Here is a 55,352-nt window from a genome sequence, read left to right on the forward strand (position 1 = left end):
ATCGCGGCCCACCTGCGTGCCCACGGCCACAACGTCGCGGCGTACTCCGGACAGACCGAGACGACCGAGCGGGAGGCTCTCGAGCACGACCTGGCCAGCGGCCGGGTCAAGGCGCTGGTGGCCACGAGTGCGCTCGGGATGGGCTTCGACGCGACCCTCGGCTTCGTGGTCAACGTCGGCGCTCCGCAGTCGCCGGTCGCCTACTACCAGCAGGTCGGCCGCGCCGGCCGCGGCACCGACGAGGCCACGGTCGTGCTGTTGCCGGCGACCGAGGACCGCGACATCTGGAAGTACTTCGCCTCCCTTGCCTTCCCTCGCGAGCAGCTCGTCCGGCAGACGCTGGCGGCGCTCACCGACGCCGCCCGCCCGGTCAGCACCGCCGCGCTGGAGACCTACGTCGAGCTCAACCGGACCCGCCTGGAGACGATGCTCAAGGTGCTCGACGTCGACGGCGCGGTCCGCCGGGTCCAGGGAGGGTGGGAGGCCACCGGCGAGGAGTGGGAGTACGACGCGGAGCGCTACGCGCGGGTCGCGGAGGCGCGCGAGCGGGAGCAGCAGGCGATGCTCGACTACCTCGCCACCGACGCCTGCCGGATGTGGTTCCTGCGCGACCAGCTCGACGACCCGGACGCCGACAAGTGCGGTCGCTGCGACAACTGCGGTGGTCTCGACGTGTCTGCCACGGTGTCGGAGGCGGCGCTGGCCGACGCGGAGGAGGCGCTCACCCGGCCCGGCGTGGCCATCGCCCCACGCAAGCTGTGGCCGATCGGCCTGGCCAACCTCAACATCGACCTGAAGGGCAAGATCAACCCGCTGCCCGCGGAGGGCCGGGCGATCGCCCGGATCACCGACCTCGGCTACGGCCAGGCGCTGCGCGAGCTGTTCCGACCCGGGGCCGGCGACGGCCCGGTGCCGGTGCCGCTGGTGAAGGCGGTGATCCAGGTTCTCGACGACTGGCGCCCGGCCGCCGACGGGATCGTGTACGTCGAGTCGCTGACCCGGCCCACCCTGACCAGCGACTTCGCCGAGGGTCTGTCCCGCTACCTGCGGATCCCGGTCGTCGGCCGGGTCGCGATCGTCAACCACGATGTCGCGGCCGGCCAGGGCGCGGTCAACTCCGCGCAGCGGGTGGCGGCGGTCCGCCGGCGGTTCGCGCTGGATCCCGGCGCGCAGACCGGCCGGATCCTGCTGCTCGACGACCTGGTCGTCACCGGCTGGACGCTCACGGTCGCCACCGCGCTCCTCCACGACGCCGGCGCGACCGGCGTACTCCCGCTCACCCTGGCCGTCGAGTCCTAGACGGCCGGTCGCAGACCCCGCCAGCAGCAGGCCCCGCACGACAGAAGAAGGGGCCGACCGCTTGTGGCGGCCGGCCCCTGTCCGGGGACACGCACTGACGCCCGAACGGCAAGCGCCAGCCTGGCAGGGGAATGTGGTGTCCCCGCCCGTTCGATCGGAAGGTCAGCTCCCTGCCGGCGACGGCAGCTCGCAACCCTCCTTCGCCAGGTCCAAGCTGTTGTCGTCGGCGAGGCAGGTGTAGAACCAGGCGGTCTGCTGGCCGTACGCCGCACCCTGGTCGACGGTCACCTCACCGTTCTCGTCGACCTCGCACGGGTTGTTCATCGTGCACTCCTGGCCGTCTTCGTTGCCGGTGTTGTTGACGCCGATGACTTCGCCCGACTCGGTGGCCACGATCGGCGAGCCCGAGGTGCCGCCGATGGTCTCGCACGGCTTGACGTACTTGATCGAGCTCTCCATGGTCCACTCGGCCTCCTTGAGCTGGTGGACCGTCTTCTCGACCGAGCAGTCGTAGATCTTCTGCCAGTAGCCCGATACGACCTTGCTCGACGTACCGTCGGCCGGCGACTCGCTGGCCAGCGTCAGCGGCTCGAAGCCCTCGACCTCGGCGGCGATCTCCTCGTAGGTCTTGTCGAGCTCGTAGAGGGACACGTCGGTCTTGGTCATGGTCGCGTAGAGCAGCTTGGTCGCGGTGGCCTCGCCGGCCTCCGAGCCGTCGGCGCCGAGCAGCGTGAACGCCCGGTTCGACGGCTGGTCGACCAGCACCTCACCGGCGCCGGGCATGCCGCCCTCGTAGCAGTGACCGTTAGTCAGACCCAGCGCCTTGTCGGTCGGCTGCGAGTCGTCGTACCGCACGATCGAGGCCGAGCAGTTGTTCAGCGCCGCGACACCGGTGAAGTCGACCTCGCCGGCCGGCGGGTCCGTCGGCGGGTCGGTCGGCGGGTCGGTGGGCGGGTCGGTCGGGTCGCCGCCACCTTCGCAGGTCGGCTCGTCGGACTGAGCGGGCACGCTCACGGCGTCCCAGGCAGCCTTCACGGTGTTGAACTCGGCGCAGCTCTCCGGGAACAGCGTCTTGGCCGCCTCGAGCGTCCAGGTCCGGTACTTCAGGTACGACGAGTCCGAGGTCTTCAGCAGCATCGCGTTGTAGAGGATCTTGCCGGCCTTCTGGATGCCGATGCCCTGGACCGACTCCGGGCCGCCCTCACAGATCGGGCTCTCGGGTCCGCCCTCGGGCGCGTTGCCCTGGGACAGCAGGTAGAACCAGTGGTTGCCCGGTCCGGCGGCCGCGTGCACCCCGGTGTTGGGGATCTCGTCGGAGTAGCAGTTCGGGTCGCCGTCCACCTGGGACGGGTCGTACATGTTGCGGATCGGGCCGGAGCCGACCAGGTCGACCTCCTCGCCGACCAGGAAGTCGGGCTCGTCGAACTCCTCGCCCTGCGCCGAGTAGGCCTCGGTCAGCGCGCCGAACACGTCGGCCACGAACTCCTGGGTGCCCTCGCCCGAGATGCCGCCCGGCGTCTTGTCGTCGATGCCGTGGCCGTACTCGTGGGCCACCACGTCCATCGAGCTGATCCACTTGCCGGCCTGGCTGTGGCCGATCTGGACCTGCGAGCCGTCGTAGTAGGCGTTGATGTCGTCCAGGCCGACCCGCAGCGGCACATAGCCGCCCTCGCCGTCCTGACCCGAGCGGCCAAGCCACTCGGTCAGCATCTTGTCGAGGACCTGGGTGCCGTAGAAGCCGTCGACGCAGCCGGTCTCCTTGTTGGTGGCGTCACCGTCGCCCCAGGTGTCATCGGGACCGGTGTGGGTCTCGCTCGTGTCGGCGTCCTGACACACGATCGCGTTGTTGTTCGGGTTCTGCAGCGAGAACTGCCCGCCCGACTCCGAGGTCTCCAGCTGCAGCGGGTCCGGGCCGCTGTAGGCGCCGTCACCCTCGCCATAGATGACGTGCTCGACGGACTCGAAGATCGAGCCGGTCTGCGCGTCGACGTACACGGTCTGGCGGGACGGCTTGCCGGCCTTCTCGCCCGCGACAGTGGTCTCCCAGGCGAGGCGGGCCTGCTGACCGGTCTGGCCGAGCGTGTGTACGACGAGCCGCGGCTTGGTCGTGGTGACCACCCGCGACAGGCGGCGCTCGGCGGCCTTCTTGGCGCGCTTCGCGGTGATGCCGGCCTTGGTCGAGAGGCCGGAGATCGTCCGGTCCTGCGCCACCGAGGTGTTGATGACGTTGCCCTTCTTGTCGGTGACGACGACGAAGTCGCCACCGATCACGGGCAGACCACGGAAGGTCCGCTCGTACGGCACGTACTGGGTGCCGTTCGCGCTGATCACGTCACCGGCGACGAACTTCTCTGCCTTGGCGGCGTGCAGAGCCTTCGGGCGGCTGTCGACGAACTTGTCCGCACCCGAGGCAGCCAGGCGCTTGGCCTGCACCTTCGGCTGTGGGTCGGAGGAGGCGCTGGCGCCCGCGAGTCCGGGTGCGGCAATCGAGAAGGCCGCCAGTCCGGTTACGGCTGTCGCCACCGCCACCTTTCGGATGGACGATGAGGAAACCATCATGGTTTTACCCTTCGTGGGGGAACTGGTGCCCGACATCGTGCGTGCCTGGACTAGACCAGTGGAACCAGTTCCTAGTGGCCGAGCAGCGCCATGACCATGACCGGTCAGGCATCGCAGGCCCGCGGCTGGGCGCTAGATCAGATCGCGCCGCGCGGCTTCCACGCCGGCCTGGAATCGGGACTCGATCCCGAGCTCCTCGAAGAGCGCCCGCAGCTTGCGGGTGAAGGTGCGGGGGGCGACGCCGAGCTGGCGGGCGATGGCCTGGTCGGTGAGACCGTCGGCCAGCAGCCGCAGCATCAACAGCTGCTCGTCGTCGAGCTGCTCAGCGTGGGCGGCGTCCGGAACCCGGCCGACCGCCCGCGCCAGCGGGGTCGCCTCGGCCCAGCAGTAGTCGAACATCCGCCGCAGCAGCTGTACGAACGCGCCACCGCGTACGACGATCGCGCCCGACCGGCCCTCGGCCCAGCGCATCGAGCAGACGGCCGTGGCGCCGTCGGCGAGCACCATCCGGAACGGCAGTGTCTCCCGGATCCGTACCGAGGCGCCGGCCTCGGCGAGCCGTTCGAGGTAGCCGCGGGTCGGCACGCTGCGGACCGCGCTGGACAGGTAGATGGTGCGCACCTCGATGCCGCGTTCGAGTACGGCGAGATCCTGCGGCAGCGCGGCGTCGATCGCCTCCTGGGGCAGCGCGCCGCCGGAGTGGACGGTGAGCAGCTCGCGCTGGACGGTGCCGCCGAGCTCGGCCAGGAAGGCGCGTGCGGTCTCGTTGCCCTCGAGCACGGTGTTCATGGCGGCGTCGTCGACGGCGGCCCGCAGCGCCGGCACCATGCCGACGAGGGACTCGATGTCGGCGGCCAGCCGGCCGGCGGTGCTGGACCACTCGGCGATCGCGCGACCCTGGTCGGCCATCACCTGCTCGACGGCGAGCATCGGGTCGACGACCAGCCATCGCGCACCCTGCTCGTCGAGCCCGGCGACGCGGCGTACCAGCCCCATCCGGGCCAGCTCCTCCCGAGCCTTCGAGAGGGCGTCCGGGGAGACGGCCAGCGCCTCGGACAGCCGCTCGTCCGACCAGTCGTCGTGCTGGCGCAGTAGGCGGTAGAGCCTGCTCGCGAGTTCGTCATTGTGGTCGGGCACGACGACACCTTTGCCGTTTCGCTTACGGTTGTCGAGAGCGAACCGCGGTGGGCGACTGGATAGCTGATCGCGATGGCGGGGTTTGGACACGGCCATGATCGGCCACCCTGGACCAATGGAAGGTCCGACTGTGCTCGGGCGATCCTGACGGACAGTGTCCCGTCAGGGGGACAGAAGGAGGGAAAACGACAGCATGCGTACGCACCGGTGGATTCTCGGGCTCCTACCTGCTTCGCTCCTGGCGACGGTCGTGGTCGGCGGCGTTCAGCCCGCCAGCGCCAGCCTGGCCTGGGCCGATGACCCCTGCGAGGAGAACGGCGGCCAGGTCGCCGTCGTTCCCGACAAGGCGGCAGCGGCCGCCGCCAGTCACCCGATCGCCTACGTCGCCTGCGGCGACGGCTCGCTGCTCTACCACGGCGAGGACGGCAAGGGCACCAACTACAAGATCCCCGAGGTCGACACCGACGACTTCGTCGACGTCGCCTCGACCACCAACCACGGCATGTACGCGCTGACCCGCTACGGCCGGATCGAGACCGTCCACGGAGCCACCCATCTCGGTGAGCTGGCGTCGTCGGCCGACTCCGTCGCGCTGGAGACCACGCCGTCCGGCCAGGGCTACTGGATCGTGACCGCGGCCGGCCACGTCGCCGGCTTCGGCGACGCGAACGACCTTGGTCCGCAGGAGGACACCACCGTGCACTCCCCGGTCGTCGCCTTCGCGCCGCACGGCACGACCGGTGGCTGGGTGGTGACCGCGCTCGGCGAGGTGGTCGCCGTCGGGAACGCACCCGACCACGGCGGTGTCGCGGGCCGGGTCGGTCAGAACGACCGGGTGGTCGGCATCGTCGCGGACCGGAGCAGCAACGGGTTCTGGGTAGTCACCCGGGGTGGCCACATCCTGGAGGCCGGTGGCGCCGCCGCCGAGCCGGACGCCGCGAAGTGCCAGAGCGAGCCGGGCGGCCAGCCTCCGTTCACCGGCGCGGTCGCCGACCCCGACCCGAACTCCCGCGCACCCCTGTGGATCTACAGCGCCAACGGGGGCATCTGCGGCTTCAACCCCGGCGCCTGAGGACGGATAGTCCGTCACGCAAATCATGGGCCGTCAACCCCGACCCATGATTTGCGTGGCGGACTATCCGGATTTCGGGCCCGACTACGGCAGCACTACCGCAGCCAGGTGCGGCTGAGCACGATCGGGTGGTCGGTGGCCCGGCGGACGAGCGGGCCGTACCACTTGGCGTGGTCGCGGAAGCCGACGCGTGCGGAGCCTAAGATCCAGTCCACGCCCATGCCGCGCGGCGGCCGGCAGCCGCTGCGTGACACGCTGCCGCCGCTCGAGGCGTGCATCTGCGGTACGGCGGCGACGTACCGGCAGAAGAACCGGGCGCGGTCGTTCATGTCACCGATCACGTACACCGGCAGTCCGGTCCGGAGCAGCTGTCGGGTGACCGCGATCTCGCGGGTCACCGCGCGGTCCCGCCACTTCTGCTCACGCGGGAAGTGCCGGGTGTCAGCCGGGTTGTGATGGTTGGCGACCCAGATCCGCGCGCCGGTGGCGCGGTGCCGCAGCAGCACCACGGGCATCCGCCGGACCGCTGCCGGTAGGGCACGTCGTACGTCCGGGTCCGGACCAGCTCCCAGGTGGCCTTGCGCCACGCGATTGCGTTGTAGACCCACTTCGGTCGGCGGACACCCGGGTACAGCGTGTACGTCGACCCGGCGTACCGCACGAACGCGTGCGCCTGAACCGGCTGCTGCTCCTGGAAGCCGACGATGTCGATCTTGTACTGCCGAAGGATCTTGGCGACCAGCCGCGTCCGCTCCGGGCCCTCGGCCATCTGCTCCGCCTTCCCGCCCGGGGCGGTGTGGCTGTGGCCGAGGACGTTGAAGGTGGCGATCGTGAAGGCGGGTTGTCTCGACGACGGTTGCTGCGCTGCCGGAGCCGGTGCCACACCGGTGAGCAGGAGCGCGACCAGGGCTACGAGGATGAGCGGCTTCACGCCGGTAACGCTCGCAGCGGCGCATGAGCCGTCCGTTAACTGCGGGTGAAGGCCCTCTCATCCCCGGCCGGCGTACCGTCCGCTGAGGAGGGCGGGCTCAGCAGAGCTGGGACTCGACGGCGGCCACGATGGCCGGGTCGTCGGGCACCACGCCGGGGTTGAAGCGGGCCACCACCTCGCCCGCCGGGGAGAGCAGGAACTTCTCGAAGTTCCACTCGATGTCGCCGGCCTTGCCCTTCTCGTTGGGCGTCTCGACGAGCTTGCGGTAGATGTCGTGCCGGTCATCGCCGTTGACCTCGATCTTCTCCGACATCGGGAAGGTGACGCCGTACGTCGCCGAGCAGAACTCCGCGATCTCCTCCGAGGTGCCCGGCTCCTGTCCGCCGAACTGGTTGCACGGTACGCCGATGACGGTGAATCCCTGCTCGGCGTACTTCTCGTGGAGCTCCTCCAGGGCGGTGTACTGAGGCGTCAGTCCGCACTTCGATGCGACGTTGACCAGCAGCGCTGCCTTGCCGCCGGTCAGGTCGCCGAGGGTGCCGGGGGTGCCGTCGAGACGGGCGATCGGGGCGTCGAGAAGAGTCATGCGCCGAGCCTACGCAACCGGTGAATACCGGCCTGTGCTCCGGTCGGGACGCCCGATTGATGTCAATTGTTAATGACTGGCCGACCCTTGAACTCGACTCTTGGGCCACGAAAAGTAAAGTAGGTACTGCCGAGGCAGTGGCGCGAGCCGAGGAGGAGACGTCGGTTTCGCGCCGCACTCGGCTCTCTGTGGCGGAACAGCTGATGGCGCCCCGGCCGGTTTGGTGGCGGGTCGGGAGACGCCCCGCCCAGAGAGGGTCGCGAGCGGTGGGGCCAACTGTGGTGGGTGGCCCCACCGCCGCGATCCGCTAGTTCGGAACTTCCTGTCGGTGCCGGGCGTTAGCGTCTCGTCCACCCCCTCCCCGGCCCGGAGATGCCCTTGTCGTTTGTCCCCGTCACTGGTCCCGCCACCTTCCGCTTCGGTGAGCCCGCGCGCGAGAGCGTCGTCGAGTTCACCGACGAGCAGCGCTCGGTCAGCCTGCCGATCCGCGCCGCGCTGCCGGTTCTGACCAGGGCACACGCCAACGACGAGGCCCATCCCAGCGTCGGCCTGCTGGCGGGCGCGTCGATGCTGGCGATGCGGCTGGTCGCGGCTGGCAGGTTCGAGCCGGACGAGTCGGGCGGGCAGTGGCGGATCGGCGAGCTCGACGCCGCGGACTCCGACCGCTTGCAGATGCTGGCCAGGGCTCGGGTGTACGACGGACTCGACGCTGCGACGGCCGAAGGGATCATCCGCAAGGTGCTGGACGCCGTCGCCGACGCGATGCCGCGGCGGCCACCGAGCACCCGCTCGACGGTGACCAACCCGCCGGCCGGCAGCTTCCAGGACCGGCTCCGGCGGCGGCTCGCCGAACACGCGCCGCGCGCGGCCGACAGGGATCTGCCACAGCTGGTGACCGTCTCGTTCCGGGTCGAGGCCGACGAGGAGGAGCTGCACGGCGGCCGCGTGCGCGTCGTACTCCAGGTGCACGAGCAGGCCAACCACACCCACGTGTGCGACGCGGCGGTGCTGTGGACCGAGGGCCCGGAGGCGCACGGCTTCGGCGAGCGCGCCCGCACCCACGCCAGCATCGCGCTGCGGCACGCCGCCGATGCCTGGCCGGTGCTCGACCGGCTGTTGGAGCTGCGCGTCCCCGACCAGATCACGCTGGACACCGACGAGCTGGTCGGTCTGCTCGACCACGGCGTGGCCGCACTCCAGGAGCGTGGCTTCGACGTGCTCTGGCCGCGCTCCCTCGGCCGCGACCTGACCACCCGCGCCGAGCTCAAGCCGAAGGGCGCCGGCACCCGCGAGGAGCCGCTGGTCAAGGGGCTGTTCGGGCCGGACGCGATGTTCACCTTCAGCTGGCAGGTCGCGCTGCACGGCGACCCGCTCACCGAGGCCGAGATGGACCAGCTCGCGTCGGCGACCACCCCGATCATCAAGCTCCGCGACAACTGGACCGTGGTCGACGGCAAGGTCGCCAAGGCCGCGAAGAAGCGGCTGATCCGCACCGTCCGTCCGACCCAGGCACTGGCGGCCACGCTGACCGGCGTGGTCGCGGTCGAGGACACCGACGAACCGGTCATCGTCGGCGCCACCCTCGAGAAGATCCGCGAGCAGCTCCGCACCGCCGCCACCCGGGAACCGGTCCCGACGCCGTCCGGGCTGAAGGCCGAGCTGCGCGAGTACCAGCGGCACGGCCTGACCTGGCTCGCCGACATGACCTCGCTCGGACTGGGTGCCTGCCTCGCCGATGACATGGGCCTCGGCAAGACGATCACGCTGATCGCGCTCCACCTGCACCGGCTGGAGGCCTCGACAGGCTCGACCGACGACGGGCGGCGGCCGACGCTTGTGGTCTGCCCGGCGAGCCTGCTCGGCAACTGGGAGGCCGAGATCCGGCGGTTCGCGCCCGGGGTTCCGGTACGACGCTTCCACGGCTCGGCGCGGAGCCTGGACGGGGTCCACGGCGCCGACCTGCTCGGCGATGGCGGCGGGTTCGTGCTGACGACGTACGGGACGATGCGGCGCGACCACGCCGCGCTCGCGGAGGTGCCGTGGGATCTGGTGGTGGCCGACGAGGCGCAGCACATCAAGAACCCGCAGTCCTCGACCGCCAAGGCGCTGCGGGCGATCCCCAGCACGGGACGGGTGGCGCTGACCGGCACCCCGGTCGAGAACAACCTGACCGAGCTGTGGGCGATCCTCGACTGGGCGATCCCCGGCCTGCTCGGCAGCCGTAACGCCTTCCGCAAGGTCTGGGCGGCGCCGATCGAGGCCGGCGTCGACTCGAAGGTGACCGCTCGTTTCGCCGACCTGATCAGCCCGTTCCTGCTCCGCCGCCGCAAGTCCGACCCGGGCATCGCGCCGGAGCTGCCGCCGAAGACCGAGACCGACCACCTGGTGGGGCTGACTCGCGAGCAGGTGGTGCTCTACGAGGCGCTGGTGCGGGACTCGATGGCGCGGATCGAGCGTGCGGACGAAGATGTGCGCCGCGGGCTGGTGCTGAAGCTGCTGACCGGGCTGAAGCAGATCTGCAACCACCCGGCGCACTACCTCAAGCAGGCCAACCCGCGGCTGTCCGGTCGGTCGGAGAAGTTCGACCTGATCGACGAGCTGCTCGGCACCATCCTGGCCGAGGACGGCGCGGTGTTGCTGTTCACCCAGTACGTCGCGATGGCCAGGCTGCTGGAGGCGCACCTCGCGCGCGCCGGCGTACCCCACCAGTTCCTGCACGGCGGGACGCCCGTGCGCGAGCGCGAGGAGCTGGTCCGGCGCTTCCAGGACGGCGCCACGCCGGTCTTCCTGCTGTCGCTCAAGGCCGGCGGCACCGGCCTCAACCTGACCCGCGCCGACCACGTCATCCACGTCGACCGCTGGTGGAACCCGGCCGTGGAGGACCAGGCGACCGACCGGGCTTACCGGATCGGCCAGACCAAGCCGGTCCAGGTCCACCGGGTGGTGGCCGAGGGCACGATCGAGCAGCGGGTCGCCGAGCTGCTGACCCGCAAGCGGGCGCTGGCGGAGTCGGTGCTCGGCTCCGGCGAGGCGGCGCTCACCGAGCTCAGCAACGACGAGCTGCGCGACCTGGTGACCCTGCGCCGCGGTGAGGAGCGGCGATGAGTGCCGCGGTGACCTACCCGCGGTTCGCCCCGCGGCGGTCAGGCGCGCGGGCCGCGTCGTGGTGGGCCAAGGCGTGGGTGCGCTCGGTCGAGGAGTCGGCGTTCGCCGAGGCGGACCTACGCCAGGCCCGCGCGCTCGCGCGCGCCGGAGCGGTCGGTGGGCTGACCCTCGACGCCGGCTCGGCGGTGGCCGCGGTCGCCGAGGGCGACGACGCGTGGACGGTCTCGCTCACGCTGCCCGTTCTGGAGCCGGGCGCCCGGCGCGCGTTGGTCGAGGTGGTGGCCGCGGCGGCCGGGCGGGTCGCCGCGCTGCTCTCCGGCCAGCTCCCGCACGAGCTGGTCGAGGACCTCGAGGAGTCAGGCGTCGAGCTGCTTCCGTACGGCGCGGAGCTGGAGACCAGCTGCAGCTGCGACGCCTGGATGCAGCCGTGTCCGCATGCCCTGGCGGCGTCGTACCAGGTCGGCTGGCTGCTCGACGGCGACCCGTTGGTGCTGCTGTTGCTGCGCGGGCTCTCCCGCGAGCAGCTGCTGGCGGACCTGCACGACCTCGACCAGCAGCCGGCGCAGCCGGGGGACGACGACCTGGAGGTCGGCGTCGAGGCGGCGCTCAGTGCTCAGGCGATGCTGGAGGACTCTGCGGTGGGCCCTCGCCCGGCCATGCCTTCAACATGATCGCCGCGATGTCGATGGTCCGAAGTGCGCGGACGGCCGGCTTGTCGAGCTCGCGGGAGATGTACTTCGAGATGAACCGGCGCAGCTCGCTGTCGATGTCGGCGACCTTGCGCATCAGCTCGGCGCGGACGGAGTCGCCCTTGACCACGACGTTGAGGTCGCGGCTGCGGGGCGGGGTCACGTCGATGTAGATCGTGAGTGGGTTCCGGGCGTGCGCGGTGATCGTCAGCGGCACCATCACATCCGCGTCGAAGCGGTGGGTGTCCACGAGCAGGTCGAGGGTGAAGGCGAGCGCGACCGGGAGGTTCACCTGGAAGCTGACGGGCTGCTCGGACACCTGGGTGGTGAGCGGCTCGCCGATCTGCCCCTTCGCGGACACGCGTGCGATCCGCCCCGGACCGACACCCATCGGCCCGAACTCGATCGGCTCCGCGGCCAGGCCGTGGATCGCGCCGAGGATCCGCTCCGGCGTCACCGCCTCCCGGAAGAACGCGACGCCGAACTCCTCGTAGCTGATCTCGTCATTGCTGACTTCTTCGGCCGGGGGCTCGTCCTGTTGTTCAGGCTCCTGGCTGGTCAACTCGGTCATCGCCCTTCCTTCCCTCACTGACGGCCCTTCCCTCGCTAGCCGTCCCCACTCCCAGTGAGGCAACGGCCATGTCCCGCAGCAGGTCACGCATCTGCTCGTCGGGCAGCAGCGCGCTGTGCGGTGTCGAGTTGATCAGGCCGAAGGCCGCGTGCGCCATAGCCCGCGCCCGATCGAGATGCAGGTCACCATGGATCCGTCGCAGCTGGGTGGCCCACAGGTCGACGTACTCCCGCTGCAGGCTGCGCACCCGCTCGCGGGCCTCGGCAGGCAGCGACTCCCAGTCGCGGTCCTGGACCACGATCAGTGGCCGATGCTCCAGCGCGAACTCGATGTGCCACTCGACCAGCGCCACAACCGCGGCCGTCGGCTCCTCCTGTGCCCGCGCGGTCCGGGTCCGCTCGGTGCCGACCCGGAGCAGCTCCTCGCTGATGCTCACCAGCATCTCGGCGAGCATCGCGTCCTTGGACGGGAAGTGCTTGTACAGCGCCGGCCCGCTGATCCCACAGGCCGCGCCGAGGTCGGCCACGGACACGCCGTGGAAGCCGCGGGCAGCGAACAGGTCCGCGGCAGTGGCCAGGATCTGGTCGCGCCGGGTCATTCGCCTAGGTTAATGGTCGTTAACGAGCGACCTCTACGCCCAGGGGTTCTCACGCTCCCAGACGGTGGGCAGGTGCAGGGGTACGCCGTCGGCGGCGGCGAGCTGGCCGAGCACCGTCATCGTGACGTCGAGGTCGTCGCCGACGTACGGCAGTGCGCGGAGCGGCTGGTCGAGCGGCCGGAAGAAGTCGTCCCAGTGGATCAGCACCACCCGGCGGGCGCCGACCGCGCGCACGGTGTGCTCCCAGTAGTCGCGTAGGTAGTCCTCCGGCTGGACGCCGAGCTGGCCGACCCCGAGGTAGACGACGTCGGCCCGCTGGTCGGCGAGAGCGCCGGGGACGAAGCCGGCGCTGCCCTGGACCAGCAACGAGGCGCCGCTGCGATGACGGAGCAGGATCGACCAGGCCTCCCCGCACTTGTAGTCCTTGGCCTTCGCGGGCGGGACGATCGGCTCGTCGATGGTGCCCGGGAACCGGTCGGGTGGGCAGTGCTCGGACTCGATCATCGTGATCGTCCAGGCGCCGTACTCCCGCGGCTTGCCGGGCGTGGCCACCACGATCCGTTCCGCTGGCAGCCCGTGTCCACGGCCGATGTTGGCGGCCGACTCGCCGCCGACCAGGGTGGCACCGGTGACCTCGGCGACGACCGCGGAGTCCAGGGCGTGGTCGAAGTGGGTGTGGACCGGGAGTACGGCGTCCAGCTTGGTCGTCCCGGCCCGGGTCAGGCACTCGTCGATCGGAGTGAGGTCGGGCGCGAGCCGGCCGAGCAGCACCTGCCGGAGTCCCGGCCGGGTGAAGAAGCCGTCGGTCAGCACCGCGGACTCACCGTCGTCGATGAGCAGGGTCGCGACGCCGAGGAAGGTCACCGAAGGTCGATGGTCGTCCGCGGGCGGCACGTCGAAGCGGTCGGCGTACTGGCCGATGTCCGGTCGCCCCAGCTTCAGTCGCATGGCTGGACGCTCCTGACTTGAGCCCTCATGGTTGGGGACTCTAGTGGGCATCTCCGGAAGTTCGTCGGGGTATGAGCGGCCAGGGCACGCACATCGCTGCGTTGTCGTCGGTCGACGGGCCACCGGCCCGCCTCCCTCCGAGCCTTGCGCTGCACGCACCCTGACCACTCATACCCTCGACGAACGTCCGGAGATGCCCACTAGTGCGTTCAGGCCTCCGGAAACGCGCAGAACTCGTTGCCCTCGGGGTCCGCCAGGACGGTCCAGGGGGTCTGCTCGGTGGGCTCCGCGAGGATCGTGGTGCCGGCGGCCACGATCGCGGGCAGATCGGCGGTGGTGACGTCGATGTGCACGCGGTTCTTGACCGTCTTCGGCTCGGGTACGTGCGCGAAAGTGATCGAGTCGAACGGCGCGCCCGGGATCTCCTCGAGGTAGGAGTGACCCTGCTCCTCGTCGTGCCCGAGCCGGCCCCCGATCAGGTCCGCCCACCAGCCGGCGACCGCCGCCGGGTCCGCACAGTCTTGGCCCAGCTCGTAGAGCCGTAGCTCCGGCGGCTGCTCGCGCACGAACACGCAGAACTCGCCACCCTCCGGGTCGGCCATCGTGGTCCACCGGAACGACTCGCCGTCGATCACCGTGGCGCCGAGCGCGACCACCTCCTCGACACTCGCGGCATGGATGTCGAGGTGCAGTCGGTGCTTGACGGTCTTCGGCTCCGGCACCCGGTTGACCCACACCGTGTGTTGTGGGGTCGGCCCGGTCAAGTGGGCGTCACCGTCGTCGTGGAGGTGCAGCTCCAGCCGGAGCGCGTCCGCCCAGAACCGCCCGAGCCGCGCCGGCTCGGCCGCGTCGATGCAGAGGTCCTTGTACGCCGCGAGTGCCATGGCGGCCAACGTACTCGGCACCACCGACAATCCCTGGAAAGTAAATTCTTTCGTCCGTGGGTCGCGAATGCGAACCATGATCGGCTTGGCCTTCGTCTAGACGGAGTAAGCGCACAACAAGTGGAGATCGGCAGCATCTCCTGCGGCGGCTGGTCAACAGGCCGCAATCACATGGGGGCTCGAGACGAGCCGGATCGAGAGGGGACAAACATGCGCCACGCTGCGCGAACGCTGGTCGTGCTGGCCGCACTTTCCTGGACCGCTGCGGTGCCCGGAGCCGCCCACGCCGGCGAGGAACCGCCCCCGCCGCCGCCCTCGGAGTCGTGCCCGATCTGGGTTCCGGACGGCGGCAACAGCATCTGCTGAGCGGCACCCGGCGCGCATGGCCGCTGCAGTCGGCCGTGCGCGCCGCACGGGGCGGAGTTAGGCTCCCGGCGTTATCGGTGACGCGGGTGGTCGAGAGGGGGGCGCACGTGCGGATCGAGGTACTCGGTGCGTTTCGTCTTCTCGACGGATCGCAGGAGGTCGCCTTTGGCGGCCGGGTACCGCGGTTGACGCTTGCTGCGCTGGCGAGTCAGCCTGGCCGGCCGCTGTCGGTCGACCGCATGATCGACCACATCTGGGCCGCTCGGCCTCCGAAGTCCGCGCGTAACAGCCTGCAGATCGCCGTACACCGGCTGCGCCGGGTGCTCGGCGAGCAGGCAATCGAATACCGGGACAACGGGTACCGGCTGTGCATCGATGAGGAACAGGTCGACGCCTGTCGCTTCGAGCGACTGGCGGGGCAGGCCCATGAGCTGCACGGGTACGGCGACTTCGATGCCGCGGCCTCCTTGTACATGGAGGCGCTCGGCATGTGGTCCGGAAGTCCCTATGACGGCTTCGACGAGGACATGCTGGTGAGAGAGGCATCGCGCCTGAGTGAGCTCAGGCTGGTCACGCTGGATCGCGCCTACGAGGTCGCGCTCCGGCTGGGCCGGCACACCGAGGTCGCCGCTCAGCTGCCCACCCACGTCTCGACGTACCCCTTGCACGAGGGCCTGCGCGCGCACCTGATGCTTGCCTTGTACCGCTGTGGCCGACAGGCGGAAGCGCTCGAGGTCTACCGCGAGGGACGCGTCCAGCTGATCGAGGAGCTGGGTCTGGAGCCGGGGCCGCAGCTGCGCGGACTCGAGGCCGACATTCTCAGCAGCTCGCCGGACCTCGACTGGCTGCCTCCTGTCATCATGCCGGTCCGGGCGAGCCGGCCGACGCCCGCCGAGCTGCCGCCGATGAGTCCGGTGTTCACGGGCCGACACGACGAACTGACGATTCTTGCCGATGCGCTCACCGGTTCGCTGGGATCGCGGTTGGTCTGTGTCTCCGGCGCGGGCGGCTCGGGGAAGTCGGCGCTGAGCGTGCAGGCCGCACACCATGCCGCCGCCGAGTTTCCCGACGGCCAGCTCTACGTCAACCTCCAAGGTGCCGCGAACGGCCTCAGCCCGCCGGACACGCTCGAAGTCCTCAACCGCTTCATCAGGGCGCTCGGTGAACAGGCAGCGCCGGTGGACGTCGACGAGGCGGGGTCGACGTACCGCACGGCCACCGCGGCCCGGCGGCTCCTGATCCTCCTCGACAACGCGGCCGAGCCGGCTCAGGTGCGGGCGCTGCTCCCGGGTGGCGACGGATGTGGCGTGGTTGTCACCAGCCGGGCACCCCTGACGACGCTCGACGGCGCCACTCAGCTGCGACTCGGCGAGTTCTCGGACGCCGACGCGCACGCCCTCCTGTCGCGAATCGTCGACCCGTCGCGGCTCGGCGCCGAGCCGCAGGCCACGTCGGACATGATCCGGCTGTGCGGCCGCTGGCCACTGGCGCTGCGGATCGTGGGTGCCCGCCTGGACGCAGAGCCCGGCCTCTCGGTTGGGCAGCTGGCCGAGCGGATGCGCAGCGACCAGGAGCGACTCGACGTCCTGGAGTACGGCGACCTCGCCGTCCGCTCGAGCGTCGCGGTGGGGATGGCCGCGGTCGCCGACGGTGACGCGCACCGGCTCTTCCTAGCGCTCTGCACACTCGACATGAGCGACTTCGCCTTCGGCGCGATAGCGGCGCTCATGGACTCGCCCGGCGAGGCGCGGCGGGCACTCGACCAGCTCGTCGCCCACCAGCTGGTGGAGCCCACGCCCCAGGGTCGCTATGCGCTGCATGACCTCGTGCGCCTGGTGGGACGAGAGGCGGCCACCGACGAGCTGCGCGGCGAGGCGGCCACGCGGATCGCGCACTACTACCTCGCGAGCGCGCGCGCCGCGCTCCGCCGGGTCTATACGAAACCGGAGACCTACCTCTCCCGGGGACTGCCGCCCGAGGCCCATCGGTCGGAGGGTGAGCCGTTCGCGGATGCGCCCGCCACGATGCAGTGGGTGGCCGCCGAGCAGGACAACCTGCCCCGGGTCGCCACGCTCGCTCTGGAGTACGCCGCGGACGGCCCTGCCGTGACGGTGGGTCTGGTGAACGCCCTCGACCGGCCGCTGACCAGAGGGGCGTGGTTCGACCTGCTGGTGAGGATGAGCGAGACCGGCGTCGCGGCCGCGACCCGCGCCGGCAATCATGGCTGGCTGGCGGCGGCCCACGCCAACACCGCTCTCGCGCTCCAGCGTTCGGGCCGGGTCCGCGATCCGCAGGCGATGGAGCACCTCGCGATGGCGTTGGAGAGTGCGCACCAGGCGGACGACGTGCAGGGTGTCGCTCGGTGTCACAACATCCGGGCGGTCGCGTACCTCGGCTACGGAGACCCGGCCGGCGCCCGCGACGAGCTAGTGGCAGCACGCCAGACCCTCGGCGACACCTGGCCGGTTGCGCCGACCCCGCTGCGCTGGGCGATCCTGCTCAACCTCGGCATCGCGTTCGCCCAGCTCGGCGAGCATCTCCGCGCCCTGGAGATCTTTGCCTCCGCCGAGCCGGTCGCGGCCGAGCTCGGCGACGTCGCCACCCAGGCGACCCTGACCTACTCCGTTGGCAAGACCCTGCTGCAGCTCGGCCGTCACCCGGAGGCTGTCGAGCACCTCACCCGCGCCGTACAGCTGTCGCAGGGGACAGGCGACCGGCTCGCCGAGGCGGCCGGGCTGTGGACGCTGGGCGATGTCCATCGAGCCACCGGTGAGCTGGACCATGCCCAGGAGCTGCGCCGCCGCTCGCTGGCGCTGCTCAACGAGACTGGCGCGGTCAGCGACCAGGAGATGGCTGCCGTACTCGCTGATCCCAACGCCGCGCCGCCGTCGGCACTCGCTGCGGCCGGCTGACGTCGCCGCGCGCAAGAACGGACGCGCCTCCGGCCCCGTCGAGGACTCGGAGGCACGCACGTTCCTGGCAGTTCAGCAGTTGTGGATCGTCACCCCGTTGTTGTCCTTGGCGATGTCGTTCCCCCAGCGGGAGAGGTAGTACGCCGAGACCCACTGGGCGCCGGGTCCGATGTCGGGGTCGGTCTTGAGCCACCAGTGGTTGTAGCTGGTGTCGTTGCCGACCTTGCGTCCCCACGCCTTGCAGTAGACGTAGTTGGTGCCGCCATACAGGGTGCCGGTGGCCGTGGAGCTGGTCGACGATCCGAAGACCGACGCGTTGGCGAAGGTGTCTACCCAGTACTTCGACGGCGCGGGTGGCGGTGACGGTGGGCTGGTCCCGTCACACGACGGGATGATGACGCCGTTGTTGTCCTTGGCGACGTCGTTGCCCCACTTGGACAGGTTGTACGCCGAGACCCACTGGGCGCCGGGTCCGACGTCGGGGTCGGTCTTGAGCCACCAGTGGTTGTAGCTGGTGTCATTGCCGACCTTGCGTCCCCATGCCTTGCAGTAGACGTAGTTGGTGCCGCCGTAGAGCGTTCCGGTTGCGGTCGTGGACGTCGGCGAGACGTAGACCGACGCGGTCTGGAACGTGTCGACCCAGTGCTTCCCCGGCGACGGTGGCGGCGGCTCCGCGGAACCGTCGCAGGTCGGGATCACGGTGCCGTTGTTGTCCTTGGCGACGTCGTTGCCCCAGCGGGAGAGGTAGAACGCCGACACGTACTGGTTGGCTGGCCCGATGTCCGGGTCGGTCCTCAGCCACCAGTGGTTGTACGACGTGCCGTTGCGGATCTCGCGGCCCCACACCTTGCAGAAGACGTAGTTCGTGCCCTGGTAGAGGGTGCCGGTCGACGAGGTGCTGGTCGGCGTGGAGAAGACCGAAGCGTTGGCGAAGGTGTCGACCCAGTACTTCCCCGCGCCGGACGGTGGCGGTGGCGGAGGCGGCGGCGTACTCCCGTCGGGGTTGTACAGCCGGATCGCGCCGTAGTAGTCGCTGTGGGCGCTGACCGCGATCACGCGCACGTGGCCGCCGGAGAACGGCGCCTCGATCATGTAGCCGTTGCCGATGTACATGGCGACGTGGTGGATCCTCGACGCCGAGCTGCCGAAGAACACCAGGTCACCGGGGAGCAGCACCGACAGGCCCTGCGAGCGCGAGAACCGCGCCACCGCCCGCGACGAGGCGTACTGCGTCCGCGACGTGCCGTTGATGACGTCCGAGCCGACCGCGAGGTAGTAGGCATGGCGGACCATGCCGGAGCAGTCCAGCCCCTTGACGTTGCAGTCGTTCGGGGCGCCGTTGGACGCGTCGCATATGCCGTAGGTCGGGCCGGGCGTGCCGCCATGGCCGCCGCCCCAGGAGTAAGGCGTGCCGATCAGGCCGCAGGCCTTGTTGACAGCGGTGTTCGCCTGCGCGGCGGCACCGGACTGAAGGACTCCGCAGGCGGGTGCGGCGGCGGCCCTTGGCGCCGGCTCGACCGAGACCAGGAATCCGGCCAGCACCATCGCGAACAGGGCCAGGGCGAGGCGTCCGCGGAGACGGCGGCCCGGGTGGCGTGCAACACCCCCTTCGGGATGCGTCGCGGTGAAGAGACTCATCGACGGTTCCTCTCTGCTCATGCCCGTCGGCTCGACTGTCGAGGGCGCTTGCGCGAATCGTCGATGGCGCCGCTTTGGGCGCCCTTATCCGAGGCTTGGTGCCCTTCTGACCTGGGGATTTGCCGCCGAAAAGCGGTCCTAAAGCGCCCCGCAAGCGCTGCCCGGTTCGCTTGCAACACCGCCGAACAAGCGGCGGACGCGGGGAACCGCACGAAGAAAATTGGGGAGACGAAATGCGCACGATGACGAAGATCGCGGCGGGCCTCGGTGCGGCGGCCGCACTGAGCGTCAGCTTCGCGGGTGTCGCCACCGCCGACCGCGGCGACGGCCAGCTTGCCTGTAACTCCGGCGAGATCTGCTTCTCCGAGCACAGCTACGGCAACGGCGGGCAGCGGCACTTCTGGAACGGCGCCGAGCACAGCGGTGCTGGCAACTTCACCAACCCCAACGGCAGCACCGGCGTGCGGTTCTACCACAACGCCAGCGCGGTCAAGAACCGCGACACCGCCTGCGGCGTCTGGGTGGAGGAGTCGGGCGACTGGACCAACGACAAGCAGTACTTCGGTCGGTGGAACGGCTGGGCCAACATCAACTCCGACATCAACGACGAGAACGCGCGTCACTGGCGCTGCTGATCCAGACCAACCTGGGTGGGGCAGCCGCTTCGGCTGCCCCACCCACCAGTCGTTAGAGGTGGTGAAGATGCTCAAGAGGTTGCTCAGCGCCGGCGCCATCGTGGCGGTCCTTGCCGGCGGCACCGGCTGCGTGGTTGATGGCCAGGCGCAGCCGCATCGGCCGGCCGGTTCGTTCGACCAGTTCCTCCGCGCGGACCTCTCGCTCATCGAGAAGGCCGACATCGCGCTGCTGCAGCGCTGTCTCACCGAGGCCGGCTATCCGCGGCCGGAGGGATCCGCGCCGCCGCCGACCGATCTGTTCGACTGGCTGACCGACCCGCCGCTCCAGCCACGCACCGTCGCCCAGGCTCGCGAGCTGGGATTCGGCGGCACGATCCCGGCACAGCCAGCGCAGGTGCTCCGCTCCGGCCGGGCGTACCTCACCGCCGTCAACCGCTGCGAGAGGACCGCCCGGGAGTCGCTCGGCGACCCGGCGGAGGTCGAAGACGTCCGGGTCCGCTATGTCGAGTTGGGCAACCGGCTGGGTCGCGAGCTAGGGCAAGGGGTCAAGGCGGTTCTCCAGGCGGAGAGCGACGTACTCGTGCCCTGCCTGGCCGGCAAGGGCTACTCGCTGCCGAAGGGCGTCCGGTTCGACGCGCAGCAGAACATCACCCAGTTCGGCGTGACCGTCGGTGACAACGCCCCACCCGTCGAGAAGCCGGTGCGCATCCTGGCCAAGGGGGTCAAGCTGCGGCCCGCAGTCCCGGCCCGGCCGTACCAGCCGACCACCGAGGAGCGGGGGCTCGCGGTCGCGTTCGCGCAATGTGGTGACAGCACCGGGCTGTTCGATCGCCTGGACGATCGGCTCCCCGAGCTGCGCAGGGTGATCGCCGAACGGCACGCCGAGGAGTTCGCCGAGCTCAACCCGAAGATCGAGTCGATCGCTAGCCGTGCGGAGGCGGTCCTCGCCGAGTGAAAGGCTCCACCTGGACGGCACAGGTTAATGACCGTTAACCTCGGACGCGTGGCCGAAGAGATGAAGGAACTCGTCGACGAGCTGCGCGAGCGGCTGGCGGTGGCGCGGCAAGGTGGGTCGGAGGCGGCCCGCAAGAAGCACGCCGACCGCGGCAAGCTGCTGGTGCGCGACCGAGTGGACCGGCTCCTGGACCCGGGCAGCCCGTTCCTGGAGCTGAGCCCGCTGGCGGCGACCGGGATGTACGGCGACGCCGTCCCTGCCGCCGGCATCGTGACCGGCATCGGCCGGGTGAGCGGCCGCGAGTGCGTGGTGATCGCCAACGACGCGACCGTCAAGGGCGGCACCTACTACCCGATGACGGTCAAGAAGCACCTGCGCGCCCAGCAGGTCGCCAGCGACAACAACCTGCCCTGCATCGCGCTGGTCGACAGCGGCGGCGCGTTCCTGCCGATGCAGGACGAGGTGTTCCCGGACCGTGAGCACTTCGGCCGGATCTTCTTCAACCAGGCCAACCTGTCCGGTCGCGGCATCCCCCAGCTCGCGGCGGTGATGGGGTCGTGCACGGCCGGCGGCGCCTACGTCCCGGCGATGTCCGACGAGACGGTGATCGTGCGCAACCAGGGCACGATCTTCCTCGGCGGCCCGCCGCTGGTGAAGGCGGCGACCGGCGAGGTCGTCTCCGCCGAGGACCTCGGCGGCGGCGACGTACACGCCCGCACCTCCGGCGTGGTCGACCACCTCGCCGAGGACGACGCCCACGCCCTCGCCATCCTCCGCGGCATCGTCGCCACCACCGAATGTCGGCGGCCCGTGATAGACCCCACCCACGGAGGGCGGGGTCCGATCGAGGAGCCCCACGAGTCCCCTGAGAGCGTGTACGACGTGGTCCCGATGGACACCCGCACGCCGTACGACGTCCGCGAGGTGATCCGGCGGATCGTCGACGGAAGCCGGCTGCAGGAGTTCAAGCAGCTGTACGGCGAGACGCTGGTCTGCGGCTTCGCCCGGATCCACGGCTACCAGGTCGGCATCATCGCCAACAACGGGATCCTCTTCTCCGAGTCCAGCCTCAAGGGCGCGCACTTCATCGAGCTGTGCAACCAGCGCGGGATCCCGCTGGTGTTCCTGCAGAACATCACCGGCTTCATGGTCGGCCGCGACTACGAGAACCGCGGCATCGCCAAGGACGGCGCCAAACTGGTGACCGCGGTCGCCTGCTCGGTCGTCCCCAAGTTCACCGTGGTGATCGGCGGCAGCTTCGGCGCCGGCAACTACGGCATGTGCGGCCGCGCGTACGACCCGCGCTTCCTCTGGATGTGGCCCAACGCCCGGATCTCGGTGATGGGCGGCGAGCAGGCGGCGGGGGTGCTGGCCACGGTCGCGGGCCGGCCCGACGACGACGAGTTCAAGGCCCCGATCCGGGAGCAGTACGAGACCCAGGGCTCGCCGTACTACTCGACCGCGCGGCTCTGGGACGACGGCATCATCGACCCCGCGGACACCCGCCGGGTCCTCGGCATGGGCCTGGCCGCCGCCGCTAATGCGCCCGTCCCCGCCCCCAACTACGGCATCTTCCGGATGTGAGCCCCACGATGACCCACGCCGCCTTCACCTCCGTCCTCATCGCCAACCGTGGCGAGATCGCACTCAGGGTGATCCGCGCCTGCCGCGAGACCGGCCTGCGCAGCATCGCGATCTACACAGACCTCGACCGCCAGGCACCCCACGTCCGCGCCGCCGACGACGCGGTCCGGGTCGACAGCTACCTCGACATCGACGCCGTGGTTGCGGCCGCCGAGGCGGCCGGTGCCGGCGCGATCCACCCCGGCTACGGCTTCCTCTCCGAGCGACCCGCGTTCGCCCGCGCGGTCGAGGCCGCCGGGATCAAGCTGGTCGGCCCCAGCGCCGACGTGATGGACAAGATGGGCCGCAAGGACGCCGCCCGCGAGATCGCTGTCCAGGCAGGCGTCCCCGTCGTGCCAAGTTTTCACACCCCGGTGGATGGCATCGATCTGATTCAGATCGAAGACTCAGACTTCCCGGTCCTGGTGAAAGCCGCGGCGGGCGGCGGCGGCAAGGGCATGCGGATCGTGCGGAGCCAGGCGGAGATGTCCGAGTCTGTGATGGCCGCACGACGTGAGGCGAAGAGCGCGTTCGGCGACGAGACGATCCTGGTCGAGAAGTACGTCGAGCACGGCCGCCACATCGAGGTCCAGATCCTGGCCGACGCCCACGGCAACGTGGTCCACCTGTTCGAGCGTGACTGCTCCACGCAGCGCCGGCACCAGAAGGTGCTGGAGGAGGCGCCGGCGCCGACCATCTCCGACGACGTACGCCGGGTGGTCACCGAGTCCGCGGTGGCGCTGGCGCAGGCGGTGGGCTACGAGAACGCCGGCACGGTCGAGTTCCTGCTCGACACCGACACCAACGAGGCTTACTTCCTCGAGATGAACACCCGGCTCCAGGTCGAGCACCCGGTCACCGAGGAAGTGGTGACCATCAACCACGCCCGCCTCGACCTGGTCCAGCGCCAGCTCGCAGTCGCGCAGGGCGAGCCGCTGGGGTTCACCCAGGACGGGGTCGCGGTGCGCGGCCACGCCATCGAGGCGCGGGTCTACGCCGAGGACTCCTTCAATGGCTTCCTCCCGCAGGCCGGCACCACCAGCATCGTCAGGTGGCCGGACGCCGCGGTCAGGGTGGACGCCGCGCTGGAGAGCAACCAGGTCGTCAGCACGTCGTACGATCCGATGCTCGGCAAGGTGATCGCCCACGGCGCCGACCGGGAGTCCGCCCGGCTGGCCCTGCTCAAGGCGCTCGACGACACCGCGATCCTCGGCCTCACCACCAACGTCGGCTTCCTGCGGGCACTGGTCGCGAGTGATGAGTTCCGCGACGCCACGATCGACACCGCCTGGCTCGACCACGCCGAGGTCCCTGCCCCCAGTGACGAGGTCGCTCGGGTGATCGCGGGCTGGACGACGGCCCTGGTCGAGACGGCGGTCAACGGGCAGAGCAGCGGCCCGTTCCAGGCCGACGGCTGGCGGCTCGGGGCCGACCCGGCCCCGGTGTACGTCGATCTCGACGGCCCACTGTGGGTCGACCGGGCCCGCGGCACCGTGACCGACGGCGAGCGGACCTGGGTCGTCGAGGAGGTCAGTGCCGCCGACCATGTCGTCGTACTCGTGGTCGACGGTCGCCGCCAGCGCGCGGTCGTCAACGTGCAGCCACACCTGGTCGACATCGTCCACGAAGGCCAGCGCCGGACCTGGGAGCCACCGGACGTCTTCGCCGACCACGGCCCGGCGGTCGGCGACGGCAGCGTCGCGGCGCCGATGCCCGGCACCGTGCTGGCGGTCAACGTCGAGGTCGGCCAGGCGGTCGCCGAGGGCGAGGTGCTCGGCACCATGGAGGCGATGAAGATGGAGCTTGCCCTGAAGGCGCCGTACGCCGGGACCGTCACGACGGTCGGCGCGAAGCAGGGCGACCAGGTGCCGCTCGGCGCCCCGTTGTTCCACGTGGAACAAACAGGATCCGTCGATGCCCAGTAGCCGAGGAGCGAGCCCGATGCAGGTCCCCGAACCCGGGCTGCCCGCCGAGGTCACGATCTACGAGGTCGGCCCGAGGGACGGCCTCCAGAACGAGCAGACGATCGTGCCGCTGGAGGTCAAGGCCGAGTTCGTACGGCGCCTGGTCGCGGCCGGGCTGCCGATCGTGGAGGCGACCAGCTTCGTGCACCCGAAGTGGGTGCCGCAGCTCGCCGACGCGGCCGACCTGATGACCGAGCTGGGCGAGGCCGGCCGGGAGCACCCCGTGCTGGTGCCCAACGAGCGCGGGCTCGACCGGGCGCTGGAGCTCGGCTGCAAGCACATCGCGATCTTCGGCAGCGCGACCGAGACGTTCGCCCAGCGCAACCTCAACCGCAGCCTGGACGAGCAGTTCGCGATGTTCGAGCCGACGGTACGCCGGGCCCGCGAGGCCGGTCTGGACGTCCGCGCCTACGTCAGCATGTGCTTCGGCGACCCGTGGGAGGGCGACGTGCCGATCGACCAGGTGGTCTCGGTCGGCAAGCGGCTCTTCGACCTCGGCGCCAGCCAGCTCAGCCTCGGCGACACCATCGGGGTCGGCACCACCGGCCATGTCACCGCCCTGCTCGACGGCTTCAACGCGGCCGGCCTGGCCGACGACGTACTCGCGATGCACTTCCACGACACCTACGGCCAGGCGCTCGCGAACGCGGCCGCCGCGCTCCGGCACGGCGTGACCACCTTCGACGCCAGCGCCGGTGGGCTGGGCGGCTGCCCGTACGCCGAGAGCGCCACCGGCAACCTCGCCACCGAGGACCTGGTGTGGATGCTGCACGGCCTCGGCATCCGCACCGGTGTCGACCTCGCCGCGCTCGTCGAGACCAGCGTGTGGATGGCCGGCCGGCTCGGTCGGCCGTCGCCGAGCCGCGTGGTGACGGCACTCGGCTGACGCAGGCCGAGACGCTGGGTCGGCGGGTGCCCGAAAACCTCCGCCCGGCTGGCACAATGCCCCGCATGGCCCGCTCTGATCGAGTTGTCTATCTGCACATCGGAGCGCCCAAGACCGGGACGACGTACATCCAGGACCGGCTGACCCTCAACGCCGCGCGGCTCCACGAGCACGACGTACTCCTGCCTGCCGGCCCCCGCAACATCGGCGCCGACCTGTTCCACTTCCGGGCCGCGCTCGACCTGCTCGGCCAGGACTGGGGCGGTCGCCCGGGGCACGCGCAGGGCTACTGGGACGCGCTCACCCGGCGGGTACGCCGCAGCCGGGGCACCGCGATCATCAGCCATGAGATCCTCGCCCCGGCGCCGCCCGACAAGGTCGCCAAGGCGATGAACGACCTGGCCGGCAGCGAGGTGCACATCGTCTACAGCGTCCGCGACCTGGCCCGGCAGCTCCCGGCCGCCTGGCAGGAGTCGATCAAGCAGGGCCGGCGCTGGACCTTCAATCGGTTCCTGGACGCGGTCGAGGACGGCAGCGCCTGGTTCTTCCACGCCTTCCACGTGCCTCGGGTGCTCAGCAGTTGGGGCCGCAACCTGCCGCCGGAGCGGGTGCACGTCGTCACCGTGCCGCGCAGCGGCAACCGCGAGCCCGACCTGCTCTGGCACCGCTTCTGCGAGGCGTTCAACATCCGGCCCGAGTGGGCGCCGCTGGACAGCGTGCGCGCCAACCGCTCGCTCGGCATCGCCGAGACCCAGCTGATCCGGCACCTCAACCGGCGGATGGACCGGCGGGTCCGGCACGAAGCGGAGTACGACCAGCTGATCCGCGACCTGCTCGCCGAGGACCACCTGCACGACCACGGATCGCCGCGGGTGCTGCTGCCGCCGGACCGCTTCGAGTGGGCCGAGCAGCAGTCCCAGCTCTGGGTCGACTGGATCGAGGGCAGCGGGGTGCACCTGATCGGTGACACCTCCGAGCTCCGCCCCCTCCGGCCGCCGGACGAGGCCGGCTGGGTCGACCCCGACCGGATGCGCCCGCGTGAGGTGCTCGACGCCGCACTCGACGCGCTCGAGGTGATGACCCGAGAGGCCGCGATCGCAAAGCAGGCCGGCGACAGCAGGTTCGCCGAGCTGGTCCGGGACAACGCACGGAGGTTCCTGATCCGGTGACCGGTGACGACGGCGTGACCCGCGCTTGGGCGTGGGTCGACCACCTACGCACCGGCGGCACCACCCCCTGGGCCTCTTGGTCCAGCACCGGGATAGTCCGTCACGAAAATCATGGCTCTGGGCCGCGGGACCATGATTTGCGTGACGGACTATCCCGGCTGCCCGGCGCCCAGCAGCTTGAACTGCTCCGCCGCCTCAACGAAGCCGGCACCGTCGTGCCCGCGCTCGCCGAGCAGGTGCTCGCAGCGGCACCACCCGGCCGCGGCCAGCCGGCACTCCGGCTGCCCGGCGTCGGCGTGACCGAGTACGGCGCCCGCCCGGTCGACCCGGCCGACGTACCCGCCGACGAGCTGCTCCGGGTCGCGGCCGGCGTCCTCGCCGAGCACCTCGTGAGCCAACCGCCACCCCACCCGAAACGGCGTCGTCGCCTGCCCGGGCGGCTCCCCTGGCACCGGGCCTACCAGGTCAGCGGCAACCCGCTCCGGACGGACGCGGTCCGGGCTGAGATGACCGCCCGCGGCCGGCGCCCAGGTGGTCGCAATCCCGTCGTACTCCTGCTCGGCGGAACGCCGGACCGGATGGTCGCCGACACCTACGCCTGGCGGATCCTGCACACCGCGACCGCCAGCTGGCGGTGGTGGATCGCGCACCGGGCGGGCTTCGACGAGCTGCCTCCGCGGGCCAACGTCGCCGCCGCGGCCCGGCACTGGCGCAGCGAGGTCGACGCCGACCGGATCCGGATCGTGCTCGACGACGACGCGCTGCCCGAGCTGCTCGGCGTACCCGCGCTGGAGGGGCCGCCGAGCCCGCCGGCGGAGGCCCTGGAGCTGATCCGGCACGTGAACCAGGTGCTGCGGGTGCTGGTCGACCGGGAGCGCCATCAGGCACTCCTCGACCACGACCTGGTGCCGCTGCTCGCCGGCGCCGAGGGCGGCCGCCTGGTGGTGCCGTACGCCCAGCGCCGCTGGTTGAAGGCCCAGGCCCGACGCGCGTACGACGAGCTCACCGGTGCTGGCTACGCTGTGGTCGGCGACCCGGCGAGACTCATCGCCGAGCCCGAGCGCGACGGGGTGATCGCGCCGGCGGACGCGGAGGTGCTGGCCCTTGCTGTGCGCACGCTGCTGCGTGCGCACTCGGGTGGTCAGGATGGGCACGCATCAGGCGGGTGGGGGGACCCCGATCGCATGGAGGCGAGCAAGCGGTGAGCGCGGTGAGCACGAAGCGTGTGCTGCTCCACGTCGGCACTCCCAAGACGGGTACGTCGTACTTCCAGGAGGTCCTGTTCCGCAACCGGGCGCTCCTCGCGAAGTCCGGGATTCTCTATCCGGCGGAGCGGTTCGACGCTCACTTCCTGGCGGCGCTGGACCTGATGCGGATGCCGTGGGGCGGCCTGGAGCAGGAGGCGGTCGGCGCCTGGGACGCGCTCGCCGAGCAGGTCCGCGCCTGGGACGGCACGGCGATCATCAGCCACGAGATCCTGGCAACCGCGTCCCGGCCGCAGGTCGAGCGGGCCCTCGCGTCTCTCGGGCTCGGTGACGGGACCGAGATCCACCTGGTGCTGTCCGTGCGCGACCTGGCCCGCCAGATCCCGGCGGAGTGGCAGGAGAACATCAAGCACCGCCGTACCTTCAAGTACGCCCGCTACCTCGAGCAGATCATGGACCCCGACCGGACCAGCCGCGCTGCCTCGTGGTTCTGGGGGGTGCAGGAGCTGCCGGACATCCTCGACCGCTGGGGCTCCGACCTGCCGCCGTCCCACGTGCACCTGGTGACGGTGCCGAGGAAGGGCGCCAAGTCCAACCTGCTCTGGGAGCGGTTCAGCGAGGTCTTCGGCCTCGGCGGCATCGACCTCGACCTCGACGTCGAGCGGTCCAACCCGTCGATGGGCGCGGCCGAGACGGCCCTGCTGCGGCGGATCAACCTGCTCGCGAACAAGGTGCTCGACCCGGTCGACTACCGGCCGCTGGTCCGCGAGCTGCTCGCCCACCAGACGCTGTCGCAGCGCAGCGGCTCGCCGCGGCTGACCCTGCCGCCGGCCGTCCACACCTGGGCGACCGAGCTCGCGACGTCGTGGGTGGAGGACCTGGAGAAGCGCGAGTACGACGTCGTCGGCGACCTCGGCGACCTGCTCCCCGGCCCGCCGTTCAAGCACTTCGCCGACCCCGACAAGCCCGCCCTCAGCCAGGTCAACAACGCCGCCATCGACGTCATCTCGGCCCTGCTGGTCGAGAACGCCCGGCTGCGTCAGACCGCCGAGGACCGATCGTCGGAGCTGTCGGAGGCGCGGGCCGCCCTGTCGGCGACCTTCCGGGCCAAGGTCCGCGAGACCGCCGTCCGCCGCCTCGACAAGACCGTCACCGGCCAGCGCGCCCTCAACGCCTACCGTCGCTCCCGCCACCAGCGCGACGACCTGCCCTAGCTGCCGGGGGCAGTTTCACTAGGTACCTAGTGAAACCGTCCCTTGCCTGCCGAAGTTTCCGCAGGGCGGAGACAGTTTCGTACGGGAACTAGGACCGCTTGGCGGCGCGGGGGAGCAGCTCGCGGTCGGCGTAGCGGCCGACCCGCCAGGTCGCGAAGCCGTCCGCACCCATCCCGACCAGGCCGCCGACGACCGGCACCCGCCGGCCGAGGGTGGTCGCGAGCCGCTTGCCGGCGACCCGGGTGATCAGCTCGGCGGCGATCTCGGTGGAGATCAGCTTGTCGAGCTCCGGGTTGGTCGTGGGCGCGGTGGCCAGCGCCATCGGCGGGGCGGGCAGCTTCTTCTTCTTGACCAGGCGGTTGACCTCGTCCTCGCCGAGGATGCAGGTCAGGATCGCGTTGCGGACCCGCGGGTCATCGAGGTCGTAGCCGCGCAGGTGGGCGATGCCGGCGACCATCCGGCACTGCAGCAGCGCCAGCCCGGTGATGTTGGTCGGGATCGTGAGCGCGGCCGTCACCAGGCCACCGAGGTTGGTGACGAAGCCCTGGGCGCCGGCGAACCGGACGTGGTTCTCGATCACCTCGTGGATCGCCGCGTCGACGTTGCCGCGCTGCTCGCGCAGCTGCTTGTCGGCCGCCGCGGCCGCACCCGGCAGCGGTCCCACGCCGGCGATCGCGCGCTGCAGCGCCTCCCGCACGAAACTGGTCGTCAGGTCCGGCGCGAGGTCGGTGATCCGCGGCGCGAGCTTCTTGCCGACACTGCTGGTGACTCCCATACCTCGAATCTTAGGGCGTACAGCACCCCGGCTACGGTGAGCCCGTGCCCGTGGAACCACCGCCGACGCCCTGGCAGTTCGGCGATCCGCGCACAGCCGAGGACGACCTGGCCGCGATCGGCGCCGACCTCGAGCCTGGGACGGTGCTGGCGGCGTACCGCCGCGGGCTGTTCCCGATGCCGTCCGGCCACCGCGGCGACCCGCCGTACTGGTTCTCGCCGGTACGCCGCGGCGTGCTGCCGCTGTCCGGCCTCCGGGTGTCGCGGTCGCTGCGCCGCTCGGTGCGGGAGTTCGAGATCCGGATCGACACCGCGTTCGCCGAGGTGCTGGCGGCCTGCGCCGCCCCCAGCCGGCCCCAGGGTTGGATCGACCGCGACATCCGCGATGCGTACACCGAGCTGCACGAGCTCGGCTGGGTGCACAGCGTGGAGGCCTGGCGCGACGGCCGGCTGGTCGGCGGTCTGTACGGCGTCGCGATCGGCGGCCTGTTCGCGGGGGAGTCGATGTTCCACCGGGAGCGCGACGCGTCGAAGGTCGCACTGGTCGGCTTGGTCGACCTGCTCAGCGACGAGTACGCCGACCGCCGGGTCCTCGACGTGCAGTGGCGAACCGAGCACCTCGCCTCGCTCGGAGTCGTCGAGGTCGACCGCGCGGCCTACCTCGACGCCCTCCCCGACGCGCTCGCCGTCCCGCTGCCGGCTACTTGGCGAGCCGGCTGACGAACCAGTACCAGACGCCGCCGACGATCAGGTGCATCGCGCCGAGCGCGACCTTGGTCCCGGCCTCGGCCTCGGCGAAGGCGGGAATCGTCACGATGCCGATCACCAGGCCGACCCAGGCGAGAACCTGCCAGGCGCGCGGCGCCCAGCGGCGGGTGAGGAGCAACGCGATCCCACCGACGACGACGGTGGCGACCGACATCACGGCGATGGACACGCCGTTGACCGTCTCTTCGGACTGGCCCGGGGCAGTGATCGCGAAGTCGACGTCGGCGAGCTTGGCGATCGCGAACACGATCAGGTTCGCGACCAGCGAGATGCCGGCGATCAGGCCGAGCGGGCGGAGCAGTCCCGCGCGGTCGGTGCTGGCGGTAACAGTTGCGGTCGTCATTGGTGGTACCTCCCGATAGTTGAGATTCATAAGTATTGCCTTCAGCATGAGAGGTGATACTTATGGTTGTCAAGTGTTGGGAAGGTAGAGTGTTGGCATGGCGGCACAAGAGATCAGCAGCCTGACGATGCTGCTGTTCGAGGCAGTGGGGGCGTTCCGGCACCGTTTCGCCGAGGTCGCGGCCGAGCTCGGCCTGACCCCGCTCCAGGCGCGCGCGATCCTCGAGCTCGAGGAGCCGATGCCGATGCGCGACCTCGCCGGCCTGCTCGGCTGCGATGCGAGCAATGTCACTGGCCTCGCCGACCGGCTCGAGGACCTGTCCGCGATCGAGCGGGTTCCCGGAACCGACCGCCGCTACAAGCTGCTCTCGCTTACCCCCGATGGCCAGCGGTTTCGCGGCGAGCTGCACCAGCGCGTGACCGAAGGCTCGCTGCTCAGCGAGCGCCTCACCCGGGCCGAGCGCCGCCAGCTCGGCGTACTCCTGAAGAAGCTGGTCTGACCCCAGGGTGTACGCCGCCGACACGGCCCGACGTTTGGTGGTCGCGCGAGTGGTGCAGGATGCGGCAGTGTGTTCCACACCAACCGACTGACAGGGGTATAGAAGAATGAAGCACGCACTACTCGCCGCCAGCCTACTGCTGGTGGCGGGCACCGCCGTGGGCTGTGGTGGCGCTCCCACCGACGCGTCCAAGGAAGACTTCTGCAAGCAGTACACGAAGATCGGCGAGGCGCAGTCGGCGGACGACGCCAACGACTGGGGCAAGGAGATGGAAGACGTCGGCACGCCCGAGGGCATCTCCGACGACGCCCGTGACGGGTTCGAGATCATCGTCGACGCGGCGAAGGACGCCGAGGAGAAGGACGGCGAGATCAAGGAGCCGGACATCGACAAGGACGACGAGAAGAAGGTAGCGGCGTTCAGCAAGTACGTCGGCGAGGAGTGCGCTCCCGACGCAGGCTGATCGACGCAGCCCACGCGGCAGGCGGGTCGGGTCTCCGGCCCGCCTTTCGCATGCGTCTGCAAGGGTGGGCGCAGATGTCGAGCCGATCTACTGAAGGAGACTGGCAATGCGCCACGTACTCACCGGTGCCGCCATGCTTCTCGTGGTCGGCACCACCGCGGCCTGCGGCGGCGACGCCCCGGACGACGCCAGCAAGGGTGACTTCTGCGAGGCGTTCAGCAGCGTCACCAAGCTGGACGACGGCAAGGACCTCAACGCGCTCGGCGACGAGCTGGAGGAGGTCGGCACCCCGGACGACATCTCCGACGAGGAGCGCGACGGCTTCGAGGTCTTCGTCGAGGCCGCCCAGGACGTCGATGAGGACGCGAAGCCCGACGACTTCGAGGGCGAGGCCGACTTCAGCAAGGACGAGGACAAGGACGTCGAGGCGTTCACCACCTACGCCAGCAAGAAGTGCGCGGACGAGCTCGACGAGGCGGCCGGCGTCCCGTCGACCGACGAGACCCCGGCCGAGTCCGAGACCGACGTGCCCACCGACGGCGTACCCACCGATGACGACCCCAGCGATGACGACCCCACTGACGGCGACCTGACCGGTGGTCCGTTCGACGAGTCGGACGGGCAGGGTGACACCCCCGATGCCGCGAAGGACGAGTTCTGCGAGGAGATCCTCGGGGCCGGCGAGATCACGACCGCCAAGCAGGTGCGCGACTGGGGCGAGGCCATGGAGCAGGTCGGTGCTCCCGCGGACATGTCGGACGACGAGCGCGAGGGCTTCGAGATCGTTCTGGACGCCGCGCGGAACGCCGAGAACGGACCCGACGGCGAGGTCAAGGAGCCGGACATCAGCGCCGCCGAACAGAAGAAGGTCGACGCCTTCGGCCAGTACGTCGGCGAGGAGTGCGCGCCGCCGTCGACGCCCGCGCCCAACCCGACCTGACCGGCGGTCGGCGCCGCCCCGGTCAAGGAACTGCGGTTGGGACCTGCAAGGGTTGGGGAGGCTGCAACACGTCAAACCGATCTATTGAAGGAGACGGGCAATGCGCCACGTACTCACCGGTGCCGCGATGCTTCTCGTGGTAGGCACCACGGCCGCCTGCGGGGGCGGCGCTCCGACGGACGCCAGTGCCGACGAGTTCTGCGAACAGGCGGTCAAGCTCCAAGAGGTGGAGACCGCAGATGACGCGAAGGACTGGGCGAAGGATGCCGAGGACGTCGGAACGCCCGATGACCTCACGGATGAGGAGCGCGAGGGCTTCGAGATCCTGCTCGACGCTGCCAAGGACGCCGAAGACGAGGACGGCGAGATCAAGGAGTCGGACCTCAGCAAGGACGAGGAGGAGAAGGTCGGAGCGTTCAGTGGCTACATGACCGAGACCTGCGCGGATGAGCTCGGCGCGCCCGACACCGACGACCTGCCGACCGACCCGGGCGACATCGAGACCGACGACCTCCCGACCGACGAGACCACGGACATGCCGATCGACCCGGACGAGATGCCGACGGACCCGGAGGAGATGGAGAGCTACCTCGAGGAGCTCGAGAGCGAGATGGCGGACATGGAGTCGCCCTGATCAGCAGCGACGCAGCGTGAGAGCCCCGGCCTCGGCCGGGGCTCTTGCCATGTCCGGGTCAGACGACCTGGGGCTGGGTGCCCTTCTCGCTGACCATCGGGCGGCCGGCGCCGGCCCAGTCGAGCATGCCGCCGTCGAGGTTGACGACCTCACGGCCCTGCATGGTCAGCCAGGCCACGGCCTGGGCAGAGCGGCCGCCGATCTTGCACACCACCAGGGTCTGCCCCTCCGGCACCTCGTCGAGGCGGGCGGGCAGGTCCATCATCGGGATGTGGATGGCGCCCTCGATGTGCCCGTGGTCCCACTCGATCTGCTCGCGTACGTCGAGGACATGCAGCCCCTCGGGCAGCGGGTTTGGTACGCCGTCGATGGAGACCGTGGGGACCTGAGCCATGCGCTTACGCTACTTCAGCAGCTTGGACATCCGCCGGTCGGCCAGCGGCTTGCCGCCGGTCTGGCAGGTGGCGCAGTAGTTGAGGAACGAGTCGGCGAAGGACACCTCGCGGACCACGTCACCGCACACCGGGCACTTCGCGCCCTTCTTGCCGTGGACGGCGAGGTTGCTCTTCTTCTCACCCTTGAGCTCGCTGGCAGCCAGCCCACGCGAGCGCTCGACCGCGTCGCCCAGCACGTCGCGGATCGCGTCGTACAGCACCTGGACGTCGTCCGGGTTCAGCGACGACGCGGGCTTGAACGGCGACATCTTCGCGGCGTGCAGCAGTTCGTCGCTGTAGGCGTTGCCGATCCCGGCGACGATGCTCTGCTGCCGGAGAACACCCTTGATCTGGGCACGCCCGGCGTCCTCAAGGATCCGCTGCAGGACGTCGATGGTGAACTCGTCGGCGAGCGGGTCCGGCCCGAGCCGGGCGATACCCGGGACGTCCGCGGGCTGGCGGACGACGTACACCGCGAGGCTCTTCTTCGTCCCGGCCTCGGTGATGTCGAGGCCGGAGTCGTCGTCGAGTACGACGCGCGCGGCCAGGCCCGACTTCGTCGACGGCCGCGGTGGCAGCGCCGGCACCTCGGCCCGCCACCGGATCCACCCGGCTCGGGCGAGGTGCACCACCAGGTGCAGCCCGCCGGTCGCGATGTCGAGGAACTTGCCGTGCCGGGTGACGTCCTCCACGAACGTCCCGTCCAGCGAGGACAGCGGCGGATCGAAGGTCTTCAGCGCACTGAACGCCGCGATGTCGACCCGCACGATCGCGCGACCGTCCAGCCGGCCCTTCAGGTCGAGGGCCAGCGCCTCCACTTCAGGCAACTCCGGCACGCCGCAAGTCTAGGGTGTGTCTCCTCGTCCCTGGCCTGCTGCGCGACGCCCGGCGCGCACGCTGGCTGCGTTGTCGTCGGTCGACAGGCCGCCGGCCTGTCTTCCTCCTCCGCCTTGCCATCGCACGCACCGGACGCCGTGCCGCGACGGCCATTGACGAGGAGACACACCCGACACCGCCACCGACGGTCGCTGGCTCAGACAGCCGGCGCGAGGTTGACCAGCACGGCGGTGGCGGTGAGTACGCCGACAGCCAGCGCGAACTCGGCGCCGACCGCGACCGCTGCGGCCTGGGCGCTGCTGGGTCGGGTGCGCCCGCGGGTATCGGTGACGGGCCGCCGGGCCAGGCGTACGGCGTACCGCCGCCCGGCGCTGCCTAGGAGCAGCATCGCCCCGAGCACGACCATCTTCATCAGCAGCACGGTGCCGTAGTCGCTGTCGACGAGCTCCCTGAGCCCACCCGCGATGGCGAGGGCATGCAGCAGTCCGGACACCACCAGTGTCACCACGCTAACCCGGACCAACACCCCGAAGCGCGGCAGTACGCCGGGAAGGAAGGACAGGTCCGTGCCGGGGATCAACACGGCCGCCAGCGTGAGCAGCCCACCGAGCCAGACGGCGGTGGCGCCGAGGTGGGCCGTGGCCGCGACGACCTTGACCGCCATCCACGGCCCCTCCCACGCGTCGGATCCGAGCACGTAGGTCCCGATCAGCGCCAGCTGCCAGAGACTGATCGGCACCCACAGGGTGTGTGCGTAGACCGGCAGCCGCGCGCCGAACGCGAAGACGATGCAGGTCAGCCCCATTCGCGCCAGCACGCTGGCGCCCTCGCGACCGCCGTAGCTCGACCAGCCCGCCCTGGCATCGAGCAGCGGCAACAGCGCCGAGGCGATGAAGCAGAGGATCGCTCCGGCCAGCAGCAGGTGCCAGAAGACCCGGCGGACTCTGCCTTGCGGCCACAGCCAGGTGAGGAAGAACGTGGTCCCGACCATCGTCACGAAGCCGACGTAGCCGACGACCCGGACCAGGGCGAGCAGCGCGGCGAGCGTGCCATCGTCGCCCGCGGCAATGAGCGGGCTCACGAAGTGCCCGGATCTGGCAGGTCCAGCTGGGCCACGACCACCGCAAAGTCCGCCGGGAGTGGCCCCGCGGTCCACACGTTGCCGCGCCGCGAACCGCAGACCTGGTCCTTCGCGGGAAGCTCGGGGCACACAAGGTTGCGCACGCCCTTGCCGACCAGGTCGACCAGCACCGGCGAGGCGTCCGAGATCAGCGGCGCCAGGCGGACCAGAACCCGGCCGGCCGGTGCCGGACTGCTGCGGACCGCCGCGGCAACCAGTCGGTAGCGCAGGGTCACCTCCGTGGTCGGCTCATCGAGCTCGATCCGTATCGGGATCTGGGCCAACGAGGTCCTCGGCAGCGCAACCGGCTGACCGCTGATGTCGACCTGCAGCTGGGTCACCTGCGGTTCCTTGTCGCCCGCGCCGTCCCTGGCCAGCCCACTGGGCGGGCTCAGCGTGAGGCCGGACACCGGTAGCGCGAACCGGACCCGTTCGGCAACCTCGAGGTCTCCGGTGGCGTACGGCTCCGCCGCCAGGTGTACGCCGACCGTCGTGACCCCAGGTCCGGACATTCGGTCCGCCGCGGGCGGCGGACCGGTGTGCTGGATGATCGGAGCCCGGTCCTGGGTGTCCCTATCCGATTCATCCGAAACATCGACCAGAACGGCATACACCGCCGCACCAACCAACGCTGCTGCGACCGCGAGCCAGGCGATGCGCAGAGTCAGAACGCGCGCAGGCATGGCCCACCCCCAGGTCCGGACAGATGGAACCGAGGAAACCCCAAGGGAGGAACGTTTGGGGGACGAATACAAACATCCTCGGGTTCGCTGGCTTTAGGTCCGGTCGACTCGTCCGGACCTGGGGACCGTTGGGGGCTTCACATGAGCCACACCTTGATCAAGCGCGGCGTCGCCGCACTCACCGGAGCAGCCGCAGTGCTGTTCGTCGTTCCGGTCGGCGGAGCGGAGGCTCGGGCCGAGACCGCCACCGTGTACGTCGTGCAGGGCGTCGCCGGGGAGACCGTCTCGATCGCCGTCGACGGCAAGGCGGTCGACGACGCCGCGGCCGCCAAGACCATCGTCGGACCGCTGGCACTGACGCCGGGCGAGCACACCCTCACCGTGGACGGTGAGGGCGACACGCTCGACGTCGAGGCGTCCTTCGACGTTGCGGCCGGCGCGAGCGTCGATGCCGTTATCCACCGCCAGGTCGACCCGACGGCGGCGCCGATCGTCACGACGTACGACAACGACCTGTCCAAGGTCGCGAAGGGCAGCGGCCGGGTGGCGGTGGCGCACGTGGCCGCGGTCGGGCCGGCGGACGTCCGAGTGCAGGGCGAGGTCCTGTTCGCCAACATCGCCAATGGCGAGGTGCTCACGCTGACAGTGCCGGCGAAGACCTACCCGGTCGAGATCGTGCCGGCGGCGACAGATGGGCCGAGCGTCCTCGGTCCGGTCGACCTCCCGGTTGCGAAGTCCGCGCTGACTCGAGTGTTCGCGATCGGCGTCGCCGCCGAGGGCACGATGGACGCCATCGTCCAGGTGCTGCCGCTCGGCGTCCGCGGTTCCGGCAAGTCGCCGACCCTGATCGACGCCGGCTCCGGCGGACAGGCCGCCGAGCTGGGCCTCACCGAGCCGTCGCAGGGTGACAGCGGTTTGCCGCCGTACCTCGGCGTGGCGGCGCTGCTCGCGATCAGTGCCGTCATCGTCATCAGGCGGCCGGCACGGCGATGACCGCACGACGCACGGTCGTGGCCGCAGCGGCGCTGCTGGCGGCGGTCTCGACCGGCTGCGCCGCGTCCGAGCCCGAAGGAACCCCTGCCGACTCGCCGACACCGACCTCGACGCCCGCGTCGGACGCGGCACGCGAGGCGCGGGTCGGCCCCACCCAACGGCTGACGTTCGTGCCGACCCGGCTCACGCTCGACGGGGTGCCTGCTGCCGCCACGGTGGAACGGGTGGACACCCTGCCGAGCGGGGTCCTCGGCCTGCCGGCGAACTCGGACCACGTCGGCTGGTGGGAGAGCGGGGCACTGGCGGGCGAGGCCTACGGCACCGTCGTGATCGCGGGTCACGTCGACTCGGCGACCCAGGGACTCGGCTTCTTCGCCCATCTGCTGGCGATCGAGGTCGGCCAGGATGTGACCTTGAGCGGGTCCGGGGCAACCCAGCGGTACCGGGTACGCGCCGTACACGACGTGCCGAAGGCCGAGCTCGCCGTGAACACCGACGCCTTCGCAGGGGACGTCCGCGGACGGCTGCTCCTGGTCACTTGCTCGGGCCCGTTCGACCGGCGTACCGGCAGCTACGCCCAGAACCGCCTGGTCTACGCCGACCCGATCGGGACCGCCGAGCGCACGGCAGGGTGACAGCGCAGTGACACCGCGCCAGGTTCTGCACGCTGACAGGCAACCAGTGGCCAGGCATGATGGGGAGATGCACCCGATTCCCGACACCGGAGCCGTCTTCATCGACAGCCGTGGTGACGCGCGTGCGATGCGGGTTTCGTGGCACCACGAGTCGGGCGTGGTGGTGCTGTCGATGTGGCGGGAGAACGTCTGCGTCGGCACCTTCCGGCTCCCCGCCGAGGACGTGCCCGAGCTGGTCGACCTGCTCCGCGGCGGCCTCGATGAGGCATACGACGCGATCCGGACCGACGAGCTGCCCGAGCCCTTCCACGAGCGCACCCTCGAGCGGTTCGACCCGAGCCGGCTGCCGCAGCAGCGCCCCGGCGCCTGACGCCGACTTCCCCACCCGAATCTGTCCCAACCCGCTGGATGTTTCTCGTGGGCTGGGATGGTTTCACTAGGTACCTAGTGAAACTGCCCCGTCCGCCGCTACGACTCGCTAGCGAAATCTACGGAGTCGGCTAGACACGCCGATACCGTCGAATCGTGGACCCGGTGACCAATCCCTACGCGCCCGGCGCGGGCCAGCGGCCGCCCGAGCTGGCCGGCCGCGACGAGCAGCTCGCGGCGTTCGACGTCGTCCTCGAGCGCATCGCGAAGGGCCGGCCGGAGCGCAGCCTGGTGCTAACCGGGCTCCGCGGCGTCGGCAAGACGGTGCTGCTCAACGCGCTCCGCTCCGGCGCCGTACGACGCAGGTGGGGCACCGGCAAGCTCGAGGCCCGTCCCGACCAGCGCCTTCGGCGCCCGCTGTCGAGCGCGCTCCACCAGGCGGTGCGCGAGCTCGGGCACCCGCAGTCCGACGAGGTCGACCAGGTGCTCGGTGTGATCAAGGCGTTCGCGCAGCGGGACGCGGCGCGCGGCGCGAAGGTGCGCGAGCTGTGGAGCCCGGGCATCGACGTGCCGGCGGCCAAGGGCCGCGCGGACTCCGGCGACATCGAGATCGACCTGGTCGAGCTGCTCACCGACATCGGCGGCCTGGCGGCCGACATCGGCAAGGGCGTCGCGGTGTTCATCGACGAGATGCAGGATCTCGGCCCGGACGACGTGTCCGCGCTCTGCGCCTCCTGCCACGAGATCAGCCAGTCCGGGCTGCCGGTGATCGTGGTCGGTGCCGGCCTGCCGCACCTGCCCGCCGTACTGTCGGCCAGCAAGTCCTACTCCGAGCGGCTCTTCCGCTACCAGCGCATCGACCGGCTCACCCGCGAGGCCGCCGACCTCGCGCTAACCGCGCCGGCCAAGGACGAGCACGCCGAGTTCACCTCCGACGCCCTCACCGCGATGTACCTCGCGACCGGCGGCTACCCCTACTTCATCCAGGCCTATGGCAAGGCCGTCTGGGACCGCGCGCCCCGCTCGCCGATCACCGAGGACGACGTCCGCGTCGCCGCGCCCGAGGCCGAGAGCGAGCTGGCCGTCGGCTTCTTCGGCAGCCGCTTCGAGCGGGCGACGCCGGGGGAGCGCGAGTACCTCCGCGCGATGTCGGACGTCGCCGTCGCCTGCGCCGAGCGCGGCGACGACCAGGTCGACGACATCGGCTCGGTCCCGACAGCCGACGTCGCCGCCGCCCTCGGCAAGAAGCCGCAGTCCCTCTCCCCGGCCCGCGACTCGCTGCTGAAGAAGGGCCTGATCTACTCCGGCGAACGCGGCCGGATCGCCTTCACCGTCCCCCACTTCGGCCGTTACCTCCGCGACCACACCTAGGTCTGTGTACCGTCCCGGCCATGAAGCTGGCAGCAGTTGGACTCGCGACGGCAGTGGTCGGGGTGGTGCTGGGCATCCCCGGGCTGATCGGCATCGGATCGTTCTGGGTCGCGATGGGACTCGTCGTCCGCTCTCAGGCCGAGACCTTCAAGAGCCTCAAGGCCAAGAACGTCGATGGCAGGACCTTCGCGCGCAGCACGGCCTTGTTGCTGGCGGTGGGGCTGCCGGCTCTGGTGGTCGGCATCCTCGGGCTCGGCTTTCCCGCCGAGCACGCGGACTGGCGCTGGCTGCCGGTCATCGTCGGCGGTCTGGCGGTCGGGTTCGGGGTGCTCGGCGGCGCCCTGTTCCTGGCCGGCTCGGCCGTCGAGGCGAAGACCGGCGCGGACAAGGCAATAGTTCCCGCCACGATCACGATCAAGGCGATGCGTGAGACCGGCACCTACATCAACGAGCGGCCGCGGCTGGAGTTCGACCTGCTGGTGATGCCCGACAAGAGCAGCGGCGTCACGTCGTACGAAGTCACGAAGAAGGCGACCGTGCCAGCCACCGCGCTCGGGTCGCTGCGGGTCGGCGACGGCTTCAAGGCGCTCGTAGCAGGGCCGGAGAGCCCCACCGCCATGGAGATCCACTGGGACCAGCCGGTGTCGGGCGCCGCCGACGTGTCGACCCGGCTGGAGCAGCTGGACCGGCTCCACCGCGAGGCGAAGATCTCTGACGAGGAGTACGAGATCCAGAGACAACGGATCCTCGGCTCTCTCTGACTCATACAGACCCAGGGCTCTCAGCGCCGGCTCGAACCGACAAACGGAGGGCACCGGGTGTCTTCGGTACCGCGACGGCTCAGCCGCGCAAGGCGACCTCACGAGCCTCGGCGACCAGCGTGTCGCCGAGATGAGCGGGTTCGAGGAAGTCGGCCCGATGGGCGCTCATTCGATGGGTACGACGTGCCGGTCCCCGGTGGGTGGCTCGACGACATCGCCATCGGTCAGGTAGTCGATGGTGAGCGTCTCCGTGCCGGGCGGCACCTCCAGCACGTAGTACTCGCCGCCCTCGTGTTCGAAGATCGCGGCGTTGAAGGCCTCGCCGTCGTCGAGGACCACCCGCACCTGGTCGATGTCCGGGTGGAGTGCCCCCATCCACAGCATCCCGTCACCGATCTGGAGGCCGCCGTCGGCGAAGTAGGTGGACTCGGGCGGGTCGGCGGGCTGCCGGCTCGGGCAGCCATCAGCCGTCTGCTCACCGAAGACGGCGCCGACGGTGCTCCACTCCTGGCCGACGACATTGTGGGCCTCGGCGATGAGTTCGATGCCGGACGGCGAGCCCGGGCAGCGCGGGTCGTCGCGGCCGTCGACGACCCAGTACCGCTCGCCGTCGAGGCTGCCGCTGATGATTGGGTTCTCGGGCGGGATTTGGTCGACGTACTCGCTGCCGGACCGGATGATGGCGGCCGCGGCCAGCGGGATTGCAGCGATGGTCACGCCGGCACCGATGAGCAGCCGGCGGCGCTTGCGCGAGCCGGTCCGGGCGGGTGACGGGGCGGGCAAGGCGTGCTCGGCAGCCTGCACGGTGTCGGCGACGGCGGTCAGGGTGCGCCGGAGCTTGTCATCCAGGGAAGTGGTCATCGCAATGCCTTTCGGAGGCGGTCGAGCGCACGGCGCAGGTCGGAGCGCACGGTGCTCGCGGGACGGTGGAGGAGCCGAGCGATGTCGACCAGCGGGAGATCCTCGTAGTAGTGGAGGACGACGACAGCGCGCTGCTTGGGCGGCAGCTGCCGGACCAGCGCCCAGGTCTCGTCGAGCTCGGGATTCGCGGTGACGGACTCGGGCTCCGGAGGGAGCAGGCGACGACGCCGGTACTCCCGCCGCTGGCCGTCCTTGGCGAGGTTGACCACGCTGCGGCGCAGGTAAGCGGGCGGGTCGTCGATCCGGTGCCAGCGGGGCTGCGCCGAGAGGAAGGCACTCTGTACGACGTCCTCGGCGGTCTCGCGCGAGCCGGTCAGCAGGAAGGCGAGCCTGAGCAGTGGCAGCCGAAGCTCGCGGTAGGTCTCCTCCAGCAACGGAGCCTCCGAGTCACTCAGTTCCAGGTCGGTCACACCCCCTACGTCGTCCGACGCTGGTCCAGCGTTGCACCCGACCTGGCCGCTTCACATGATCTCGACGTCACGGATTCCCACACCGCATTCGCTAGCGGTCGCTAGGTGCCAGAACCGATGACGGAAGCGGTCGGCGCTGGGACCATCGTGGAATGACCCCAAGGTCCGTAGTGGCTGTCTGCGCGGTTCCGGTCGTCGCGTTCGTCGCAGCCGTGCCGCTGGCCGTCCGCGCGTCGGGCTTCGACGATTTCGGGAACCACCCGGTCATCGTGCTGCCGATGGCCGCGGCGACGATCACCCTGCTGCTGGCGGCTGCGCTGCTGCCCGGTCGCACACATCGCGGCACGAGGACCTGTCTCGGGTGGACCGGGACGGCGCTGTTCGTCTACCTGACGCTCACCGCCGCGCTGGCCTGGTACGGCGGTGAGCGGGGCGCTCGGGACAAGCTCACCGAGCTGCTCGTTGCCGCTCAGGGAGTCGCGTGGGCACCGCCGATCACGCTGCTGACGCTTACGTTCCTGGTGGCGCTGTCGGATCTGGGCGTCAACGGACGCGCGATCAGGCGACTGGGGCGCGGCATCGTGGCCTACTCCGTGATCGTCTTGCCGTTCGCGCTGTTGACGACACCACCGCCGCCCGACTCGCCGTACGCGCAGCTGCCGCCAGTGTGGGACGCGCCGGTCCTGGCCGCGGTGGCGAGCCTCCTCTTTGTCCCGTGGATGCTCGCGATCTTCCTCGGACCCGCCGTCGCCTGGCGAGCACTTCCGGAGGCGCCGGCTGAGGTTCGTGGGCGAGTTCTTGCGGTCGCACTCGCCGCCATGACCCCGCCGGTGACCATCGTGTTCTGCCTTGCCGCGACGCTGCTTGCGTACGTCGCCGGCGTGCTTTCCGTCGAGGTCGGAGCCGGGAGTCTGTCGGTGGCCTACCACCTCCCGTTCGTCCTGGCCGGTCCGGCGGTCGTCTACGCATTGCGCGGTCCCGGGGACACGCTGTCCGCCCGGCACGTCACCTCCGCGCTCACGGTCACGGTGGGGACTCCGCTACTGATCGTCGCCGTCACGCTGGCCTGGCTGCTGGCCGCCCAGGCAGGCGCCGGTGGTGCGGCGCTCGTCGTCCTGGGCACGCTGGCGTTCGGCGCGGTCTTCGGCGTGGCTCGGCGCCGGCTGATCCGCGGCCTGTTACTGCGCGTGGACCCAGTGCGGGCGCGGGCGGTTGCCAGGTTGGCTGCGTCCGATGGAGCCGCGTCCCCGGCGCTCGAGCTGGAGCGCTTCGTGCGCGCCGTACTGACCGAGGAGCCGGAGACGACGGTCTCGGTTCGGCTGCCTCGGGGTGAGTGGGTGTACGCCGATAGCAGCGCGGCCCCGCCTCCCGACGAGCCGACCACGCCGACTGTCCACGTCGAGCCAACCAGCGCCGACGCAGCCACGGCGCTCCACGAGGCTCGCGGGCTCGTGGATCGGGCGGTGCTGGAGCTCACGGTTCGTGACCAGGAAGCCTCGCTCCGAGCGGCCGCGGCGCGGACGCAAGGCGCCGCGGCAACCGAGCGCAAGCGGCTCGAACGCGACCTGCACGACGGTGTGCAGGGCCGTCTGCTGGCCCTCGCGCTCGACCTCCGGGTGGCCCAACGGACTCTGCCTGGCGGCGAAGCTCACCTGGTGATCGCCGATGCCGTGGACGCGCTCAGTAAGGCGATCGACGAGCTGCGGGCGCTGTCGCAGGGCACTGGTTCGGACTTGCTCAGCCGGCGCGGCTTGCGGGCTGCGCTCACCGAGTTCACCGGCCAGATGCCGCTGCCGGTCAACCTCGTGCAGGCACCGTACCGGCTCGTCCCGGCGGCGGAGTCCGTCATCTACCTGGCCGTCTGCGAGGCGGTCACCAACGCGGTCAAGCACGCCCGCGCGACGCGCGTGGACATCGACATCACTACCGAGGACGACGTAGCCCTGGTCACCGTGTCCGACGATGGCGTGGGCGGCGCTGATCTGCGTGCTGGAACCGGCTTGCAGGGTCTCTCCGAGCGCGTCGCAGCGGCCGGTGGCCGGCTGGTGGTCAGTGACCGGACGCCCCACGGAACGCTGTTGGAGGTGACCGTGCCGTGCGGATCGTGATCGCCGAGGACCTGGTCCTGCTCCGGCAGAGCATGGCGCGGATGCTCGTGGCCGATGGCGTCGAGGTGGTCGGGCAGGTCGGCGAGGCGGGCGCGCTGGTCTCGGCGGTCGTGGCCGAGCGGCCAGACGTCGTGGTGACCGACGTGCGGATGCCGCCGTCGTTCACCGACGAGGGCGCCCGCGCGGCGATGCTGATTCGGTCGCGGTTTCCCGACATGGGTGTGGTCGTCCTCTCCCACGTCATCGAGCCGAAAGTCGCGCTGACGCTCGCTGGCCCGCGGGTGGACCGTTTCGCGTACCTGCTCAAGGACTCGGTGCTCGGCCTGGAGGAGTTCGTCGGCGTGCTCGAGACCGTGCACGCCGGCGGCACCGTGATCGACGAGCGCGTCGTCTCATTCCTGCTCGACACGGCCGAACACCGCAGCCTCGGCGCACTCACAGCTCGCGAGCAGGAGGTGCTCTCCCTAGTCGCCCAGGGTCTCAGCAACGGCGCGATCGCAAGGCAGCTCATCGTCAGCGAGCGGACGGTCGACGCCCACATCAGGTCGGTCTGGGTCAAGCTCGGTCTTGAGCCGAATGCCGATGAACATCGGCGGGTCCGGGCCGCTCTCGCCTGGCTCCAGGACGCCCAACGTCGCTGAGCGTCGCTGAGCCGCAGATAGGTGCTGACGCCGATGTGCCGAGGGGCACGCCGTACCTACCGTCGACGTCATGACCACCACAACCGAACTCCCCACCACCGACATCACCTCGGACCCGCTTCGCCGCCTGGTCGCCTGGGTCGCCCCGCTGGGACCGCTCGCGATGGCCGGCTGGTCTCTGTCCATCCCCTATGACCTCACCGACGCGCCGGCCGACTTCATCCCGAAGCTGGCCGACGACACCCGCGTGGAGCTGGCCTTCTGGATGATGCTCGCGTTCGTCCTCACCATCGGCGTCGGTGTCATCGTCACCGGCCTTGTCGCCCGGCGCGGCTCCCCGCGGCTGGGAATCGTCGGCCTGGTCCTGGCCTACCTCGGGTTCAGCGCGATGGGCTTCGGCGGGATCGCGTACGACGGCATGGCTGCGGCGTCGGTCCGCGCCGGCCTCGACGTCGGCACCATCGAGGACATCCTGAAGCAGGCCGACACCTTCACCGCCCCCTTGGTGGGCGGGATGATCTTCATCCCGATGAGCTTCATCGGAACCCTGCTCCTGGGGATCGCGCTGTGGCGCGGCCGCTCGGTGCCTCGCTGGGCAGCCGCCCTGCTGATCGCCGCCTTCCCCGTGATTCTCGCCGGCGGAGCGCTCCTGATGACAGTCAACGCGCTCGGTTTCGTGATGATCGCGGTCGCGTTCGCCGTGGCGGGCCGCGAGTTCGTGCGACCGGCGGAAGGGATGCTCCCATGAGCAAGCGGATTCTCCACCACCTGCGCGGCAACGTCGTCGCCTACCTGGCACTGTTCCTGGCGATCACCCTCGCCCCCACGTCGGCCTATGCAACCCACCTGGTCGTGCGCTCCAACGACATCGTCAACGGTCAGGTCAAGAAACCTGATCTCGCCGCTGGCGCGGTCACCGGGCCAAAGATCCGCAACGGCACCATCGGTCTCGGCGACCTGTCAGCGGCCGCCCGGCCGAAGCCTCCCCAGTGGCGCGGCTCGGACAATGGCTTCGGGGTCGACATCCCGGCGGGCCAGTCGACCACGGTCCTCACCCTCGCCCTCCCGGCCGGACATTGGTTCGTCTTCGGCAAGGGAATCATGTCGACATTGGGCACTCAGGTCACCTGCGACCTGGTGAGCGGCGGCCAGATCTGGGACCGGACAGCTGCCGTTCACTCAACCAACGAGGAGCACGTGGCCATGCCGATGAGCCTCGGCCAGCGGGTCGTGATGGGCCGCGCCGGCACCGTCGAGATCCGGTGCATCGCCGGGTCCGGCACGCAACGAGTGCTTGACACCAAGCTCAACGCGATCCGAGTCCGCAACTGATCGGCCGGGCCGCCGCTTGCCCTTCCCTCCACGCCCGGGTCGCCGTACTATGACGGTCGTCATAGTCCACGCACTGGAGGCGCGCGATGACCGAGACGACCACCTGGCAGAAGTCGGCCTGCATCCTGTGTGAGTGCAACTGCGGGATCGAGGTGCAGGTCGAGGACCGGCACCTGATCAAGATCCGCGGCGACAAGTCGCATGCCGCCTCCGAGGGCTACACCTGCGAGAAGGCGCTGCGGCTGGACCACTACCAGTCGCGGACGCAGCGGCTGACCAGCCCGCTCCGACGCCGGGAGGACGGCAGCTACGAGGAGATCGACTGGGACACCGCGATCACCGAGATCGCGGTCCGGCTCAGCGCCATTCGTGACGAGCACGGCGGCGACAAGATCTTCTTCTACGGCGGTGGCGGACAGGGCAACCATCTCGGCGGGACGTACAACAAGGCGCTCCAGGGCGCGGTCGGCGCGCGTTACACCTCCAACGCGCTGGCCCAGGAGAAGACCGGCGAGATGTACGTCGACGGCCGGCTGTACGGCGGCCACACCAAGGGCGACTTCGAGCGCGCCGAGGTGGTGGTGTTCGTCGGCAAGAACCCCTGGCAGTCGCACAGCTTCCCGCGCGCCCGCCCGGTGCTCCGCGAGCTCGCCAAGGACCCGAAGCGGACGATGGTGGTGATCGACCCGCGTCGCAGCGAGACCGCGGCGATGGCCGACATCCACCTGCAGGTCCGGCCGGGCACCGACGCCTGGTGCCTCGCGGCGCTCGGCGCGGTGCTGGTGCAGGAGGATCTCGTCGACCACGCGTTCCTCGCCGAGCACACCACTGGTGCCGAGGCCGTGCTGACGGCGTACAAGAGCGTCGACTTGGCCGACTACGCCGAGCGCTGCGGCGTACCCGAGGAGCTGCTGCGGCAGACCGCGCGGCGGCTCGCCGAGGCCGAGAGCGTGTGCACCTACGAGGACCTCGGCGTCCAGCAGGCGCCGCACAGCACCCTCAGCTCCTACCTCAACAAGATGCTCTGGATCCTCACCGGCAACTTCGCCAAGCCGGGCGCGATGTTCCTGCACTCGACGTTCGCGCCGATCGCCGGCTCGGCCGCCAGGAGCGGCGGTGGTGGTGGCAAGCCGCGGCGTACTCCGAAGGCCGTGGAGCTCGCCACCCGCGTTCCGTCCCACCTCCCAGGCTTCGCGAGCAAGCCGCTGGCCGGCCTGGCCCACCCGCTGTTCGCCAAGGTCGCCAACGGCCCGGAGCCGAAGGCACCGAGCAAAGAGGCGAGCCGCGGTCGCCGTACGCCGGTCACCGGCGCCCGGATCATCGCCGGGCTGGTGCCGTGCAACTCGATCGCCGAGGAGGTGCTCACCGAGCACCCGGACCGGTTCCGGGCGATGTGGATCGACGCGGTCAACCCGGCGCACTCGCTGGCCGACTCGGACTCGTTCCGGCGGGCGATGCGGGCGCTGGAGCTCTCGGTGGTGGTCGACGTGGCGTTCACCGAGACCGCGCGCGAGGCCGACTACGTGCTGCCGGCGTCCAGCCAGTTCGAGAAGTGGGAGTGCACGTTCTTCAACGTCGACTTCCCGAAGAACGTCTTCCACCTGCGTGCTCCGGTCATGGACCCGCTGCCCGGCACGCTCGCCGAGGTCGAGATCTACGCCCGGGTGATCCGAGCGCTGAACGTCGTCGACGAGCGCGTCCTCGACACCCTGCGCCGGGCCGCCCGCCGCGGCCGCAGCCAGTTCGCACTGACCTTCTTCGCGACCGTCGGGGCGAACCCGAAGCTGATGCCGCTCGCGCCGTACCTGCTCCACGAGGCGCTCGCCGACACCCTGCCACCGGGTACGGCGTCGCTCTGGGGTGTCTCCCACCTGTGCGCGATGGCCAACCCCGACTCGGTACGCCGCGCCGGCTTCACCGGCCGCGGATTCGCCCCCGGTGAGCAGCTGTTCGAGCGGATCCTGACTGGCGAGGCGGTCGCGTTCACCGTCGACGACTACGCCGACACCTGGCGTTACGTGAAGCGCCCGGACCAGAAGTTCACGCTCGACGTACCCGAGCTGATCGAGCGGCTCGACGCGCTGGCCGACGAGCCGAGCACCTGGACGACCGAGGAGTTCCCGTTCGTGCTGTCGGCCGGCGAGCGACGCGCGTTCACCGCGAACACGATCATCCGCGACGCCTCCTGGCGCCGGCGCGACGGCGAGGGCGCGCTCCGGCTGTCGCCCGCGGACGCCGCTGACTTCGGGGTCGAGTCCGGCGACCGGCTGCGGGTGGTCACCGAGCGCGGCAAGGCCGAGACCGTGGTCGAGGTGACCGAGATGATGCAGGCCGGCCACATCTCGCTGCCCAATGGGCTCGGGGTCGACCAGGACGGCGTCACCGGCGTCGCCCCCAACGAGCTGACCTCGCTGCACCACCGCGACTGGCTCGCCGGTACGCCGTGGCACAAGCACGTGCCGGCCCGGCTGGAGCCGATCGATGGCTAGCGGTGGCCCGGCGGGCGCTCGGCAGAAGATGATCGACAGCGCGATCGTGCTGTTCCGCGAGCGTGGGGTGGCGGCCACCTCGATGCGCGACATCGTCGACCACGGCGGCGCGCCGCGCGGCTCGATCTACCACCACTTCCCGGGCGGCAAGCAGCAGCTCGCGCTGGAGGCGACCGAGTTCGCCGGCGACTTCATCGCCTCCCTGCTGGACGCGCTCGCTGCGGAGGCGCCGGAGGCGGCGGTGGACAAGTTCGTCGGCTACTGGCGCTCGGCGCTCACCGAGAAGGAGTTCCAGGATGGCTGCCCGGTCGCGTCCGCGGCCGTCTCCGGCACCGAGACCCCCGAGGCGCGGGCGGCCGCGGGCCGCGCCTTCGGCCGCTGGGAGGACATCCTCGCCCGGGCGCTGACCGAGCGCGGCGTACCGGCGGCTCGCGCCGGCAGCCTGGCCACGCTGGTGATCGCGGCCGTCGAGGGCGCGCTGATCATGGCTCGCGCCCAGCGGTCCGACGAGCCGCTGCGGGCGGTGGCCACCGAGCTGCGGGGACTCCTATGACTCGCGCCGCGACCCTGCCCGCGACCGCCGCCGAGGCGATGGTGACCGTGCCGAAGACGCTGCCTGTCGGTACGACGGTCGGCCAGGTCCGCGCCGCGTTCGAGGACGACCACGTGCACATGCTGTTGCTGACCAGCGAGGGCGCCCTGCTCGGCACCCTGGTCCGCGCCGACCTCGACAGCGCCGTACCGGCAGCGGCGCCGGCCCTCGGCCTGGCCACCCTGCGCGGCCGCACCGTGGCCCCCGACGAGGACCTTGAGGAGGTCCGGCTCCGGATGATCGCCGCCGGCCGGCGCCGGCTCGCCGTCGTCGGCCCCGGCAACCGGCTGCTCGGCCTGCTCTGCCTCAAGCGCGACCAGTCCGGGTTCTGCACCGACGCCGGCGTCGCGGCCCGCGCGAGGGCCGGCCACCCGTGACAGGATCCTCGGCATGCTGCCGCGGCTCCGAGTCGGTTCGAACGATGTCATCGCACTCACCGACGGGACCGGGCCGTTCTTCGACGCCCGGGTGAACGCGTTCCCGGATGCCGGCGACGCGCAGTGGGAGGCTGCCGACCGCTTCGACCCCGGCGCGGTCAATGCCGACGGCCGGTGGATGCTGCAGTTCCGGGCCTTCGCCATCCGTAGCGACACCCACACGCTCGTGGTCGACGCCGGAATCGGTCCGGCCGACTCACCCGCGGCCGCCTGGGCGCCGGTGCCCGGTCGGCTGCCCGAGGAGCTGGCGGCGGCGGGCATCGATCCCGCCGACGTGGACAGCGTCGTACTCACCCACCTGCACACCGACCACGTCGGGTGGGCGGTCGTCGGCGCCGAGCGCCGCGCGTACTTCCCGAACGCCCGCTACCTGATCCAGCAGGCCGAGCTCGACGCGATCGACCGGATCAACCCTCAGCTGCAGGAGTCGCTCGTCGACCCGCTCCTCGGGGCCGGCCAGCTCGGGATCATCGCCGGCGACACCGCGCTCGGACGCGACGTACAGATCGTCGCCACGCCCGGCCACACGCCTGGCCACCAGAGCGTGCTCGTCGAGTCCGGCCGCGATCTTCTCGCCGTCACCGGCGACCTGCTGGTCCACGCCGTCCAGCTGCTCCACCCCGAGCTGGCCTACGCGTTCGAGGACGACCCAGCGGCCGCGCGGCGCTCCCGGGAGTCCCTGCTGCAGCGCCTCGCCGAGGCCGGCGGTCACCTGGCCGCCCCGCACCTGACCGAGCCCTTCGTCCCGGTGGCCGCTCGCGATTCGGGTACGACGTAATCGTTGAGGACGGCTCCGCGGCGGGCGGAAGGTGACCGGCATGAAACCTTCAGTCCTGGCGGTTCCGGCCGCCCTTCTCCTCGTTGCCGCCGGTACGGCGACCGCGACCTCGTCGCCGGCCGACCAGGGACCGGATCACCGCTACCGGGTCAGCATCCTGGACGCCCTGAGCGGGCCCCGCGCGTTCGGCGCCGCGATCAACAGCCGCGGCCTGGTCGCCGGCGCCTCGACGACCGACAACGGCAAGCTGCACGCCACGATCTGGCGGCACGGCGAGCCGGTGGACCTCGGCACGCTCGGCGGGCCCGACGCCAGCAGCGCGGTTCTCTGGCCCGGGACCAACGACGCCGGCGCGGTGGTCGGGGTGACCCAGACCGACGACGTCGACCCGAACGACGAGCCCTGGAGCTGCGGCGCGTTCCTGCCCGCCCGGATCGGCTACGCGTGTGTCGGCTTCGTCTGGCGGCACGGCGAGATGCGCGCGCTGCCCACGCTCGGCGGCACCCACGGCTTCGCGACCGACGTCAACAACCGCGGTCAGATCGTCGGCTGGGCCGAGAACCAGGTCGAGGACCCCGACTGCAACCCGGAGAGCGGCCAGGTGCTGCAGTTCCGCGCCGTCCGCTGGGACCACTACGGCCGCCGGACCACCGAGCTGCCGCCGCTCGCCGGCGACGGCGTCTCCTCGGCGACCGCGATCAACGATGACGGCCGGGTGGTCGGCATCTCCGGGATCTGCGACCAGGCCGTCGGCCGGCTCAGCGCCCGGAACCCGGTCGTGTGGGACCACGGCAAGCCGCGACTGCTCCCCGACCTCGGCGGCCTCGCCTGGGACACCCCGATGGCGATCAACGAGCGCGGCGACGCGGTCGGCTTCGCGAACCGCAGCGCCGCCGACGGCCAGAGCTTCCGGCCGCTTCCGGTGCTGTGGACCGCCGACGGGAAGCTGCACAAGCTCGCGCTGCCGGACGGCTACGCCTTCGGGCAGGCACTCGGCATCAACAAGCGCCGTGAGGTCGTCGGGGTCGCGCTGTCGCCGGACTTCACCAAGTGCACCGCGATGCTGTGGCGCGACGGGAAGATGGTGGTGCTCCAGGACGAGGTGCGGCCTACGTCGCTGGACCTGTGCAACGCCAACCACATCAACAACCGCGGCCAGATCACCGGCGAGGCCACCGACCGCGACTCCGGCAAGGTCGTCGGTTTCGTCCTACGGCCCTAACCGCGCCCGAACGCCTGCGAGCCACCGATGCCCGACGTACTGACGGCGACCAGCGATGCGGCCAGGGGGGTCTGGCGGTAGAGCACGCTGCGCCCCGAGCGCCAGCTCACGACCATCCCACTGTCTCTCAGGATGGCGAGGTGCTGGCTGACCGAGCCGGGACTCTGCCCGAGGTCGCGAGCGACCTGGGTGGTCGACATCGGGACCGACAGCATCGCCAGGATGGCGGCGCGGGTATGGCCCAGGAGCGCACCGAGCCGATCTTCGGTGCGCTCCTCGGGCTCGACGCCCTCCCACACCCGGCCGACCCCGCGGGCGGCGTACGTCAGCTCGAACTCGCCGGAGTCCTCGTGGTTGATCAGCAGCCGCGGCCAGGTGAAGACCGACGGGACCAGGGTCAGCACCGCGCCCGGGTACGTCGCGTCGGCGTGCTGGGGCTTGTCGATGCTCAGCGTGTGGCCGTCGAGGGTGACCTCGGGGTGCAGGTCGTTGAGAAGGTCGAAAAGACCGCCGCTCAGCGACACCCCGGCCCGGTGCGAGACGTCGTCCTCGAGGACGCCGCAGATCCGCACCCGGTACGGCGCGATCGCGGCGTCCCAGTACGCCCAGATCGCCTCGCAGATCATCGCCGGACCGCGCTCGCCGGCGTCGAAGAGCTCGCGGACCGGCCGCGGCAGCGGGCGGCCCGACCAGACCAGCTCGAGGTTCTCGCGGACCTTCGCCGGCGATACCTGCGCGAGCGCGTTGAGCTGCTGCTCCAGCGTGGTCGTCGCGCCGGTCGCGCGGGGGTAGAGGAAGGCCGGTGCCCACTTCCCGGGTGGGGTGATCGCCAGCAGGAGTTCCAGGTCGACGTCGCCGAGCTGGTCGCGGACCCGGCGCAGCCACGGCGTGTGGAGATGGGCGGGCTGCGGCTCGCCCAGCAGCCGCAGGCTGGAGCTGACCTCGGCGAGCGGTGAGAACGCGAACCGGGTGTTGCCCAGCACGTCCACACTCAGCTTGAACTCGATCACGGATGCCAGCATCGACCGCGCCCTGCCACCAGGCAAACATTCCGGCCCAAGCGAATGGTTGCCGCCGACAGTCGGGCACCCGAACCATCGCCGCATGACTGAAGACACCAGCGACCCCGTCAGCGACCACGCCAGCGACGTCGTCCAGCTGCGCGAGCTCAACGGCCGGTTCATCGCCGCCTGCCGGCTGGGTTCGTGGGAGGACCTGAAGCCAGTGCTGTCGGACCGGTTCGCCTACGTCGACGGCAGCACCGGCGAGCGCTGGGAGACGGCCCGCTACATCGAAGACCTGCGCGCGAACCCGATCCCCAACCTGACCATCGACCAGGTCGACATCCACGTCGCGGGCGACACCGCCGGCGTCTCCGCGCGCACCACCGGCGGCACCGGCCGCTTCAACCGCTACCTCGACGTCTACGCCCGCGAGGCCGACGGCTGGCGGTGCGTGCAGGCCAGCGTCTGGCCGCTGCGACCAGAGTCCGGCCACGCCGTCTCATAGGCCGCCGCCGGCGAGGTAGGCATTGAGGGTCATCGCATGCCGCAACGCAAGTGACCGGTGAGCTCGGCAGCGGTCGAGCACGGCGGGCTCGGTCGTGTGCTCGAAGCCTTGAAACGTGCCGACGCTGTCGTAGTGCATGAGGAGAGCGAATGCGGCTGGCTGGTCGCCATCGAACAGCCAGAAGTCGCCGGCAAGGTCGGCTAGCGCGGCGTCATCATCCCGAACGGCGAGTCCGATCGTCTCGCCCGCCGCTTGGGATTCGACGTAGCCCACCAGCTCATAGCGGACGTACACCGACAGCGGGTGCTCGACGACATGCGCACGCTGCCAGCGCTTGCCCTGCGCAGTGGTGACGGCGATGCGTGCCAACCACGGCGTGTTGCGCACCGACCGGAGTGGTCTCGGCGCCCCAGTGCGGAAGGCAGCCAGGCGCTCGTCCTCCTCAGCAACCGCGTACGCCTGCAACGTCTCCAACCGAAACACATCAGATGAGAACTTGTCGAAGTAGGAGTCGAAGCGGTCCTCGCTCACGTGCCCTCCGAGGTGACCAGGTGGGTGCTAACGGCAGGCTGCACGTGCGACGCCCTTGACCCTTCCCAGGCGCGCACGTGAGGCTTGGTGCCCGCACAGGGCCGTTGACTACGAGGGTGGAACATGGAGCAACTCCCCAGCCAGGACGACAATCTCACGGCTACGTTCTACTGCAAGGACCCGGACTCGGAAGGGTTCGACGACTGCGAGACGTTCTACACAACCGACCGAGACTCATGGCTGGTCCAGGGCAAGCGCCGCGGCCCGGCAGTCGCCGAGCAGCTCGTCGGTCTGGCCGATGACGAGACGTTCGTGGAGATCTCGGGCCGGACCGCCGCCGCGTTCGCCCGCAAGTATGTGAAGGAGCACTATGGAGTTGATCTCGGTTGAGCAGCGCACGGCGCTGATCTGGGCTGGCCGCCGCCCGCTCCTCAAGCTTGAGCTGCGTGACCGATACGCCTTTGACGACGAGCTTTTCGACGCATGGCGGCGCGGCGACCAAGCAGCAGTCGCCCGGCTCACCTCCGCCTGGCGCGACAGGGTGGCATCCGAGGTCGCGGCCGGGCGGCGGCTCCGGCGAGTTCGGGTGGTGTCCGAGCCGCTCTCGGAGTACCAGCGAATGGGCGTCGAGATCAGCGGCCCTCCGGTCGAAGCCGGCGAGGAGCTCCGCTGGCTCCCCCGGCGGCTGGTCTCCGGTCTGCCGATGCCGGGCAACGACTGCTTCGTGCTCGACGACTTCGTGATCTTCAATGTGCTCGGCGGTAGCGACGAGCGCGCCGAGATCCAGCTGCACCGTGACCCGGACGTTGTGAAGTTCTGCCGCGAAGCCTTCGAGGCCGCCTGGGACCTCGCCACCCCGCACCGCGAATTCGAGCCCGCCTGAGGATTGCCGTGGCCGACCTGCAATTGTCGACCGCTGCAAGGCGAGCGTTCGCCATCCGGCTTCGTGATCTCCGGCTGGAGGCCGGCCTAAGCGGCGTGGCGTTGGCCGAGCGGTGCAGCTGGCACAAGTCGAAGGTCTCCAAGATTGAACACGGGACGCAGAGCCCGACCGAGGCCGACGTGAGGGCATGGGCGACGGCGTGCGGTGTCGAGGGGCAGTTGCAGGAACTGGTCGCAGCACATCGTGAGGTCGGGCAGATGTGGCTGGAGGCCCGCCGGGAGCTCCGTGCTGGCATGAAGCACATCCAGATCCGCAGCATGGCGCTGTACGAGCGAACCAAACTGCAAAGGGTGTACGAGGCGTTGTTCGTCCCGGGCTTCCTCCAGACGTTCCGGTATGCGGTGGCCCAGTTCGAGATCCATGCCCATCTCCACGGCCTCCCGCGAGCGGACATCGAGGAGGCCGCCCAGAACCGGCTCGTGCGGCAGCGCCTGCTGGGCACGGGCACAAACTCGTTTGTGTTCGTCCTGGAAGCGTCGGCGCTGCACACGAACGTCGGTGGCGCCGAGGTGATGAGCGAGCAGTTCGACCGCCTGCTCGAGGTCGCATCGATGCCGTACGTGTCGATCGGGATCATCCCGCTCGGGCAGCAGCGGACGCTGTACCCGGGTGCGGGCTTCTATCTGTTCGACGAGCAGCTCGTCAGGCAGGAGTTCTGGGCGGGGGCGCTCCGGTCGTCGCGGCCAGAGGACGTCGGGTTCTTCCTTCGGGCGTTCGACGCGCTCAGGGACCAGGCGGTGTTCGGTGCCGCCGCGGCCGAGCAGGTCGAGGCCGCACGCGCCCGGATCCAAGCAACCTGAAGCAACTTCCTGGCTGCCGTTGCGCAAACCGGACGAATGTAGGCGCAGCCGGACCGGCGATGTCAGGAC

General features: G+C 70.5%; 58 protein-coding genes (1 of these 58 only partly in view). 37 read left to right on the forward strand and 21 right to left on the reverse strand.

All coding sequences use genetic code 11. From position 1 onward, the window contains the following. Positions 1–1,299, forward strand: the 3' portion of a protein-coding gene (locus tag DDV73_RS00310) for a RecQ family ATP-dependent DNA helicase (protein ID WP_109505255.1). 789 nt of this gene lie to the left of the window's left edge; the window shows 1,299 of its 2,088 coding nt (coding positions 790–2,088); its start codon lies off the left edge, out of view; its stop codon occupies positions 1,297–1,299. Positions 1,300–1,461: 162 nt separating this feature from the next. On the opposite strand, the gene DDV73_RS00315 is transcribed toward DDV73_RS00310, so the two are convergent. Together DDV73_RS00315 and DDV73_RS00320 are read right to left on the reverse strand one after the other, a co-directional pair. Continuing rightward, complete coding sequence (locus DDV73_RS00315) at positions 1,462–3,822, reverse strand: M4 family metallopeptidase (RefSeq protein WP_240617027.1); 2,361 nt, start codon at positions 3,820–3,822, stop codon at positions 1,462–1,464. Between the two features lie 168 nt (positions 3,823–3,990). Beyond that, entirely contained in the window at positions 3,991–4,995 is a 1,005-nt protein-coding gene (locus tag DDV73_RS00320) for a helix-turn-helix domain-containing protein (protein ID WP_109505257.1), read from the reverse strand. Positions 4,996–5,188: 193 nt separating this feature from the next. On the opposite strand from DDV73_RS00320, the gene DDV73_RS00325 reads away from it, so the two are divergent. Beyond that, on the forward strand, positions 5,189–6,067 hold the full coding sequence (locus DDV73_RS00325) for a hypothetical protein (protein ID WP_109505258.1): 879 nt from the start codon (positions 5,189–5,191) through the stop codon (positions 6,065–6,067). A gap of 95 nt (positions 6,068–6,162) precedes the next feature. On the opposite strand, the gene DDV73_RS00330 is transcribed toward DDV73_RS00325, so the two are convergent. The 3 genes from DDV73_RS00330 to DDV73_RS00340 all read right to left on the reverse strand — a co-directional run bounded on the left by DDV73_RS00330 (position 6,163) and on the right by DDV73_RS00340 (position 7,584). Beyond that, positions 6,163–6,465, reverse strand: coding sequence for a hypothetical protein (locus tag DDV73_RS00330; RefSeq protein WP_109505259.1), 303 nt, complete (start codon positions 6,463–6,465; stop codon positions 6,163–6,165). Next, positions 6,462–6,998, reverse strand: coding sequence for an exonuclease/endonuclease/phosphatase family protein (locus tag DDV73_RS00335; RefSeq protein ID WP_109505260.1), 537 nt, complete (start codon positions 6,996–6,998; stop codon positions 6,462–6,464). Before DDV73_RS00335 ends, DDV73_RS00330 begins: the two co-directional genes overlap by 4 nt. Positions 6,999–7,095: 97 nt before the next feature. After that, positions 7,096–7,584 carry a glutathione peroxidase gene (locus DDV73_RS00340; RefSeq protein ID WP_109505261.1) on the reverse strand — a complete coding sequence of 163 codons (489 nt, stop codon included), beginning with the start codon at positions 7,582–7,584 and terminating at the stop codon, positions 7,096–7,098. Positions 7,585–7,956: 372 nt separating this feature from the next. Here DDV73_RS00340 and DDV73_RS00345 point away from each other — a divergent pair, with 372 nt between their 5' ends. Both DDV73_RS00345 and DDV73_RS00350 read left to right on the forward strand, forming a co-directional pair. Further along, positions 7,957–10,689, forward strand: a complete 2,733-nt coding sequence (locus tag DDV73_RS00345; RefSeq protein WP_109505262.1) for a DEAD/DEAH box helicase — start codon at positions 7,957–7,959, stop codon at positions 10,687–10,689. Then, on the forward strand, positions 10,686–11,360 hold the full coding sequence (locus DDV73_RS00350) for an SWIM zinc finger family protein (RefSeq protein WP_109505263.1): 675 nt from the start codon (positions 10,686–10,688) through the stop codon (positions 11,358–11,360). The genes DDV73_RS00345 and DDV73_RS00350 overlap by 4 nt, the downstream gene beginning before the upstream one ends. On the opposite strand, the gene DDV73_RS00355 is transcribed toward DDV73_RS00350, so the two are convergent. The 4 genes from DDV73_RS00355 to DDV73_RS00370 form a co-directional block, all read right to left on the reverse strand. Then, positions 11,296–11,949 carry a hypothetical protein gene (locus tag DDV73_RS00355; protein ID WP_109505264.1) on the reverse strand — a complete coding sequence of 218 codons (654 nt, stop codon included), beginning with the start codon at positions 11,947–11,949 and terminating at the stop codon, positions 11,296–11,298. The genes DDV73_RS00350 and DDV73_RS00355 overlap by 65 nt on opposite strands. Beyond that, positions 11,921–12,547 (reverse strand): SACE_7040 family transcriptional regulator, encoded by a 627-nt coding sequence (locus tag DDV73_RS00360; protein WP_109505265.1) that lies wholly within the window; start codon positions 12,545–12,547, stop codon positions 11,921–11,923. Before DDV73_RS00360 ends, DDV73_RS00355 begins: the two co-directional genes overlap by 29 nt. A 33-nt stretch (positions 12,548–12,580) precedes the next feature. Further along, positions 12,581–13,495 (reverse strand): MBL fold metallo-hydrolase, encoded by a 915-nt coding sequence (locus tag DDV73_RS00365; protein WP_109505266.1) that lies wholly within the window; start codon positions 13,493–13,495, stop codon positions 12,581–12,583. Positions 13,496–13,704: 209 nt separating this feature from the next. Beyond that, positions 13,705–14,379, reverse strand: a complete 675-nt coding sequence (locus DDV73_RS00370; protein ID WP_109505267.1) for a VOC family protein — start codon at positions 14,377–14,379, stop codon at positions 13,705–13,707. Between the two features lie 210 nt (positions 14,380–14,589). Here DDV73_RS00370 and DDV73_RS27670 point away from each other — a divergent pair, with 210 nt between their 5' ends. Both DDV73_RS27670 and DDV73_RS00375 read left to right on the forward strand, forming a co-directional pair. Then, complete coding sequence (locus DDV73_RS27670) at positions 14,590–14,745, forward strand: hypothetical protein (RefSeq protein WP_154402545.1); 156 nt, start codon at positions 14,590–14,592, stop codon at positions 14,743–14,745. A gap of 107 nt (positions 14,746–14,852) precedes the next feature. Continuing rightward, complete coding sequence (locus tag DDV73_RS00375; RefSeq protein ID WP_154402546.1) at positions 14,853–17,657, forward strand: AfsR/SARP family transcriptional regulator; 2,805 nt, start codon at positions 14,853–14,855, stop codon at positions 17,655–17,657. A gap of 72 nt (positions 17,658–17,729) precedes the next feature. Here DDV73_RS00375 and DDV73_RS28565 read toward each other — a convergent pair whose 3' ends face one another. Beyond that, a complete protein-coding gene (locus tag DDV73_RS28565) occupies positions 17,730–19,295 on the reverse strand; it encodes a C40 family peptidase (protein WP_206050625.1) in 1,566 nt (521 codons plus the stop codon). Positions 19,296–19,528: 233 nt separating this feature from the next. On the opposite strand from DDV73_RS28565, the gene DDV73_RS00395 reads away from it, so the two are divergent. The 8 genes from DDV73_RS00395 to DDV73_RS00435 all read left to right on the forward strand — a co-directional run bounded on the left by DDV73_RS00395 (position 19,529) and on the right by DDV73_RS00435 (position 28,946). Next, on the forward strand, positions 19,529–19,930 hold the full coding sequence (locus DDV73_RS00395) for a hypothetical protein (protein WP_109505269.1): 402 nt from the start codon (positions 19,529–19,531) through the stop codon (positions 19,928–19,930). 67 nt (positions 19,931–19,997) lie between these two features. Then, positions 19,998–20,885, forward strand: coding sequence for a hypothetical protein (locus DDV73_RS00400; protein ID WP_154402547.1), 888 nt, complete (start codon positions 19,998–20,000; stop codon positions 20,883–20,885). A 48-nt stretch (positions 20,886–20,933) separates the two neighbouring features. Further along, the gene (locus tag DDV73_RS00405; RefSeq protein ID WP_276310061.1) at positions 20,934–22,469 is read left to right on the forward strand and encodes a carboxyl transferase domain-containing protein; all 1,536 of its coding nucleotides are present in this window, start codon (positions 20,934–20,936) and stop codon (positions 22,467–22,469) included. Further along, positions 22,466–24,433 carry an acetyl/propionyl/methylcrotonyl-CoA carboxylase subunit alpha gene (locus DDV73_RS00410; protein ID WP_240617028.1) on the forward strand — a complete coding sequence of 656 codons (1,968 nt, stop codon included), beginning with the start codon at positions 22,466–22,468 and terminating at the stop codon, positions 24,431–24,433. Before DDV73_RS00405 ends, DDV73_RS00410 begins: the two co-directional genes overlap by 4 nt. 16 nt (positions 24,434–24,449) lie before the next feature. After that, positions 24,450–25,358: a hydroxymethylglutaryl-CoA lyase gene (locus DDV73_RS00415; protein ID WP_206050626.1), complete on the forward strand. Its 909-nt coding sequence runs from the start codon at positions 24,450–24,452 to the stop codon at positions 25,356–25,358. Between the two features lie 65 nt (positions 25,359–25,423). Next, positions 25,424–26,527, forward strand: a complete 1,104-nt coding sequence (locus DDV73_RS00420) for a hypothetical protein (protein WP_109505274.1) — start codon at positions 25,424–25,426, stop codon at positions 26,525–26,527. 137 nt (positions 26,528–26,664) lie between these two features. Beyond that, a complete protein-coding gene (locus DDV73_RS00430) occupies positions 26,665–27,732 on the forward strand; it encodes a hypothetical protein (protein ID WP_154402548.1) in 1,068 nt (355 codons plus the stop codon). 5 nt (positions 27,733–27,737) lie between these two features. After that, the gene (locus DDV73_RS00435) at positions 27,738–28,946 is read left to right on the forward strand and encodes a hypothetical protein (RefSeq protein ID WP_109505445.1); all 1,209 of its coding nucleotides are present in this window, start codon (positions 27,738–27,740) and stop codon (positions 28,944–28,946) included. A gap of 88 nt (positions 28,947–29,034) precedes the next feature. Here DDV73_RS00435 and DDV73_RS00440 read toward each other — a convergent pair whose 3' ends face one another. Beyond that, on the reverse strand, positions 29,035–29,721 hold the full coding sequence (locus DDV73_RS00440; RefSeq protein ID WP_109505277.1) for an EcsC family protein: 687 nt from the start codon (positions 29,719–29,721) through the stop codon (positions 29,035–29,037). A 44-nt stretch (positions 29,722–29,765) separates the two neighbouring features. Between DDV73_RS00440 and aat the strand changes: the two genes are divergently transcribed. After that, the gene (gene aat / locus DDV73_RS00445) at positions 29,766–30,440 is read left to right on the forward strand and encodes a leucyl/phenylalanyl-tRNA--protein transferase (RefSeq protein ID WP_109505278.1); all 675 of its coding nucleotides are present in this window, start codon (positions 29,766–29,768) and stop codon (positions 30,438–30,440) included. On the opposite strand, the gene DDV73_RS00450 is transcribed toward aat, so the two are convergent. Next, positions 30,421–30,831 (reverse strand): DUF6069 family protein, encoded by a 411-nt coding sequence (locus tag DDV73_RS00450; protein ID WP_109505279.1) that lies wholly within the window; start codon positions 30,829–30,831, stop codon positions 30,421–30,423. The genes aat and DDV73_RS00450 overlap by 20 nt on opposite strands. Positions 30,832–30,928: 97 nt before the next feature. On the opposite strand from DDV73_RS00450, the gene DDV73_RS00455 reads away from it, so the two are divergent. From DDV73_RS00455 to DDV73_RS00470, 4 genes are all read left to right on the forward strand, one after another. Then, on the forward strand, positions 30,929–31,330 hold the full coding sequence (locus tag DDV73_RS00455; RefSeq protein WP_109505280.1) for a MarR family winged helix-turn-helix transcriptional regulator: 402 nt from the start codon (positions 30,929–30,931) through the stop codon (positions 31,328–31,330). Positions 31,331–31,436: 106 nt separating this feature from the next. After that, a complete protein-coding gene (locus DDV73_RS00460) occupies positions 31,437–31,793 on the forward strand; it encodes a hypothetical protein (protein WP_109505281.1) in 357 nt (118 codons plus the stop codon). 106 nt (positions 31,794–31,899) lie between these two features. Further along, positions 31,900–32,733 (forward strand): hypothetical protein, encoded by an 834-nt coding sequence (locus DDV73_RS00465; protein WP_109505282.1) that lies wholly within the window; start codon positions 31,900–31,902, stop codon positions 32,731–32,733. A 100-nt stretch (positions 32,734–32,833) separates the two neighbouring features. Next, positions 32,834–33,367 carry a hypothetical protein gene (locus DDV73_RS00470; protein ID WP_109505283.1) on the forward strand — a complete coding sequence of 178 codons (534 nt, stop codon included), beginning with the start codon at positions 32,834–32,836 and terminating at the stop codon, positions 33,365–33,367. Between the two features lie 58 nt (positions 33,368–33,425). On the opposite strand, the gene DDV73_RS00475 is transcribed toward DDV73_RS00470, so the two are convergent. The 4 genes from DDV73_RS00475 to DDV73_RS00490 form a co-directional block, all read right to left on the reverse strand. After that, the gene (locus DDV73_RS00475) at positions 33,426–33,761 is read right to left on the reverse strand and encodes a rhodanese-like domain-containing protein (protein WP_109505284.1); all 336 of its coding nucleotides are present in this window, start codon (positions 33,759–33,761) and stop codon (positions 33,426–33,428) included. Between the two features lie 9 nt (positions 33,762–33,770). Next, the gene (locus tag DDV73_RS00480) at positions 33,771–34,637 is read right to left on the reverse strand and encodes an Fpg/Nei family DNA glycosylase (protein WP_109505285.1); all 867 of its coding nucleotides are present in this window, start codon (positions 34,635–34,637) and stop codon (positions 33,771–33,773) included. A 197-nt stretch (positions 34,638–34,834) separates the two neighbouring features. Further along, positions 34,835–35,719 (reverse strand): CopD family protein, encoded by an 885-nt coding sequence (locus DDV73_RS00485; RefSeq protein ID WP_109505286.1) that lies wholly within the window; start codon positions 35,717–35,719, stop codon positions 34,835–34,837. After that, positions 35,716–36,270 (reverse strand): hypothetical protein, encoded by a 555-nt coding sequence (locus DDV73_RS00490; RefSeq protein WP_109505287.1) that lies wholly within the window; start codon positions 36,268–36,270, stop codon positions 35,716–35,718. The genes DDV73_RS00485 and DDV73_RS00490 overlap by 4 nt, the downstream gene beginning before the upstream one ends. 312 nt (positions 36,271–36,582) lie before the next feature. On the opposite strand from DDV73_RS00490, the gene DDV73_RS00495 reads away from it, so the two are divergent. The 5 genes from DDV73_RS00495 (at position 36,583) to DDV73_RS00515 (ending at position 40,570) form a co-directional block, all read left to right on the forward strand. Then, the gene (locus DDV73_RS00495; RefSeq protein ID WP_109505288.1) at positions 36,583–37,434 is read left to right on the forward strand and encodes a DUF4397 domain-containing protein; all 852 of its coding nucleotides are present in this window, start codon (positions 36,583–36,585) and stop codon (positions 37,432–37,434) included. Continuing rightward, the gene (locus DDV73_RS00500; protein WP_109505289.1) at positions 37,431–38,069 is read left to right on the forward strand and encodes a class F sortase; all 639 of its coding nucleotides are present in this window, start codon (positions 37,431–37,433) and stop codon (positions 38,067–38,069) included. Before DDV73_RS00495 ends, DDV73_RS00500 begins: the two co-directional genes overlap by 4 nt. 67 nt (positions 38,070–38,136) lie before the next feature. After that, positions 38,137–38,439 (forward strand): hypothetical protein, encoded by a 303-nt coding sequence (locus tag DDV73_RS00505; protein ID WP_206050627.1) that lies wholly within the window; start codon positions 38,137–38,139, stop codon positions 38,437–38,439. 155 nt (positions 38,440–38,594) lie between these two features. Beyond that, a complete protein-coding gene (locus DDV73_RS00510; RefSeq protein WP_109505290.1) occupies positions 38,595–39,809 on the forward strand; it encodes an ATP-binding protein in 1,215 nt (404 codons plus the stop codon). Positions 39,810–39,829: 20 nt separating this feature from the next. Further along, positions 39,830–40,570 (forward strand): SHOCT domain-containing protein, encoded by a 741-nt coding sequence (locus DDV73_RS00515; protein WP_154402549.1) that lies wholly within the window; start codon positions 39,830–39,832, stop codon positions 40,568–40,570. A 79-nt stretch (positions 40,571–40,649) separates the two neighbouring features. On the opposite strand, the gene DDV73_RS29425 is transcribed toward DDV73_RS00515, so the two are convergent. The 3 genes from DDV73_RS29425 to DDV73_RS00525 are packed head-to-tail and all read right to left on the reverse strand — an operon-like array spanning position 40,650 to position 41,901. Continuing rightward, a complete protein-coding gene (locus DDV73_RS29425; RefSeq protein ID WP_276310063.1) occupies positions 40,650–40,739 on the reverse strand; it encodes a hotdog domain-containing protein in 90 nt (29 codons plus the stop codon). After that, complete coding sequence (locus tag DDV73_RS00520; protein WP_109505292.1) at positions 40,736–41,431, reverse strand: hypothetical protein; 696 nt, start codon at positions 41,429–41,431, stop codon at positions 40,736–40,738. The genes DDV73_RS29425 and DDV73_RS00520 overlap by 4 nt, the downstream gene beginning before the upstream one ends. Then, a complete protein-coding gene (locus tag DDV73_RS00525; RefSeq protein WP_240617029.1) occupies positions 41,428–41,901 on the reverse strand; it encodes an RNA polymerase sigma factor in 474 nt (157 codons plus the stop codon). Before DDV73_RS00525 ends, DDV73_RS00520 begins: the two co-directional genes overlap by 4 nt. A 152-nt stretch (positions 41,902–42,053) precedes the next feature. Between DDV73_RS00525 and DDV73_RS00530 the strand changes: the two genes are divergently transcribed. The 9 genes from DDV73_RS00530 (at position 42,054) to DDV73_RS00570 (ending at position 51,500) form a co-directional block, all read left to right on the forward strand. Further along, complete coding sequence (locus tag DDV73_RS00530) at positions 42,054–44,009, forward strand: sensor histidine kinase (RefSeq protein ID WP_154402550.1); 1,956 nt, start codon at positions 42,054–42,056, stop codon at positions 44,007–44,009. Further along, positions 43,997–44,650, forward strand: coding sequence for a response regulator transcription factor (locus DDV73_RS00535; protein ID WP_109505294.1), 654 nt, complete (start codon positions 43,997–43,999; stop codon positions 44,648–44,650). Before DDV73_RS00530 ends, DDV73_RS00535 begins: the two co-directional genes overlap by 13 nt. Positions 44,651–44,720: 70 nt before the next feature. Continuing rightward, on the forward strand, positions 44,721–45,398 hold the full coding sequence (locus tag DDV73_RS28320; RefSeq protein ID WP_109505295.1) for a DUF4386 family protein: 678 nt from the start codon (positions 44,721–44,723) through the stop codon (positions 45,396–45,398). After that, complete coding sequence (locus DDV73_RS00545; RefSeq protein ID WP_109505296.1) at positions 45,395–45,982, forward strand: hypothetical protein; 588 nt, start codon at positions 45,395–45,397, stop codon at positions 45,980–45,982. Before DDV73_RS28320 ends, DDV73_RS00545 begins: the two co-directional genes overlap by 4 nt. Before the next feature lie 86 nt (positions 45,983–46,068). After that, entirely contained in the window at positions 46,069–48,471 is a 2,403-nt protein-coding gene (locus tag DDV73_RS00550; RefSeq protein ID WP_109505297.1) for a molybdopterin-dependent oxidoreductase, read from the forward strand. Continuing rightward, entirely contained in the window at positions 48,464–49,024 is a 561-nt protein-coding gene (locus DDV73_RS00555) for a TetR/AcrR family transcriptional regulator (RefSeq protein WP_109505298.1), read from the forward strand. Before DDV73_RS00550 ends, DDV73_RS00555 begins: the two co-directional genes overlap by 8 nt. Beyond that, a complete protein-coding gene (locus DDV73_RS00560; RefSeq protein ID WP_109505299.1) occupies positions 49,021–49,440 on the forward strand; it encodes a CBS domain-containing protein in 420 nt (139 codons plus the stop codon). The genes DDV73_RS00555 and DDV73_RS00560 overlap by 4 nt, the downstream gene beginning before the upstream one ends. Positions 49,441–49,453: 13 nt before the next feature. Then, positions 49,454–50,278 carry an MBL fold metallo-hydrolase gene (locus DDV73_RS00565; protein ID WP_109505300.1) on the forward strand — a complete coding sequence of 275 codons (825 nt, stop codon included), beginning with the start codon at positions 49,454–49,456 and terminating at the stop codon, positions 50,276–50,278. 40 nt (positions 50,279–50,318) lie between these two features. Beyond that, positions 50,319–51,500 (forward strand): hypothetical protein, encoded by a 1,182-nt coding sequence (locus DDV73_RS00570; RefSeq protein WP_109505301.1) that lies wholly within the window; start codon positions 50,319–50,321, stop codon positions 51,498–51,500. Here DDV73_RS00570 and DDV73_RS00575 read toward each other — a convergent pair. Next, positions 51,497–52,510 carry an ArsR/SmtB family transcription factor gene (locus DDV73_RS00575; protein ID WP_161962243.1) on the reverse strand — a complete coding sequence of 338 codons (1,014 nt, stop codon included), beginning with the start codon at positions 52,508–52,510 and terminating at the stop codon, positions 51,497–51,499. The two genes, DDV73_RS00570 and DDV73_RS00575, sit on opposite strands and share 4 nt — an antisense overlap. 94 nt (positions 52,511–52,604) lie before the next feature. On the opposite strand from DDV73_RS00575, the gene DDV73_RS00580 reads away from it, so the two are divergent. Then, positions 52,605–53,009, forward strand: coding sequence for a DUF4440 domain-containing protein (locus DDV73_RS00580; protein ID WP_109505447.1), 405 nt, complete (start codon positions 52,605–52,607; stop codon positions 53,007–53,009). Here DDV73_RS00580 and DDV73_RS00585 read toward each other — a convergent pair. Next, complete coding sequence (locus DDV73_RS00585; RefSeq protein WP_109505303.1) at positions 53,004–53,540, reverse strand: DUF6879 family protein; 537 nt, start codon at positions 53,538–53,540, stop codon at positions 53,004–53,006. The genes DDV73_RS00580 and DDV73_RS00585 overlap by 6 nt on opposite strands. A gap of 123 nt (positions 53,541–53,663) precedes the next feature. Here DDV73_RS00585 and DDV73_RS00590 point away from each other — a divergent pair, with 123 nt between their 5' ends. The 3 genes from DDV73_RS00590 to DDV73_RS00600 are packed head-to-tail and all read left to right on the forward strand — an operon-like array spanning position 53,664 to position 55,283. Beyond that, a complete protein-coding gene (locus DDV73_RS00590) occupies positions 53,664–53,930 on the forward strand; it encodes a hypothetical protein (protein ID WP_109505304.1) in 267 nt (88 codons plus the stop codon). Further along, complete coding sequence (locus DDV73_RS00595) at positions 53,911–54,423, forward strand: DUF6879 family protein (RefSeq protein ID WP_109505305.1); 513 nt, start codon at positions 53,911–53,913, stop codon at positions 54,421–54,423. Before DDV73_RS00590 ends, DDV73_RS00595 begins: the two co-directional genes overlap by 20 nt. 8 nt (positions 54,424–54,431) lie before the next feature. Then, entirely contained in the window at positions 54,432–55,283 is an 852-nt protein-coding gene (locus DDV73_RS00600; protein WP_161962244.1) for a helix-turn-helix domain-containing protein, read from the forward strand. The last annotated feature ends 69 nt before the right edge of the window (positions 55,284–55,352 follow it).

This window comes from Nocardioides speluncae, from assembly GCF_003121585.1.
GTDB classification, from domain to species: domain Bacteria; phylum Actinomycetota; class Actinomycetes; order Propionibacteriales; family Nocardioidaceae; genus Nocardioides; species Nocardioides speluncae.

Excerpts from the sequence above, each read along its gene's own strand:
- DDV73_RS00325 (WP_109505258.1), top strand. The coding sequence starts at position 5,189 with ATGCGTACGCACCGGTGGATTCTCGGGCTCCTACCTGCTTCGCTCCTG.
- DDV73_RS00340 (WP_109505261.1), bottom strand. The coding sequence starts at position 7,584 with ATGACTCTTCTCGACGCCCCGATCGCCCGTCTCGACGGCACCCCCGGC.
- DDV73_RS00345 (WP_109505262.1), top strand. The coding sequence starts at position 7,957 with ATGCCCTTGTCGTTTGTCCCCGTCACTGGTCCCGCCACCTTCCGCTTC.
- DDV73_RS00350 (WP_109505263.1), top strand. The coding sequence starts at position 10,686 with ATGAGTGCCGCGGTGACCTACCCGCGGTTCGCCCCGCGGCGGTCAGGC.
- DDV73_RS00355 (WP_109505264.1), bottom strand. The coding sequence starts at position 11,949 with ATGACCGAGTTGACCAGCCAGGAGCCTGAACAACAGGACGAGCCCCCG.
- DDV73_RS00360 (WP_109505265.1), bottom strand. The coding sequence starts at position 12,547 with ATGACCCGGCGCGACCAGATCCTGGCCACTGCCGCGGACCTGTTCGCT.
- DDV73_RS00365 (WP_109505266.1), bottom strand. The coding sequence starts at position 13,495 with ATGCGACTGAAGCTGGGGCGACCGGACATCGGCCAGTACGCCGACCGC.
- DDV73_RS00370 (WP_109505267.1), bottom strand. The coding sequence starts at position 14,379 with ATGGCACTCGCGGCGTACAAGGACCTCTGCATCGACGCGGCCGAGCCG.
- DDV73_RS27670 (WP_154402545.1), top strand. The coding sequence starts at position 14,590 with ATGCGCCACGCTGCGCGAACGCTGGTCGTGCTGGCCGCACTTTCCTGG.
- DDV73_RS28565 (WP_206050625.1), bottom strand. The coding sequence starts at position 19,295 with ATGAGTCTCTTCACCGCGACGCATCCCGAAGGGGGTGTTGCACGCCAC.
- DDV73_RS00395 (WP_109505269.1), top strand. The coding sequence starts at position 19,529 with ATGCGCACGATGACGAAGATCGCGGCGGGCCTCGGTGCGGCGGCCGCA.
- DDV73_RS00400 (WP_154402547.1), top strand. The coding sequence starts at position 19,998 with ATGCTCAAGAGGTTGCTCAGCGCCGGCGCCATCGTGGCGGTCCTTGCC.
- DDV73_RS00415 (WP_206050626.1), top strand. The coding sequence starts at position 24,450 with ATGCAGGTCCCCGAACCCGGGCTGCCCGCCGAGGTCACGATCTACGAG.
- DDV73_RS00420 (WP_109505274.1), top strand. The coding sequence starts at position 25,424 with ATGGCCCGCTCTGATCGAGTTGTCTATCTGCACATCGGAGCGCCCAAG.
- DDV73_RS00440 (WP_109505277.1), bottom strand. The coding sequence starts at position 29,721 with ATGGGAGTCACCAGCAGTGTCGGCAAGAAGCTCGCGCCGCGGATCACC.
- DDV73_RS00450 (WP_109505279.1), bottom strand. The coding sequence starts at position 30,831 with ATGACGACCGCAACTGTTACCGCCAGCACCGACCGCGCGGGACTGCTC.
- DDV73_RS00455 (WP_109505280.1), top strand. The coding sequence starts at position 30,929 with ATGGCGGCACAAGAGATCAGCAGCCTGACGATGCTGCTGTTCGAGGCA.
- DDV73_RS00460 (WP_109505281.1), top strand. The coding sequence starts at position 31,437 with ATGAAGCACGCACTACTCGCCGCCAGCCTACTGCTGGTGGCGGGCACC.
- DDV73_RS00465 (WP_109505282.1), top strand. The coding sequence starts at position 31,900 with ATGCGCCACGTACTCACCGGTGCCGCCATGCTTCTCGTGGTCGGCACC.
- DDV73_RS00470 (WP_109505283.1), top strand. The coding sequence starts at position 32,834 with ATGCGCCACGTACTCACCGGTGCCGCGATGCTTCTCGTGGTAGGCACC.
- DDV73_RS00475 (WP_109505284.1), bottom strand. The coding sequence starts at position 33,761 with ATGGCTCAGGTCCCCACGGTCTCCATCGACGGCGTACCAAACCCGCTG.
- DDV73_RS00490 (WP_109505287.1), bottom strand. The coding sequence starts at position 36,270 with ATGTCCGGACCTGGGGTCACGACGGTCGGCGTACACCTGGCGGCGGAG.
- DDV73_RS00495 (WP_109505288.1), top strand. The coding sequence starts at position 36,583 with ATGAGCCACACCTTGATCAAGCGCGGCGTCGCCGCACTCACCGGAGCA.
- DDV73_RS00500 (WP_109505289.1), top strand. The coding sequence starts at position 37,431 with ATGACCGCACGACGCACGGTCGTGGCCGCAGCGGCGCTGCTGGCGGCG.
- DDV73_RS00505 (WP_206050627.1), top strand. The coding sequence starts at position 38,137 with ATGCACCCGATTCCCGACACCGGAGCCGTCTTCATCGACAGCCGTGGT.
- DDV73_RS00515 (WP_154402549.1), top strand. The coding sequence starts at position 39,830 with ATGAAGCTGGCAGCAGTTGGACTCGCGACGGCAGTGGTCGGGGTGGTG.
- DDV73_RS29425 (WP_276310063.1), bottom strand. The coding sequence starts at position 40,739 with ATGAGCGCCCATCGGGCCGACTTCCTCGAACCCGCTCATCTCGGCGAC.
- DDV73_RS00520 (WP_109505292.1), bottom strand. The coding sequence starts at position 41,431 with ATGACCACTTCCCTGGATGACAAGCTCCGGCGCACCCTGACCGCCGTC.
- DDV73_RS00530 (WP_154402550.1), top strand. The coding sequence starts at position 42,054 with ATGACCCCAAGGTCCGTAGTGGCTGTCTGCGCGGTTCCGGTCGTCGCG.
- DDV73_RS28320 (WP_109505295.1), top strand. The coding sequence starts at position 44,721 with ATGACCACCACAACCGAACTCCCCACCACCGACATCACCTCGGACCCG.
- DDV73_RS00545 (WP_109505296.1), top strand. The coding sequence starts at position 45,395 with ATGAGCAAGCGGATTCTCCACCACCTGCGCGGCAACGTCGTCGCCTAC.
- DDV73_RS00550 (WP_109505297.1), top strand. The coding sequence starts at position 46,069 with ATGACCGAGACGACCACCTGGCAGAAGTCGGCCTGCATCCTGTGTGAG.
- DDV73_RS00555 (WP_109505298.1), top strand. The coding sequence starts at position 48,464 with ATGGCTAGCGGTGGCCCGGCGGGCGCTCGGCAGAAGATGATCGACAGC.
- DDV73_RS00560 (WP_109505299.1), top strand. The coding sequence starts at position 49,021 with ATGACTCGCGCCGCGACCCTGCCCGCGACCGCCGCCGAGGCGATGGTG.
- DDV73_RS00565 (WP_109505300.1), top strand. The coding sequence starts at position 49,454 with ATGCTGCCGCGGCTCCGAGTCGGTTCGAACGATGTCATCGCACTCACC.
- DDV73_RS00570 (WP_109505301.1), top strand. The coding sequence starts at position 50,319 with ATGAAACCTTCAGTCCTGGCGGTTCCGGCCGCCCTTCTCCTCGTTGCC.
- DDV73_RS00580 (WP_109505447.1), top strand. The coding sequence starts at position 52,605 with ATGACTGAAGACACCAGCGACCCCGTCAGCGACCACGCCAGCGACGTC.
- DDV73_RS00590 (WP_109505304.1), top strand. The coding sequence starts at position 53,664 with ATGGAGCAACTCCCCAGCCAGGACGACAATCTCACGGCTACGTTCTAC.
- DDV73_RS00595 (WP_109505305.1), top strand. The coding sequence starts at position 53,911 with ATGGAGTTGATCTCGGTTGAGCAGCGCACGGCGCTGATCTGGGCTGGC.